The organism is Paraburkholderia sp. DHOC27 (assembly GCF_003429005.1).
Lineage (GTDB): Bacteria > Pseudomonadota > Gammaproteobacteria > Burkholderiales > Burkholderiaceae > Paraburkholderia.
Genome location: NZ_QVQV01000001.1, coordinates 457,168 through 512,481, shown reverse-complemented (window position 1 = coordinate 512,481; position 55,314 = coordinate 457,168). Strand labels below are relative to the sequence as shown.

At 59.5% G+C, this 55,314-nt stretch carries 64 protein-coding genes (2 of these 64 cut by a window edge); 44 read left to right on the top strand and 20 right to left on the bottom strand.

The window, feature by feature from the left end; all coding sequences use genetic code 11:
• Positions 1-68, bottom strand: partial view of a DnaJ family domain-containing protein gene (locus tag D0B32_RS02300; protein ID WP_117332058.1) — the beginning only. The gene continues 268 nt to the left of window position 1, outside the view; 68 of the gene's 336 nt are visible here — the first part of the coding sequence; the start codon lies at positions 66-68; its stop codon lies off the left edge, out of view.
• 403 nt (positions 69-471) lie between these two features.
• On the opposite strand from D0B32_RS02300, the gene D0B32_RS02295 reads away from it, so the two are divergent.
• The 3 genes from D0B32_RS02295 (at position 472) to D0B32_RS02285 (ending at position 2,224) form a co-directional block, all read left to right on the top strand.
• On the top strand, positions 472-1,053 hold the full coding sequence (locus tag D0B32_RS02295; protein ID WP_181969694.1) for an RNA polymerase sigma factor: 582 nt from the start codon (positions 472-474) through the stop codon (positions 1,051-1,053).
• Positions 1,054-1,065: 12 nt separating this feature from the next.
• Entirely contained in the window at positions 1,066-1,374 is a 309-nt protein-coding gene (locus tag D0B32_RS02290; protein WP_117332056.1) for a hypothetical protein, read from the top strand.
• 133 nt (positions 1,375-1,507) lie between these two features.
• Positions 1,508-2,224 (top strand): O-methyltransferase, encoded by a 717-nt coding sequence (locus D0B32_RS02285; RefSeq protein ID WP_117332055.1) that lies wholly within the window; start codon positions 1,508-1,510, stop codon positions 2,222-2,224.
• A gap of 230 nt (positions 2,225-2,454) precedes the next feature.
• Here the strand turns inward: D0B32_RS02285 and D0B32_RS02280 are convergent, their stop codons facing one another.
• Entirely contained in the window at positions 2,455-3,357 is a 903-nt protein-coding gene (locus D0B32_RS02280) for an aspartyl/asparaginyl beta-hydroxylase domain-containing protein (RefSeq protein WP_117332054.1), read from the bottom strand.
• 375 nt (positions 3,358-3,732) lie between these two features.
• Here D0B32_RS02280 and D0B32_RS02275 point away from each other — a divergent pair, with 375 nt between their 5' ends.
• Positions 3,733-4,443 (top strand): DNA-3-methyladenine glycosylase I, encoded by a 711-nt coding sequence (locus D0B32_RS02275; protein ID WP_117332053.1) that lies wholly within the window; start codon positions 3,733-3,735, stop codon positions 4,441-4,443.
• Here D0B32_RS02275 and D0B32_RS02270 read toward each other — a convergent pair.
• From D0B32_RS02270 to D0B32_RS02260, 3 genes are all read right to left on the bottom strand, one after another.
• Entirely contained in the window at positions 4,433-4,945 is a 513-nt protein-coding gene (locus D0B32_RS02270) for a hypothetical protein (RefSeq protein WP_117332052.1), read from the bottom strand. The genes D0B32_RS02275 and D0B32_RS02270 overlap by 11 nt on opposite strands.
• A 268-nt stretch (positions 4,946-5,213) precedes the next feature.
• Positions 5,214-5,693 (bottom strand): nuclear transport factor 2 family protein, encoded by a 480-nt coding sequence (locus D0B32_RS02265; RefSeq protein ID WP_117332051.1) that lies wholly within the window; start codon positions 5,691-5,693, stop codon positions 5,214-5,216.
• A gap of 18 nt (positions 5,694-5,711) precedes the next feature.
• Positions 5,712-6,359 carry a TetR/AcrR family transcriptional regulator gene (locus D0B32_RS02260; protein ID WP_117332050.1) on the bottom strand — a complete coding sequence of 216 codons (648 nt, stop codon included), beginning with the start codon at positions 6,357-6,359 and terminating at the stop codon, positions 5,712-5,714.
• 167 nt (positions 6,360-6,526) lie between these two features.
• Here D0B32_RS02260 and D0B32_RS02255 point away from each other — a divergent pair, with 167 nt between their 5' ends.
• A complete protein-coding gene (locus D0B32_RS02255) occupies positions 6,527-7,177 on the top strand; it encodes a YceI family protein (RefSeq protein ID WP_117332049.1) in 651 nt (216 codons plus the stop codon).
• A gap of 121 nt (positions 7,178-7,298) precedes the next feature.
• Here D0B32_RS02255 and tdh read toward each other — a convergent pair whose 3' ends face one another.
• Both tdh and D0B32_RS02245 read right to left on the bottom strand, forming a co-directional pair.
• Positions 7,299-8,327: an L-threonine 3-dehydrogenase gene (tdh, locus tag D0B32_RS02250; RefSeq protein ID WP_117332048.1), complete on the bottom strand. Its 1,029-nt coding sequence runs from the start codon at positions 8,325-8,327 to the stop codon at positions 7,299-7,301.
• Positions 8,328-8,330: 3 nt separating this feature from the next.
• Positions 8,331-9,545, bottom strand: coding sequence for a glycine C-acetyltransferase (locus D0B32_RS02245; protein WP_117332047.1), 1,215 nt, complete (start codon positions 9,543-9,545; stop codon positions 8,331-8,333).
• 151 nt (positions 9,546-9,696) lie between these two features.
• On the opposite strand from D0B32_RS02245, the gene D0B32_RS02240 reads away from it, so the two are divergent.
• The 3 genes from D0B32_RS02240 to D0B32_RS02230 all read left to right on the top strand — a co-directional run bounded on the left by D0B32_RS02240 (position 9,697) and on the right by D0B32_RS02230 (position 11,948).
• Positions 9,697-10,311, top strand: a complete 615-nt coding sequence (locus D0B32_RS02240) for a helix-turn-helix domain-containing protein (RefSeq protein ID WP_117332046.1) — start codon at positions 9,697-9,699, stop codon at positions 10,309-10,311.
• Between the two features lie 95 nt (positions 10,312-10,406).
• The gene (locus tag D0B32_RS02235; RefSeq protein ID WP_117332045.1) at positions 10,407-10,805 is read left to right on the top strand and encodes a DUF2471 family protein; all 399 of its coding nucleotides are present in this window, start codon (positions 10,407-10,409) and stop codon (positions 10,803-10,805) included.
• Positions 10,806-10,889: 84 nt separating this feature from the next.
• The gene (locus tag D0B32_RS02230) at positions 10,890-11,948 is read left to right on the top strand and encodes a site-specific integrase (RefSeq protein WP_117332044.1); all 1,059 of its coding nucleotides are present in this window, start codon (positions 10,890-10,892) and stop codon (positions 11,946-11,948) included.
• Positions 11,949-12,070: 122 nt separating this feature from the next.
• Here D0B32_RS02230 and D0B32_RS02225 read toward each other — a convergent pair whose 3' ends face one another.
• Positions 12,071-13,276 carry a DNA-binding protein gene (locus D0B32_RS02225; protein WP_117332043.1) on the bottom strand — a complete coding sequence of 402 codons (1,206 nt, stop codon included), beginning with the start codon at positions 13,274-13,276 and terminating at the stop codon, positions 12,071-12,073.
• A gap of 2,282 nt (positions 13,277-15,558) precedes the next feature.
• Between D0B32_RS02225 and D0B32_RS02210 the strand changes: the two genes are divergently transcribed.
• Entirely contained in the window at positions 15,559-16,908 is a 1,350-nt protein-coding gene (locus tag D0B32_RS02210; protein ID WP_117332040.1) for a replication initiation protein, read from the top strand.
• Positions 16,909-16,978: 70 nt separating this feature from the next.
• Here D0B32_RS02210 and D0B32_RS02205 read toward each other — a convergent pair whose 3' ends face one another.
• Positions 16,979-18,040, bottom strand: a complete 1,062-nt coding sequence (locus D0B32_RS02205; RefSeq protein WP_117332039.1) for a ParB/RepB/Spo0J family partition protein — start codon at positions 18,038-18,040, stop codon at positions 16,979-16,981.
• Between the two features lie 24 nt (positions 18,041-18,064).
• Complete coding sequence (gene parA / locus D0B32_RS02200; RefSeq protein WP_117332038.1) at positions 18,065-18,727, bottom strand: ParA family partition ATPase; 663 nt, start codon at positions 18,725-18,727, stop codon at positions 18,065-18,067.
• Between the two features lie 843 nt (positions 18,728-19,570).
• Between parA and arsC the strand changes: the two genes are divergently transcribed.
• The 6 genes from arsC (at position 19,571) to D0B32_RS02175 (ending at position 23,617) form a co-directional block, all read left to right on the top strand.
• The gene (gene arsC, locus D0B32_RS02195; RefSeq protein WP_117332037.1) at positions 19,571-19,930 is read left to right on the top strand and encodes an arsenate reductase (glutaredoxin); all 360 of its coding nucleotides are present in this window, start codon (positions 19,571-19,573) and stop codon (positions 19,928-19,930) included.
• Between the two features lie 195 nt (positions 19,931-20,125).
• Complete coding sequence (locus D0B32_RS02190) at positions 20,126-21,502, top strand: gluconate:H+ symporter (RefSeq protein ID WP_117332036.1); 1,377 nt, start codon at positions 20,126-20,128, stop codon at positions 21,500-21,502.
• A 57-nt stretch (positions 21,503-21,559) separates the two neighbouring features.
• Complete coding sequence (locus D0B32_RS02185) at positions 21,560-21,850, top strand: DUF1272 domain-containing protein (protein ID WP_117332035.1); 291 nt, start codon at positions 21,560-21,562, stop codon at positions 21,848-21,850.
• Between the two features lie 292 nt (positions 21,851-22,142).
• Positions 22,143-22,325: a hypothetical protein gene (locus tag D0B32_RS32215; protein ID WP_147329478.1), complete on the top strand. Its 183-nt coding sequence runs from the start codon at positions 22,143-22,145 to the stop codon at positions 22,323-22,325.
• Positions 22,326-23,048: 723 nt separating this feature from the next.
• The gene (locus tag D0B32_RS02180) at positions 23,049-23,333 is read left to right on the top strand and encodes a hypothetical protein (protein WP_117332034.1); all 285 of its coding nucleotides are present in this window, start codon (positions 23,049-23,051) and stop codon (positions 23,331-23,333) included.
• Positions 23,334-23,344: 11 nt separating this feature from the next.
• Complete coding sequence (locus tag D0B32_RS02175) at positions 23,345-23,617, top strand: DUF6723 family protein (protein ID WP_259294856.1); 273 nt, start codon at positions 23,345-23,347, stop codon at positions 23,615-23,617.
• Positions 23,618-24,077: 460 nt separating this feature from the next.
• Here the strand turns inward: D0B32_RS02175 and D0B32_RS02170 are convergent, their stop codons facing one another.
• The 3 genes from D0B32_RS02170 to D0B32_RS32210 all read right to left on the bottom strand — a co-directional run bounded on the left by D0B32_RS02170 (position 24,078) and on the right by D0B32_RS32210 (position 28,166).
• On the bottom strand, positions 24,078-25,100 hold the full coding sequence (locus tag D0B32_RS02170; protein ID WP_117332033.1) for a hypothetical protein: 1,023 nt from the start codon (positions 25,098-25,100) through the stop codon (positions 24,078-24,080).
• A gap of 238 nt (positions 25,101-25,338) precedes the next feature.
• Complete coding sequence (locus tag D0B32_RS02165; protein WP_117332032.1) at positions 25,339-27,615, bottom strand: hybrid sensor histidine kinase/response regulator; 2,277 nt, start codon at positions 27,613-27,615, stop codon at positions 25,339-25,341.
• A gap of 128 nt (positions 27,616-27,743) precedes the next feature.
• Positions 27,744-28,166 carry a hypothetical protein gene (locus tag D0B32_RS32210; RefSeq protein WP_147329477.1) on the bottom strand — a complete coding sequence of 141 codons (423 nt, stop codon included), beginning with the start codon at positions 28,164-28,166 and terminating at the stop codon, positions 27,744-27,746.
• Positions 28,167-28,292: 126 nt separating this feature from the next.
• Between D0B32_RS32210 and D0B32_RS02160 the strand changes: the two genes are divergently transcribed.
• The 26 genes from D0B32_RS02160 (at position 28,293) to D0B32_RS02050 (ending at position 46,140) form a co-directional block, all read left to right on the top strand.
• Positions 28,293-28,661 (top strand): response regulator, encoded by a 369-nt coding sequence (locus D0B32_RS02160; RefSeq protein ID WP_117332031.1) that lies wholly within the window; start codon positions 28,293-28,295, stop codon positions 28,659-28,661.
• On the top strand, positions 28,654-29,277 hold the full coding sequence (locus D0B32_RS02155) for a chemotaxis protein CheC (protein ID WP_117332030.1): 624 nt from the start codon (positions 28,654-28,656) through the stop codon (positions 29,275-29,277). Before D0B32_RS02160 ends, D0B32_RS02155 begins: the two co-directional genes overlap by 8 nt.
• Positions 29,274-30,215 (top strand): diguanylate cyclase, encoded by a 942-nt coding sequence (locus D0B32_RS02150; protein ID WP_117332029.1) that lies wholly within the window; start codon positions 29,274-29,276, stop codon positions 30,213-30,215. Before D0B32_RS02155 ends, D0B32_RS02150 begins: the two co-directional genes overlap by 4 nt.
• Positions 30,216-30,461: 246 nt before the next feature.
• Positions 30,462-31,310 carry a presqualene diphosphate synthase HpnD gene (gene hpnD, locus D0B32_RS02145; protein ID WP_117332028.1) on the top strand — a complete coding sequence of 283 codons (849 nt, stop codon included), beginning with the start codon at positions 30,462-30,464 and terminating at the stop codon, positions 31,308-31,310.
• Positions 31,310-32,575 carry a hydroxysqualene dehydroxylase HpnE gene (gene hpnE, locus D0B32_RS02140; RefSeq protein ID WP_117332027.1) on the top strand — a complete coding sequence of 422 codons (1,266 nt, stop codon included), beginning with the start codon at positions 31,310-31,312 and terminating at the stop codon, positions 32,573-32,575. Before hpnD ends, hpnE begins: the two co-directional genes overlap by 1 nt.
• Entirely contained in the window at positions 32,572-34,614 is a 2,043-nt protein-coding gene (gene shc, locus D0B32_RS02135; RefSeq protein WP_117332026.1) for a squalene--hopene cyclase, read from the top strand. The genes hpnE and shc overlap by 4 nt, the downstream gene beginning before the upstream one ends.
• An 83-nt stretch (positions 34,615-34,697) precedes the next feature.
• On the top strand, positions 34,698-35,357 hold the full coding sequence (locus D0B32_RS02130; protein ID WP_117333419.1) for a phosphorylase: 660 nt from the start codon (positions 34,698-34,700) through the stop codon (positions 35,355-35,357).
• A gap of 480 nt (positions 35,358-35,837) precedes the next feature.
• The gene (locus D0B32_RS32205; protein WP_147329476.1) at positions 35,838-36,455 is read left to right on the top strand and encodes a hypothetical protein; all 618 of its coding nucleotides are present in this window, start codon (positions 35,838-35,840) and stop codon (positions 36,453-36,455) included.
• A 90-nt stretch (positions 36,456-36,545) separates the two neighbouring features.
• On the top strand, positions 36,546-36,995 hold the full coding sequence (locus tag D0B32_RS32200; protein WP_147329475.1) for a hypothetical protein: 450 nt from the start codon (positions 36,546-36,548) through the stop codon (positions 36,993-36,995).
• Entirely contained in the window at positions 36,995-37,675 is a 681-nt protein-coding gene (locus tag D0B32_RS02120; protein ID WP_117332024.1) for a Fic family protein, read from the top strand. Before D0B32_RS32200 ends, D0B32_RS02120 begins: the two co-directional genes overlap by 1 nt.
• A 1,132-nt stretch (positions 37,676-38,807) precedes the next feature.
• Positions 38,808-40,211 carry a hypothetical protein gene (locus tag D0B32_RS02110; RefSeq protein WP_147329474.1) on the top strand — a complete coding sequence of 468 codons (1,404 nt, stop codon included), beginning with the start codon at positions 38,808-38,810 and terminating at the stop codon, positions 40,209-40,211.
• The gene (locus tag D0B32_RS02105) at positions 40,198-40,491 is read left to right on the top strand and encodes a hypothetical protein (RefSeq protein ID WP_404935530.1); all 294 of its coding nucleotides are present in this window, start codon (positions 40,198-40,200) and stop codon (positions 40,489-40,491) included. The genes D0B32_RS02110 and D0B32_RS02105 overlap by 14 nt, the downstream gene beginning before the upstream one ends.
• 19 nt (positions 40,492-40,510) lie before the next feature.
• Positions 40,511-40,744, top strand: a complete 234-nt coding sequence (locus tag D0B32_RS02100; protein ID WP_147329473.1) for a hypothetical protein — start codon at positions 40,511-40,513, stop codon at positions 40,742-40,744.
• Between the two features lie 12 nt (positions 40,745-40,756).
• Positions 40,757-41,131, top strand: a complete 375-nt coding sequence (locus D0B32_RS32195; RefSeq protein ID WP_147329472.1) for a hypothetical protein — start codon at positions 40,757-40,759, stop codon at positions 41,129-41,131.
• Positions 41,128-41,688, top strand: a complete 561-nt coding sequence (locus D0B32_RS02095) for a hypothetical protein (protein ID WP_117332019.1) — start codon at positions 41,128-41,130, stop codon at positions 41,686-41,688. The genes D0B32_RS32195 and D0B32_RS02095 overlap by 4 nt, the downstream gene beginning before the upstream one ends.
• Positions 41,689-42,077: 389 nt before the next feature.
• Entirely contained in the window at positions 42,078-42,380 is a 303-nt protein-coding gene (locus tag D0B32_RS02090; protein ID WP_117332018.1) for a hypothetical protein, read from the top strand.
• 13 nt (positions 42,381-42,393) lie between these two features.
• Positions 42,394-42,636 carry a hypothetical protein gene (locus D0B32_RS32190; RefSeq protein ID WP_147329471.1) on the top strand — a complete coding sequence of 81 codons (243 nt, stop codon included), beginning with the start codon at positions 42,394-42,396 and terminating at the stop codon, positions 42,634-42,636.
• A gap of 65 nt (positions 42,637-42,701) precedes the next feature.
• Positions 42,702-43,460 carry a hypothetical protein gene (locus tag D0B32_RS32440; RefSeq protein WP_181969693.1) on the top strand — a complete coding sequence of 253 codons (759 nt, stop codon included), beginning with the start codon at positions 42,702-42,704 and terminating at the stop codon, positions 43,458-43,460.
• Positions 43,461-43,544: 84 nt separating this feature from the next.
• A complete protein-coding gene (locus D0B32_RS02080) occupies positions 43,545-43,766 on the top strand; it encodes a hypothetical protein (protein ID WP_117332017.1) in 222 nt (73 codons plus the stop codon).
• 32 nt (positions 43,767-43,798) lie between these two features.
• Positions 43,799-44,209 (top strand): DUF2280 domain-containing protein, encoded by a 411-nt coding sequence (locus D0B32_RS02075; protein ID WP_117332016.1) that lies wholly within the window; start codon positions 43,799-43,801, stop codon positions 44,207-44,209.
• Positions 44,206-44,628, top strand: a complete 423-nt coding sequence (locus D0B32_RS02070; RefSeq protein ID WP_117332015.1) for a hypothetical protein — start codon at positions 44,206-44,208, stop codon at positions 44,626-44,628. Before D0B32_RS02075 ends, D0B32_RS02070 begins: the two co-directional genes overlap by 4 nt.
• A gap of 201 nt (positions 44,629-44,829) precedes the next feature.
• Positions 44,830-45,177, top strand: a complete 348-nt coding sequence (locus D0B32_RS02065; protein WP_117332014.1) for a hypothetical protein — start codon at positions 44,830-44,832, stop codon at positions 45,175-45,177.
• Between the two features lie 2 nt (positions 45,178-45,179).
• Positions 45,180-45,476, top strand: a complete 297-nt coding sequence (locus tag D0B32_RS02060; RefSeq protein WP_117332013.1) for a hypothetical protein — start codon at positions 45,180-45,182, stop codon at positions 45,474-45,476.
• 13 nt (positions 45,477-45,489) lie between these two features.
• Positions 45,490-45,684, top strand: coding sequence for a hypothetical protein (locus D0B32_RS02055; RefSeq protein WP_117332012.1), 195 nt, complete (start codon positions 45,490-45,492; stop codon positions 45,682-45,684).
• Positions 45,685-45,686: 2 nt separating this feature from the next.
• Positions 45,687-45,920 carry a hypothetical protein gene (locus D0B32_RS32185; RefSeq protein ID WP_147329470.1) on the top strand — a complete coding sequence of 78 codons (234 nt, stop codon included), beginning with the start codon at positions 45,687-45,689 and terminating at the stop codon, positions 45,918-45,920.
• Positions 45,921-45,927: 7 nt separating this feature from the next.
• The gene (locus tag D0B32_RS02050) at positions 45,928-46,140 is read left to right on the top strand and encodes a hypothetical protein (protein WP_147329469.1); all 213 of its coding nucleotides are present in this window, start codon (positions 45,928-45,930) and stop codon (positions 46,138-46,140) included.
• Positions 46,141-47,316: 1,176 nt separating this feature from the next.
• Here D0B32_RS02050 and D0B32_RS02040 read toward each other — a convergent pair.
• Positions 47,317-48,276, bottom strand: coding sequence for a hypothetical protein (locus tag D0B32_RS02040; RefSeq protein WP_117332009.1), 960 nt, complete (start codon positions 48,274-48,276; stop codon positions 47,317-47,319).
• 159 nt (positions 48,277-48,435) lie between these two features.
• On the opposite strand from D0B32_RS02040, the gene D0B32_RS02035 reads away from it, so the two are divergent.
• Entirely contained in the window at positions 48,436-48,945 is a 510-nt protein-coding gene (locus D0B32_RS02035; protein ID WP_147329468.1) for a hypothetical protein, read from the top strand.
• Positions 48,946-48,974: 29 nt separating this feature from the next.
• A complete protein-coding gene (locus D0B32_RS02030; RefSeq protein ID WP_147329467.1) occupies positions 48,975-49,181 on the top strand; it encodes a hypothetical protein in 207 nt (68 codons plus the stop codon).
• On the opposite strand, the gene D0B32_RS32435 is transcribed toward D0B32_RS02030, so the two are convergent.
• The 4 genes from D0B32_RS32435 to D0B32_RS02020 all read right to left on the bottom strand — a co-directional run bounded on the left by D0B32_RS32435 (position 49,171) and on the right by D0B32_RS02020 (position 51,287).
• Positions 49,171-49,338, bottom strand: coding sequence for a hypothetical protein (locus tag D0B32_RS32435; RefSeq protein ID WP_181969692.1), 168 nt, complete (start codon positions 49,336-49,338; stop codon positions 49,171-49,173). The two genes, D0B32_RS02030 and D0B32_RS32435, sit on opposite strands and share 11 nt — an antisense overlap.
• A gap of 106 nt (positions 49,339-49,444) precedes the next feature.
• Positions 49,445-49,636 carry a hypothetical protein gene (locus D0B32_RS32180; RefSeq protein ID WP_147329466.1) on the bottom strand — a complete coding sequence of 64 codons (192 nt, stop codon included), beginning with the start codon at positions 49,634-49,636 and terminating at the stop codon, positions 49,445-49,447.
• On the bottom strand, positions 49,633-49,890 hold the full coding sequence (locus tag D0B32_RS02025; protein ID WP_220444895.1) for a helix-turn-helix domain-containing protein: 258 nt from the start codon (positions 49,888-49,890) through the stop codon (positions 49,633-49,635). The genes D0B32_RS32180 and D0B32_RS02025 overlap by 4 nt, the downstream gene beginning before the upstream one ends.
• 119 nt (positions 49,891-50,009) lie before the next feature.
• Positions 50,010-51,287, bottom strand: coding sequence for a tyrosine-type recombinase/integrase (locus tag D0B32_RS02020; RefSeq protein ID WP_117332006.1), 1,278 nt, complete (start codon positions 51,285-51,287; stop codon positions 50,010-50,012).
• A 161-nt stretch (positions 51,288-51,448) separates the two neighbouring features.
• Here D0B32_RS02020 and D0B32_RS02015 point away from each other — a divergent pair, with 161 nt between their 5' ends.
• Positions 51,449-51,925, top strand: a complete 477-nt coding sequence (locus D0B32_RS02015; protein ID WP_117332005.1) for an acyl-CoA thioesterase — start codon at positions 51,449-51,451, stop codon at positions 51,923-51,925.
• Positions 51,926-52,065: 140 nt separating this feature from the next.
• Here D0B32_RS02015 and D0B32_RS02010 read toward each other — a convergent pair whose 3' ends face one another.
• Both D0B32_RS02010 and D0B32_RS02005 read right to left on the bottom strand, forming a co-directional pair.
• Positions 52,066-53,094: a VacJ family lipoprotein gene (locus tag D0B32_RS02010; RefSeq protein WP_117332004.1), complete on the bottom strand. Its 1,029-nt coding sequence runs from the start codon at positions 53,092-53,094 to the stop codon at positions 52,066-52,068.
• On the bottom strand, positions 53,091-55,314 hold the 3' portion of the coding sequence (locus D0B32_RS02005; protein ID WP_117332003.1) for an MMPL family transporter. 404 nt of this gene lie beyond the right edge of the window; the window shows 2,224 of its 2,628 coding nt (coding positions 405-2,628); its start codon lies beyond the right edge, outside the window; it ends in the stop codon at positions 53,091-53,093. Before D0B32_RS02005 ends, D0B32_RS02010 begins: the two co-directional genes overlap by 4 nt.

The following is a 55,314-nucleotide window of genomic DNA, read 5'->3' as shown; positions in this document are numbered from 1 at the left end:
CTCTCGAGTTCGCCGCTCTTCCTGCTTTCTTCAAGGGCGCGGGCAATCTGTTCGTCGATAGTCGGCATGGCAGTCAGCAATCAAGTCACGAGAACATCACTTGCGTAGGCACCAGGCTCGCACGCGCCGTTTGCTCGACTTAAAGCCCACGAGAGTCAGGTACGGTCGCAATGGAAAGCGGTGTTGGATGGACATCTCTGCTGCGGGGCCCCTCGTGGCGTCGCCCGGTCTTTACGAATCCGGAGATGCGCGCCAGAGACGAATCCGCGAGGGCAAGTTCGCATGAAACACTATGATGGACATTGGTCTGTCTCATTCCGTGCAAACATACATGACAAAGAGGGCCAGGGCAACACGGTTTTAGGTCGCCTTCGGGCCATCTCTACTGGCGGGATGGAGCGCATGCGACGCACGACCAAACAATCTTTCGACCCGCCACAATATTCGCAGGTCTGAAACGTCTTCAGACTCATGGAGCCGCTGCCTACCCCGCACCCGATGACCGAACGAGATAGCGACATTACCGCGACCGTAGTGCGTGAGCGCACGAGACTCGGGAATTTCATACGACGCCGCGTCCGCGATCCGGGCGAGGCGGAGGACATCCTGCAAGACGTCCTCTATGAATTCGTCGCTGCTTATCGCCTGCCCGCACCCATCGAGCAGGCGAGCGCCTGGCTGTTTCGTGCTGCGCGCAATCGCATCATTGATCGGTTTCGCAAGAAGAAAGAGCAACCCCTCGCGGAGCTTTCTGACGATGTCGAGGAAGGCAGCGACGAGTACCGTCTGGATCTCGCACTTCCCGCAACGGATGCAGGTCCTGAGTCGCTCTATGCACGCAGCGTGTTGCTGAAGGCGCTCCAGCGCGCGCTCGACGATCTCCCGGCGAATCAGCGCGAAGTGTTTATTGCGCACGAACTCGAAGGGCGAAGTTTCAAGGAAATGGCGGCGGAAAGCGGGGTGGCGGTGAACACGCTGCTCGCGCGCAAACGCTACGCGGTGCTTCAGTTGCGGGCCCGCTTGCAGGTGACGTATGACGAACTGGAAATGTGAAGGAGTGTTGGAATGAGATATCGCTTGAGGTGGATAGGCAAGCTGCTTTTCGTGGTGGTCGCGGTCGCTGTGCTTGGATGGGCGGTGATGACGCTATGGAACTGGGTCGTGCCCGCGTTATTCGTTGGCGCGCGTTCGATCGACTTCCTCCACGCACTGGGCTTGCTGGTGCTGAGCCGCATCCTGTTCGGTGGCTTTCGCGGGCATGGCGGGTGGCGCGGTCGCCGGCACTGGCGCAAGTGGGAGTCGATGAGTCCCGAGGAACGCGAGCAATTCCAGGCAAAGTGGCGCTCGCGCTGCGGTCAGCAAAAAGAAGCTTAGTCACGTCACGGCGGGCGCCGCGATGAACGCGGCCGCCCGGAACACGGAACGCGCATCAGCCCGCGCTGCGCAGTACGTCTAGCTACGCGCAGTGCGGATGCCCATTCGGGCACTCATCCGATCGAGGGAATTCATGCTTTCATCCCACACCCAGCTTCTGAAGCAACTCCACGAACAAAGCAACGCCCAGGTGATGGACCGCGCGCGCGCGCAGTTCGCAGGATCGAACGAGGCGTTTCTAGAAGTTGCCGAGCAATACGGCACACTCGCTCCGCGTCTGCGTGGCCGGTTTTTGCAATCGCACGGGTTTTCAACCGAGGATTTCGAGTCCTCCCAAGGTACGCCGCTGTCATTAGCCGTATCCGCGGAAATGGGTCAGTTTTTGCGCAATGTGGTGCTATCCGCACGGCCGACGAGAATTCTCGAACTGGGCAGCTCATGTGGCGTGTCGACGCTGTACTTTGCAGAGGCGATCCGGCTACTGGATGAAGGCATTGTGGTGGCAACCGAGCTCGATCGCGGGAAATGCGCCCAGCTTCGCTCCAACCTGAAAGCGGCGAAACTGGAGCGCTATGTGGAACTGCGCGAAGGCGATGTCTTTGAAACCGTTCAGGAACTGGATGGGACGTTCGACCTGATCTTCATCGACGTGTGGGCGAGCGCGTACCTGCCGCTATTCAAGCAGGTCGAGCGACTGCTCATTCCAGGCTCGGTTGTAATCGCAGACAACATGTACACGGCTGAAACTGAAGTTCGGCCATTCAAGGAATATCTCGACAAAAATACGCGATATTCCAGCACGACGCTGGACTTCGAATCGGGCGTGGAGTTTGCGGTAGTCGTATCCTGAGCGAATGGCTGTCGGACCGGCAACACGGGATTTTCGAAAGTTTAGGAATTCCAGGTTTAAATGAGTATTCTGCTGCGAAGGTGAGGCTTTCCAGGATGGTGAGGACTTCCAGGAGCTGTCGAAATCCGTAACCCACATCGGGGGCCTCGTCTCCTGAAAAAGCTCACCCTATCCGAGTTCGAATCCTTCTGCGAGTCAACTCATGCACTGCCCGTGCGAAGCAAAGTGTCTCAATGCCACACGACGGCCACCGCAATAGCACCGAACAGGCACCACTTGATCACGTAATAGGCGGTGCGATTCCATGCTTTTAATCGCTTGCCGACCAGGCGGACGGAATAGACGTAGCGGAACACGCGATTAAGGCCACCGGTTCTATCACCGATCTCATTCGGCGAGGCCGCGGCGCGCAGCAGGATGTCGCCAATCACACCAACCGCTTTCTGCGCCCACGCAAATCTCATGGGCCGCTCGACATCGCAGAACAGAATGATGCGATCCTGATCTGTCCGGTTCGCCGCATGATGCAAATACGTCTCGTCGAATACCACGTCCTCGCCGTCGCGCCACGAATACGGAATGCCGTCCACGACGATTGAACAACGGTCGTCATTCGGCGTAATCAAGCCGAGGTGATAACGCAGTGATCCGGCGAATGGGTCGCGATGCGGATTCAGTGTGCCGCCGGCCGGCAGCATGGCGAACATCGCAGCCTTTACCGTTGGAATGCTTTGCAGAATTTCGATTGTGCGCGGACAGAGCGCTTCAGCCGAAGGATGCGGATTGTCGTACCACTTCAGATAAAAGCGCTTCCAGCCTGTCCGGAAGAACGAATTGAAGCCGATATCGTTATAGCCTTCTGCTGCGCGAATACGGCTTGCCTCACTCAAGGCAAGCGCCTCCTCGCGAAAGATCTGCCATTCGTTTCTCAATACCGTTAGTTCTGGAAAGTGCTGCGGCGAGATGTACGGCGTGTTTGGCACCGAGGAGAACAGATAAGCCAGATAGTTGAGCGGCGCGGTAAAAGTGGAATGGTCCGTCAACTGCCTGAAGAAGCTGCCGTGTCGAGCTTTACCACGCCAATGAATAAGCGTGGCAAAAAGGAGGAATAGTAAGAGGAAACTCCAGCGCATGGCTTCTAAGACCTCTTAAGCTTCTTTGCGATGAAGATAATTATACGAATCTGAAAAAAAACTGGCTGCTACGTGTGCACGTCAAAGCCACGCCCGTCATGCCTCACAGGGAAGAATTAATCATATCAATACGCGCTAATTCGTTATGTCTTATGATATGCACGGCCTAAATCTATTCGCCATTGCCTAAGCAATTTTTACAGCTATTGTTGGTTTGTTTAGGCATCGACGCATCAACGGTTCTTTAAAGCGACCGTATCATGATCCTGGAAACGCTCACTTTCAACGGGCGCGGAAACTCCGTCCTGTGCGTGTGCACATGAATGGTCTTGCTACACTTGAACGCTCGCCGACGCACTTCGTTGATCCAACCGAATGTCCACAGATAAAAAGAAGACCACCCAAACCGCCAAGCCGGCCTCGCGTCGCAAAACACCGGTCGCCGGCGCCGTTCAGGAGCGGCTGGAAAAAATAGAAAAGGGAGGCGGTGTCGTCGTCTGCGAAGACGGCCTCGCGCGACCGCCGTGGGCGGTATCCGATCCGCTCTTGCGTCACTACTACGATACCGAGTGGGGCATGCCGGTCCGCGATGAACGCGGGCTCTTCGAACGGCTATCGCTCGAGGCGTTTCAGGCCGGGCTCTCGTGGGTCACGATCCTGCGAAAGCGGGAAGCCTTCCGCACCGCGTTCAGTCATTTCGTTCCGGACGAGGTCGCCGCGTTTGGCGAGCGTGAAATCGAGCGGCTCATGGAGGATGCCGGCATCATCCGGAACCGAGCCAAGATTCTCGCGACGATCCAGAACGCTGCCGCCACGATCGCACTGCGCGAAGAGGGCGGACTCGCGCAGTTGCTCTGGTCGTTTCAACCGGCCGAGACACCGCAGCCGTCGACGATGGCCGAGGTGCCGACGGTGTCCGCGGAATCGACCGCACTGAGCAAGGCGCTACGGAAGAAAGGCTTCCAGTTCGTCGGCCCGACCACGATGTATGCACTCATGGAAGCCACCGGCATCGTCGACACGCACCTGCTGGACAGTCACCGCCGCGGCAGTTCCGGCGTCTGGCCGTTGGCCGTCAAAACTTGAACTTGAGCTGAAACCCCACGGTGAAGGGCAAGTCGTCTGACGGGATGGGCGGAATCACGATGAAGTTCGCGCCCACGCGCTTGTAGTCGACCATCAGGATTGGCGCAGCAACCGGGCCAATGGTGTGATTTCGGCCCAGTCCCCAGTCACCGTAGTTATAGCCGGAAATGATGCCGCCGATTACGGCGAGGCGAACGAAACCCCAGTGCGCAAACTCGGGCGCCCACACGCCGCCGCCGTAGTAAGACGGCCGCCGCAGCGAATTGCGAAAGCCGCCGGCCGTCACTGCCCATTGATTGTTCAACCAGCACTCGACGCCCAGGCCCGGATTGAACTGCTCGAAATCCTTGTCCGGGTGGATGTGATACGAGCCCAGCATGGCGTCGACCCAAACGCCGCCGCCGCACCAGTCGGCGGCGTGCGCGCTGGAGGTTGCTGCAACAGCCGTCACGAGTGCAACGAGCGCGCGCCGAACGGATGCGCCGAGGTGCCGCAAATGCATGTCTTCTCCGTCACCGATCGAACGCCGGTGTGTTGAATGTGCTGGTGAGTGTCTGGTCCGCGGGACGTCGAGCACTGTACCGCAAACGCATACCGCCGAAGTCGAGGGCACGCTCGGAACGGTAGCCACAGACGCCGCGCCGGATAGTCCGACGCGGCGGGATCAGACAGCACAATAACGGAAAAGCAGTGGCAGATCGGTGAAGGACGATCTGGCCTTGACCCACAATCAGGCAAGGACGCTGCGCGCGAACCCTTGCAGGCGTCGCCTAGAGACCGAGATCGGACAGCCCCGGATGATCGTCCGGCCGGCGTCCCAGGGGCCACCGGTACAGGCGTTGCGCTTCTGTAATCGGCAAGTCGTTGATACTCGCATGACGATGCGCCATCAGACCATGCTCGTCGAACTCCCAGTTTTCATTGCCGTACGAACGGAACCAGTTGCCCGAGTCGTCATGCCATTCGTAGGCGAAACGTACCGCGATGCGATTGTCCGTGTACGCCCACAGTTCCTTGATCAGGCGGTAATCCAGTTCCTTCGCCCACTTGCGGCGCAACAGCCCGACGATCTCCGCACGGCCCGTGACGAATTCCGCGCGGTTGCGCCAAACGCTTTGCGGCGTATAGGCGAGCGACACGCGCTCCGGGTCGCGGGTGTTCCAGCCATCTTCGGCACCCCGCACTTTCTGGATGGCGGTTTCACGCGTGAAAGGCGGTAACGGCGGACGGGTTTCGACGGCATCGCTCATGATCTATTGCTCCTTGGTTCAGGTGGGGGCGCGCAGCACCGGCGCGCGCGGTCTGGTGAATTCAGCGTCGAGCAGTTGTTCGGCGGCGGCGCATGCATCGAGTGCGGTATCGGGCGCTCCACTGACCAGCGCGACGCCAATTGCGCCGTCGATCAGGATCAACCACTGCCGCGCAAGCAGTGCGGCACGCTCGCTCTCGGCGCCGAGTGCCATCATGAACTCGTCGCATTGTTCTCGCACAAAAGCGAGCAGGCGCTCTTTGTGTTCGCGCGCCACCACGCGGATGGGGTCGTCCGGCGCGGCAATCTCGCCCGACGCGTTGAGAAATGCGCAGCCGTGAAAATCTTCGGAGGCGAACCACTCTCGAAGCACCGCAAACATACCGAGCAGCCGCGCGCGTGGATTGTCACCACGGCGTAAGGTGCCCGCGATAAACCATCTCATCCAGCGCTCGTCGCGGCGCTCGAGCGCGGCGGCCACCAGCGCGTCCTTCGATTCGAAGTGCGTATAGAAGCTCTTTCGCGCGGTGCCGGACTGCCGGACGATGGCATCGACGCCGGTGGCATGGATGCCGCCCGCGTAAATCAGCGCCTCAGCCGCGTCGAGCAGACGCTCGCGCGCGCCGCCGGGGATCGCCGAAGTAGTGGATGCTTTGGAAGTCGCCATATCCGAAAGGTAGAACGATCATTCTCCTTCGTCAAGAAAAATGTTTTTCGATGGAATTTTTGGCGGCCGGCCCGCGTTCACCTGTCTGTACCGCGGGTCCCGGCACCGACGCGCCACCGGAACCCGCGTTTGCGGTAGGGTGACAGGCAACCAATCAGGGGAATCCAATGAAGAAGTACGCTGGGCGCGCTGCCGTGGCGCGAGCGCTGTGCGTAGCGGCGTTCGCGTTGACCGCCGCCTGTACGCCGCTGCAAGTCGTGACCCACTCGGTCAGTCAAACCGAAGCGAGCGTGCCGGTCGGCCAGTACACGCTCGACCCGCATCACTGGAGCATTCTGTTCGACGTCGATCATTTGAAGTATTCGCGTTTTACGATGCGCTTTGACCGCGCCACCGCTCAACTCGACTGGAACGCCGGCGGCATGGACAAGAGCGCGGTGGCAGTGACGATCGACGCGAACAGCGTGGATACGAACGTGCCCTTGCTCGACAAGATGGTCAAAAGCGAAAGCATGTTCGATGTGCAGCAGTATCCGCAGATCCGTTTCGTGAGTACGGGATTCGAGCGCACCGGCTCGTCCACCGGCAAACTCACTGGCAATCTGACGATCCACGGTTCGACGCAACCGGTGACGCTGAACGTGACCTTCAACGGTTATGGTCCTGATCCGCTGACGAAGGAAGACACGTTGGGCTTCGCGGCGGAAGGCAGTTTCAGCCGTGCGAAGTTTGGCTTGGCCACCTGGTATCCGGCGGTGGGCGACGACGTGCACGTGCGCATTCAGGCGGAATTCGTGCGGCCGGAGGCGGGGTCTTGAAACGGGATGTTCGGGCGCGCTGAGCAATAATGAATAACGCCCCGGCTTCGAGCATCAAAGCCGGGGCGTTTTACGTCATGCGCGTTTTTCGTGATGCGACGATGCGATTTCTAAGCCGCTATCAGGTCGTCCAGTCGAGAATTACCTTGCCGCTTTCACCGGACAGCATCGCGGCAAACGCGTTCTTGTAATCGTCGACAGGGAAATGGTGCGTCAGGATGGGCGACAGATCCAGCCCGCTTTGCAACATCGCGACCATCTTGTACCAGGTCTCGAACATCTCGCGGCCGTAAATGCCCTTGATTTCGAGGCCTTTGAAGATCACCTGATTCCAGTCGATCGCGGTTTGCGCCGGCGGAATGCCGAGCAGCGCGACCTTGCCGCCGTGATTCATGGCCTCCAGCAGACTGGTAAACGCGCTCGGCACACCCGACATCTCGAGGCCCACGTCGAAGCCTTCGGTCATGTGCAGATCGGCCATCACATCGCGCAGCGATTCGCGCGACACATTGACGGCGCGCGTCGCACCCATCTTGCGGGCGAGTTCGAGGCGATAGTCGTTGACATCGGTAATCACCACGTTGCGTGCGCCCACGTGTTTGGCAATTGCCACCGCCATGATGCCGATCGGCCCGGCGCCCGTAATCAACACATCTTCGCCAACCAGATTGAACGACAGCGCCGTATGCGTCGCGTTGCCGAACGGGTCGAAAATCGCTGCGAGATCGTCGGAGATTTCCGGCGGAATCTTGAACGCATTGAACGCGGGAATCACGAGGTATTCGGCGAACGCGCCCTCACGATTGACGCCCACACCCACCGTATTGCGGCACAGATGCCGGCGTCCCGCGCGGCAATTACGACAGAAGCCGCAGGTGATGTGGCCTTCGCCGGAGACGCGATCGCCGATCGCAAAGCCCCGCACTTCCTGACCCATTTCGACGATCTCGCCTACATATTCGTGGCCGACGTGCATCGGCACGGGAATCGTCTTCTGCGCCCAGTCGTCCCACTTCCAGATGTGGATGTCGGTGCCGCAAATGGCCGTGCGCTTGATGCGAATCATCACGTCGTTGTGGCCCACTTCGGGTTTGGGCACATCGGTCAACGTTAGACCCGGTCCGCGTTCGAGTTTTGCCAGTGCTTTCATGTTTTATGCCCCCGAGGTCTGGATAACGCCAAGCGCGCGACCGACGCGCGCGAATGCTTCGACCGCGCGGTCGATCTGCTCGGGCGTGTGCGCCGCACTCATCTGCGTGCGAATACGGGCGCGGCCCTTCGGCACCACCGGGAACGAGAAGCCGATCACGTAGACGCCTTCCTTGAGCAGCGCGTCGGCCATCTGCGAGGCGAGTTGCGCGTCGCCGAGCATCACGGGAATGATGGGGTGTTCACCGGGGACGAGCGTGAAACCGAGCGCGCTCATCGCGTTGCGGAAATGCGCGCCGTTCGCGCGGACCCGCTCGCGCAGCGCGGCGCCTTCTTCGCTGGCAAGCAGTTCGAGCACTTTCAGCGAGGCCGCCGCGATGCTCGGCGTGAGCGTGTTGGAAAACAGGTACGGACGCGAACGCTGGCGCAGCAATTCGACGATTTCCTTGCGCGCCGCCACGTAACCGCCCGACGCACCACCCAGCGCTTTGCCGAGCGTGCCGGTGATGATGTCCACCCGCGCCAGCACGCCGCAATGCTCGGGCGTGCCGCGTCCGTGTTCGCCGATAAAGCCCACCGCGTGCGAGTCGTCCACCATCACCAGCGCACCGTAGCGGTCGGCCAGATCGCAGATGCCGGCCAGATCGGCGATGATGCCGTCCATCGAGAACACGCCGTCCGTGGCAATCAGTTTGAAGCGTGCGCCGGCGGCGTCGGCTTCCTTCAACTTCGCTTCCAGATCGGCGAGGTCGTTGTTCTTGTAGCGGTAGCGTTTCGCTTTCGACAGCCGCACACCGTCGATGATGCTCGCGTGGTTCAACTCGTCGCTGATGATCGCGTCGGAATCGTCGAGCAAGGTTTCGAACAGGCCGCCGTTCGCATCGAAACAGCTCGAGTAGAGAATGCAGTCATCGGTTTGCAGGAACGCGGCAAGCGCCTGCTCCAGTTCCTTGTGCACCGTCTGCGTGCCGCAAATGAAACGCACCGACGCCATGCCAAAACCATCTCGGTCGAGGCCGTCTTTCGCTGCGTCGATCAGGCGCGCGTCGTCGGCGAGGCCGAGATAATTGTTGGCGCAGAAGTTCAGGACTTCGGAACCGTTGGCGAGTCGCACGTCGGCGGACTGCGGGCTGGCGATCACGCGCTCGGTTTTGTAGAAGCCGTCGGCCCGGATCTGCTCGAGTGTGCTGCGCAGATGGGCGAGGTAGGGTTCACGCATACATCAGACTCCAGAATGGGCCACCGACCGCTCGGCCATGATTGTTTGCCGGACCGCCGGACGGTATAGTCGGCCTTAGGTGCTGGCGAATATTTTCGGTTTTCCGAACCTAAGTTCGGTATGTCGAACAATCTAAACGATAGGTCAAAAAATGGCAAGTTCGGGAAACCGGCGCGCGACGACAGGCGCTGTACCCACTCTAGCGCAAACCGTCGCGGCACCGCCGCGAGTGGGCGAGCAGATCCAGCGGCTGCGCGGCGAACGCAGGATGACGCTCGACGATCTGTCGCGCGCCGCCGGGGTGTCGAAGTCGATGCTTTCGGAAATCGAACGCGACAAGGCCAATCCGACCATTGCGGTGGCGTGGCGTTTGACCAATGCGCTGGGCGTGAGTCTCGACTCGCTGTTCGCCCAGCCCAAGGCGCCAGAGGCAATCGCGGTTTCGGGCCCGCACGAAATTCCTACGTTGAGCGGCCACGATGCCAAATATCAATTACGTGTCTGGGGCCCGATCGAGCTTGCCGGCAAGTTCGAGTGGTACGAGCTGACCTTGCAGGCAGGCGGAGCGCTCGTCTCGAACGCCCATGAGCCGGGCACGCGCGAGCATTTGACCGTGCTGCACGGCTCGATCGAAATCGAAGCCGCCGGAACGACCCGCCGCCTGAAAACAGCTGAGACCGCGCGTTATGTCGCGGACGAACCCCACGCCATCCGCAATGCGGGTAAGGGCGAGGCCAAGGCGCTGCTGGTGGTCATTCACGGCTGAGGTTGAGGCCCACGTGGGGGCGGTTGGCCACCCGGTCGAGTTGCATAGAGTACTGTATATTTGTACAGTATCGAGAGTCTTGACCGGAGCCAAACATGAACGAATTGATCAACGGCCATGCTGATCACGGCCTGGCTGCGCGGCGTTTCCAGAGCGCCGCACGTGACCTTCAGCGTATTGTCGGCAATATCGCTGCGCGCTACATCGTGCAGCAAGTTCCGCTAACCTGGCGGCTTCTGCACGCCATCGAGGCGGAAGCGCTCGCCGACCTCGGCTTCGCCAGCCGCCACGACGCGCTGTTGCTAGGGTTATTCCAACGCCCCTCAGAACTGCCCTATCCCGAAACCGACGAGCCGGTGGATTTTGGCGCGTCGAACGCGCTGCCGGCAGTGTTTGCCTTCGCGGTGGCAGTGTATGACCAGGCTTATCGCGCGGCCGCGGCGTCAGGCGTAAAAGCGGCTGGCGCAAGGCGGGCGCGGGCGTGGGGTGGATGAGCGCTTAGATAAAGTGGGCTCGCGCGATTCGCGAGTCGGTCCTTGATAGCCTAAAATATAACGCAACTAACGGTAAAACAGGCTATGTCCCCTCCCACCTTTCCCGACCGCCCGGATCATCCGGAAAATACCACTGATCTGTTTGATCAGGCGCGCGCTGACTGGCGCCGGGACCCGCGTATCGCCTTCGATGCGTGGTTGGCCAAACAGAATTTCCGGCGCTCGTCGGCTGAGGTTTATCAAGCGCAATGGGGACTCTTTCTCGATTGGCTTGCTGTCCGGCGCAAGCATCTGGGTTCAGTCGATCAGCAAACCATTGAGAATTTCGTCGCGGGGCTGGATATTCGAAAGCCTCAACGGCTCCGATATTTACGACTCATTGAGCGAGTACTGGATCACGTTCGTGAGATCGAAAGTGCATCGACAAACCCAGCGCGTTTTATTGCTCAGGATGGCGAAGCAGCTTGGCGCAATGCCCCCGATAATGAACCCACGGGGTTTTTGACGAGCGCCGAACGCGCAGCATTGATCGCGTATCTCTTCTCACCCGTGTCCGAACTTTCAGCCGCGCAGCGTTGGCGCGAACGGCGTGATCGCGCATTGATCGCTGTGTTTCTCGGCGGCGGACTGAAAACCGGCGAAGCGCGTACCCTAACGGTTAGTTGCGTCTCGGTGGGCTCAGCGTGGGTGACAATCGAATCTGCCAATCCGATGCTGACCCGACGCACGCGGCTCTCGCCGTTTGCCGTCGCGATCATCGACGCGTGGCTAGCCGAGCGACGTCCTTCGGAACTCACTGGCAATTTGCTTTTCCCTGCGTCGCCATCCGGGCGACCGATGCACAAAGCCACCATGCTGCGCTCGGTCGATGCACTCATCGAAGCCGCCGGTCTCGCCGGCACGCGCGATTCTCGGGCGAGCCCGCAGACTTTGCGGAACACATACGCCGCAGATCTTTTCGAAACGGGCGTCGAACCGGAGCAGGTCGGTCAATGGCTCGGTTTTGCGCAGCCGATTTCAGCAAGCCGGCTGCAACGTGCCTGGAAAATGTGGTTCGATGCGCAGGATATCCCGGCTTTCAGTGAACCCGATCCTGCCGCACCGCCCGTGCCGGGAGCTACGCGGCGCGGGCGTCTCCGCTGATCACGGTGTGAAAATCATCCTGAAATAGCTCACCTGTCGAGTCCCGAATTCGCTCACCTTTGGCATTTCGTTCTGTCAGGCGTCTGGAGTGCAGGCGCGCTAACGCGTCACTTCAATGGCTGCTAGACCTCGGTCGACACCGCGTTTGGCGATAAAAACCGCGTAACCGCCTCCAGCCGGGACTGCCCCGGACCGGAAGAGTGCTCGCATTCCGGACACTGCAGTTCATAACGGTGATCCACCTGTGATAGTTCCGGCTCACCCTCCTCACATTTCGGGCAGCGCGACGGTAAAACGACGTGGCCGTCCGCGAGCGTACCGATCGCCGCCATTTCTGCAGCACTTAGCCTTCCCGCGTCGGCTTGTGCGCACAACAAGGCGGCGATCGCGGGATCGATGCCCTGCTGGGCGCGCAGCGTCGTGAGTTCGGCTGTGAGCGTGTCCAGTTCATCAGATTGCGTGCGAACCTGCGCTTCCAGCCGATCACCGCGTGCTTTGGCCGCCGAAACCTGCTGAATGAAGTCGAATTCCTTGCGACTCGCGTCGCGCAGACCCGACTGGTAATTCGTCGCCATGCTGCGCAAGGAGTCGAGTTCGACCAGCATCGGTTTGACGCGGCGCTCGGCTTCGGCCACCGCGTCCTTGATCTGCTGCGCATAGTGCTCGGTACTGTGTCGCATCTCGATATGGAGGGCGTCGATGCGGTCGCGCAGTCCAGCGTTGGTGGCTTGCTCCGTGTCGAGCCGTTTTCGCAGCGACTCGTTTTCTGTTTCGATGCGGCGCATAGATGCCTGCAAACCATCCTGATGGGCCGCGCCGTGGGAGTTAGCCAAAGCCAACTCAGCCTCTAAGGCTCTCACGCGTTCCCAAGCCATATCGGCTCGCGCTTCGCTGCGGCTGATCGCGTCCTCAGAGGCCTGACGGCGGATGTCCGCTTCCCGTATTTCCTGCTGCGCGGCGTCGATCAGCGCCTGGTTTGCTGTGCGCTCAGTTTCGAAACTGGACCGTGCGTGCGCGATGGCTTCTTCGAACATCGCACCGAGTAATTCTCCGGCGCGGTCTTCAAGTGCTTTCGGGATTGACCCGGCACCGACCCGTACGCGCGATGCGCTCCGAATTCGCTCCCAAAAACTGTCGATATCTTTGGGAATGTCGCTCGCACTGCCGGTTTGCGTCAAATCTCGCACCGCAGCCAAGGTGGGGCGAATGCCGAGATCAAAAAACAGGCGCTTGCAGGCATGTAGCGATAGTTCTTGCCGGCGTGCGCCACTTTCGCGCAACGATTCAAGTTCTTGCCGAATCGCCTGACGTTCGTCGTCCAGATTCATTGACACCTCGGATATGGCTCGGATCAGCGAATCATAACAATTTACGTAGTATTTGCTACACCATCATTGTGAGTGACGCTTGATCGTTGCAAATGCACCAATTTTTTGCCGATCACAGTGTGTATCCATGATCGTGCTGTCGGTTTCCGTGAAACAAAACGAAGAATAGGCGATAACTATCTGTCAGGAAAAGGTTTTTTCGGATTTTCCAACTGCTCGGCACTGTTTCACGAAGCGGGATGGGGGGTCGGAGGCTTTGGCGAAGCGCTCGCGGGTCGGAAAGTCTTGAGAGTAATAAAAGTAAACACCCTTGAACCTTAGTTAAAAACGTTAACGCCACGGCAGATCCTTACCAGGTATGGGTTTGCGGGGAGTCAGGTGAAGCTTTACGGGAGCGGTGGTGAGGGCATGCGGGAGGGTCGAGTGATGGGGTTCGGGGACGTCGGTGAGCGGGTGCAGGAAAGTTAGTGAGCGGGTTCAGGAGAGGCTTAAAAAATGAGCACTTGCCAAAGGTGAGGTTTTGCGGGAGCTAATGTCCCGCGAGCGCCGACAGGGCGGATATGGGGTGCGAAACCTGACTGCACGGCTAGGTGAGAGCATTCGGGAAGATGCACGAGACCCGTTTTTGACCGAAATAAGGTGGCGTAAATGCGTTCGGTGAGTCGAACCGGGAGAAAACGCCAGGCGAAGGTGAGGTTTTTCGGGGAAGCAGCGCATGGATGCCGCAGTTTTGGGCATTCCAGAGGCTAAGGTGAGGATTTTCGGGAGCTTCGGTGGGAATTGAGACCGGCGCGAGGCCCATAGGCTGGCGCTGACAGCGTCGAATGCTAAAGGTGAGAATATTCAGGAGCAGTGTCGGCTGGCGAGAATTTCATCACTATTGGCTACAGCGGTGAGGGTTTACGGGACCGAATTGCCGGTCGGGATATGGCAAAGGTGAGGAAATTCGGGAGAAAGTTTGCGGTTACTTACGTGGAAGCCGCTGTCTGCCTTGCATTGTTAGCGCAGGAGCATGTCGTCTGGATGATCATTGGTGAGTCTTTTCGGGAGCGCCAGTGAACATGGCGTCACTTCCCTGGTCGAGCAGCTGAAACGTTGAGGTGAGATTTTTCGGGAGGGAAAAAGTTGAAGTAGTTTTACATGACGTTTTCTTAACCAGCTGAATTAGTTGACTATTTTGTGAGTAATACAGATAGGTGAGGTTTTTCGGGAGGTGCTCGCGACCGTTGCGCTGCGGCATTCCCGGACGTCGTGCGGTGTAAAGGTGAGGCTTTTCGGGAGATATCATGGGCACAAGCCGAGGGGGTTTTTCCTTGTGGGCTATGTGTTTCGCGCCCCGCGGCCGGGTAAAGGTGAGGCTTTTCAGGAGGGCCAGTCGCGTAGTCGGCTGCGGTGAGTCAATCACAGGTGCCCTGCCCCACCTTAACCGCCGCTCGAAGGGGCGGCCAGGGCTATTGCGTAACCGCGCACGGGGCAACATGGTCTCGCACGGGTTGGATTGCCTGTGATGTCCGACCCTGGTCGGGGCAAGGGATCATTCGCATGCTGAGCTCGGCCGGGTGACCCAAGACCACTCAATGGCAGGTTTTCACAGGGCCCGTGCGACGCAGGCTGAGGACGTTGAGGGCGCTCGGCAACACCGCACCGTGGGCGCGAGGGATGTCGCCCAGTACGGGAACGCCCTGGTCGGGTTAGGAGGGGAACAAGCGCTGCGACGCGGCAAGCAGGACGCTCGTCTGTCCTTGCGCACGCCGTACCGGTGCGTTCTGCGCTGATTTGCCTAAAGGGTTCGCGTTGTGGCTCATCGCCGTTGGCTTCTAGGTCATTCCGTGCGGTTTCGTCCCGTCGCGCGGAAGCGCCGCGGTGTCGATCCGCAGATCTGCCTTGCCAGCTCGCTGGCCGGGCAGTCATCCGCGACCGCTTCTCGCGGGTTCGAGGGGCTTAGTTTTGCGCCCGTACCGCTCCCGTCGTCGAACGCAGCAGAGACGTGGCGTGAGGTCACGACTGCCGTCGCAAAATTACGACTTTTTATCGGTGAGCTGATACGGGAGTGAATCGCTCCCTTTCGAGCCAGGGTCTGAACCAGGTCACTTTTCCGGATCCCGCAGCACGCAACGAGAGCCGGAACCTGGCGTGAAACGGCTAAGGTGAGCGTTTTCGGGACTGCACGGAGGTGAGTCGCGCTTCCTGGGCCTGCATCACCGCGAATGGTGAGAGGTGCGCTATAGACGCGCTTCACCGCAGCCGGTATGCTCTCGCCAAATCCCTCCTCGACCCGACGCATGGCCACGAAGCGCGCGAAGAAGACTGATGTGGTGAGCCCGAGCTCCGCCGAATTGCGCAAAGCCGTCGAGGCGATCGCCATTCAGCCCAAGAGCGGCAAGATCACCCTGCTGACCCGAAAGCTGTTCAACGTTTTGCTGGCGGTCGCGCAGCAGGCGGACGAGTCCGGCGACACGTACCGGGCTTTGCTCTCGGACATCGTGGCGAACTCGGCATTCGATTCAAATGACACCGCGCTCGTCAAGGAGCATCTGCGGCGCATGGTGTCGGTGCAGGTCGAATGGAGCACCGGGACGTCCAGTCAGAAGCCTGGTCGCAAATGGGGTATCTCTACCCTGATCGCCGACGCGGAAATTCTCGAAGATCCCAATACCCGGCGGGTGTGGGTCGAGTTTTCGTTCGCGCCGAAGATCAAGAAAAAGCTGCTGGATCCGGTGCAGTACGCGCGGCTGAGCCTGCAGTTCCAAAGCCAGTTACGCAGTAGCGCGGGCCTCGCACTGTACGAAATTTGCGTGCGTTACCTGACGAACCCCAGTCACCTGACGATGCGCGAATCGTGGGAGTGGTGGCGCCCTATCCTCTCCGGTACGCCGGATACTGAGGCCGGCGACGAGGCGAAACGCGAATATAAATACTTCAAACGCGATTACCTTCGCCCGGCGATTGCCGAGGTGAATGCCGTCACCAATATTTTCGTCGAACTGATCGAGCACCGGGAAGGACGGCGGGTCGCGGAAATCCAGTTCCGCGTGACCGAGCGCAAGCAGCCCATGCTGGCGCTCGATGAGCATCCGAACGTCTTCGACAGCACTTTGGTCGACCGCATGGTGAAGATCGGCATTCCGCTCAAGGAAGCGCAGACGCTTTATGCGGACAGCGAGGAAAATCGCATTCGTGCAGCCTTGCAGATGACCGAACAGCGCATGCGCAGTACGTCGCTGCCGCCGGTACGCAGCGCGCCCGCACTGTTCAAGGATGCGTTGAAGAAGGGTTACGCACCGCCGGTCGAGGCGTTGCCGTCGGGTGGCGCCGGCAAGACTGGCGCTGCGGCGCCGGCGGACGATCTCAAGGCACGACTGCTGGGCGAGTATTCGGCGTTTCGTCGCAAGGAGGCGCGGGCGCTTTACGACGAACAGGGTGAGTCAGACCGGGATCTGGCGCGGCAGTCGTTCGAACAGGATGAGTTGCCGGATCTGGGTGCGCACATGCGCGACGACTGGCGTCGTCGCGGTCTTGATTCGAAGCTGACCGAGACGGCCTTTTTTGACTGGCTCGCTCGAAAGACCTGGGGTGAGCCAACCGATGGCGATCTGCTGGCCTTTACCTTGAGTCAGTCACGCGCTGCCTGAGTGTGCGTGTATGTGCGGAGCTGTGCGGGTGCAAGGCGTCGTGTAACGACGCCTTGCCTCGTCAGGGTAGTTACTTCTGCGCGAGTATCTGCTCGATCTGACTGAGGATGTCGTCACGCCGTTCTTTCGACAGTCCCTTCAACCGAAGTTCGATCCGATCGTCGCCGTACGATTTCAAATCCCCCACCGATACCCCGTCGAGTTTGATCTCGAGACGCTGCGCGTAGCGCTGGCGTCCAACCGGCTTGGCACTTTCCTGCGCCGTTGCCCGGCCCTTGACGATATCCGCGACCTGTCGCGTACTCAGGTCGTCTGAGACAATCTTGTTGATCAGGCGTAACGTGGCATCAGATCCACGCGCGCCGTGATATCGCCCGACCTGATAGGCCATGTTCGAACCGAAGCGATCGGTCCGCGTAACCATCTCCTGCATCACTACTTCCGGCAACTTTGCAATCGACAACGCAACCGCGACCGTCGATTCATCGAGACCCAGGTGCTCGGCCAATTCCTTCTGGCTCTGGAAGTGCTTGTCGTCCAGAAACCGCTTCCACACCACGGCATTGTCGAAAACCGTCTGCGAGTCGCGCTGTACGTTGAGGTCGTATCCAAGCTTGTAGCTCTCGATACCAATCGGCAGATCGATCACGATCGCCTTCACCGATTCCTTGTTCGCCTCCTTCAGCGCTCGGACGCGGCGCCCGCCGTCGCTGACGAAATAGGTGCCGGGGTTCTCATAGTCAGGGATCACATGGATCGCCTGTTGTTGCCCTTGCTTGGCCAGATTGACCGCCAACTCGGCAATCGACGATTTCAGATAAAAATGCCTCGGATTGAACGGGCTAGCCTTGATCACCTTGAGAGGAAGCTCGATGACCTGGCCGGGCCGGTATCCGTATTCGACGCGCCATGCGTGATAGGCAGGCGACTCGTTGAGGCTGTCTGTGTGGCCGGCTTCTACCGCCACAGGCATGGACGCCGACTGCGTGGAGTGGGTCGCCAGACCTTCGACTTTCGGTCCATTCTTGACCAAGCCATCGATTGCGTTCAGACGATCAAGGGCGGTTCGCTTTTCACTGCTTGTCGTGTCGGGACGTGCTTGAAAGCCTTTGGCGAATTGGGAGGGTTTCATTCAGTGTCCTTTATGCGCATAAATTCAGGGGAGCAAGGCGGCGATTTCGTCGGCGCACGCGCGTACTTCGAGGGCGGCAAGCTTGGCGCCGCGGTCGTTCATTTGCAGAACGGTTTGGCCAAGAGCCATCGCCTGCTTATAGGCTTCGCGGGTCGGGATCTGGGTTTTGAGCAACGGGAACCCGAGTTCTTCGAGGGCGCGTTTGAGCTCGCGCGTCAGCATCCGCTTTTCTTCGGTCTTGTTCAGGAGGAAGACGGCGCGCAGGTCTTCGTTCATCACCTGAGCCTGTTGGACCAGCTTGACCAGACCGACGCTCGACCAATAATCGGCTGGGGACGAAGAGGTTGGAATGATCGCAACCGTCGCAGCTAGCAAGACGACGCCGGAGACCTTCTCGGTGATGGAGGGAGGGCAGTCAACGACGATGATGTCGTAGTCAGCGACGAACTTCTTGATCTCACGGTGGATCTGCCCACCGAATTCGGAAAGATTGACGACCGGAAACGGGATCCCCGATTCGTTATCTGACGCAGCCCCGGCCCAATGGACCAAAGTGTTTTGTCCATCAGCGTCAACGACAAGGACGCGTTTGCCCTTCTCATGGAAGGCAGCACCGAGATGCATCGCGATAGTGCTCTTCCCGACCCCGCCCTTCTGCTGTGTTACCGCGATGATTTCTGCTGCCAATCTTCACCTCCTCTTTTTAGACGCTGATGGATTTTACCTTGATGAATTTCTATTTCAATGTTTTTGTCGTGAATGCAACGCGCGTTAGCCGTTCGGCAGAGGTTTATGCGCATAAATTGACAGATCGGGGCGCGTCGAATGAGATCGACGTGCCCGCGGTAGTCGCACGATGGTCTGCGTGCCGGAGTGTCTTTGAGCGAACCTGATTAGGTGATACTTCGAGCTCGAGTTGGCGTCCCATCGACTCGTTCGACAGGCATGAGCGCCGCCGCCAAAAATAGACGGGAGTGGTGGGAGCAGAGTCTGAGGGGCGGTCAACCGCCCTTCGAGGTAAGGCGGCGCTTCACGCGCGAATCGCGATGGCAGTAGCGTGGATCGAAAACGCGCCAGGCATCGACGGTTCTGAACGTGTTACCGGAAGATCAGCCGCGGACTCAGTGGCCCGAGAAGTGGAGAGCGTCGCTGGGCGAACCTCCCGCGCGAGTTTGGCACGCAGGACGTCGGGAATACGAATCTTACGCACGTTAGCTCCATGGCCGAGTACAGGAAGCGCTACGCGTCTTGGCCCGCAGCCCCCATCACCGGGGCGGTCGCCGATCAAACTTTATGCGCATAAACAATCCCTGAGTCGTGCCACCAGCTTCGAGGCTAGAAGCTATCCTGCAGGAACGCCTAAGCGAATTCGCGATCCGCACCGGCGACCACAATCCCCCAGCCTGCATCTCGCCTCACACAACACGAGACGACCCGGCACCGTGTGCGAGGCCAACCGAGACACGTCCACGCCAAGAGCCACGAACGCTAAAATCCAAACCCAATCTACCCGTGCCGATCAGGCCTTTTATGATCACGATCTATCACAACCCCGATTGCTCCAAATCACGCGGCGCCTGCGCGTTGCTCACCACCGAGTACAACACGACAAATGAGCCCGTCGAGATCATCGAATATCTGCGTCACCCTCTAATGGTGGAGCAGTTGAAGGCACTGAGCGCCATGTTGGGTCGACCGGTGCGCGATATGCTTCGCGATACCGAGGCAGCCTACCAATCACTTGGATTGGACAACGCGCAACTATCAGACGATCAGTTATGCGAAGCAATTGCGGCGCATCCAGTTCTGATGCAGCGGCCGATTGTGGTCCGCAACGGACGAGCCGTCATCGGACGTCCACCGGAGAACGTCAAAGCGCTATTTGAGTAACCAGTGCAGTCGATCCGCGTCCTCTCAGCCCTCGCCTATATCAAAGCGAAAGCGCTGGCACCGCACGCGCCGCATTGCGTGTGCCCACGCCGTAAGCGCCGTGCTGACTCAAGCGCGTTGCGCCCAGATTGACCGCTACAATCGTCGATATCCACACGCTCGCGCGAGTGCATCAATCAACACACGAAGGACATCGTGCATCTCACGACAACACTTGCCCCCTGGTCCTCCCACGACACCCAATTGATCATCGCGTGCTTGCTGGGCCTCGCGTTGATCGTTGTTTTCATCAGCGTACTGAAACTCGCGCCATTTCTCTCGATTCTCGTTGGTACCTTCGCGGCAGGATTTGCCGCCGGCTTACCGCTCGAAACCGTGGCCAGCGCGTTCAGCAAAGGCGCGGGCGCATTGCTCGGGGACGTGGGTATCATCATCGCCCTGGGTGCAATGCTCGGCGCGTTGATGGCAGAGTCGGGCGCGGCCGACCGTCTGGTGTCGACGATTCTCGATCACTCGACCTCACGGACCTTGCCGTGGATGATGGCGCTAGTGGCGATCGTCGTCGGCTTACCGTTGTTTTTTGAGGTTGGTCTCGTGATGATGGTGCCGATCATCTTCGTCATGGCGAGACGTTCGAAGCAACCCATCCTGCGCATCGCCATTCCCGCGCTCGCTGGCATGACGACGCTGCACGCGCTGCTGCCGCCGCACCCTGGGCCGCTGATCGCCGTTAGCGCGTTGCACGCCGACCTCGGCCTCACGCTCGGACTTGGCCTGATCGTTGCCATTCCGGCGGTGATTCTCGCCGGCCCTGTCTATGGCATATGGCTGTCGAAACGCATGCAGGTGGCCGAACCCGAGGAGATGGGAAAACTCTTCAGCACCCAAGCGGGTGCGGCCGAAGCCCCTGGCTTTGCCAACTCCCTCATCACGATCCTGTTGCCGGTGCTTCTGATGTTGGGCCGCACCGTCGCCAAGCTCGCACTCGATCCCAAAACGTTTTTGTTCGATGCGTTGAATTTTCTTGGCGAGCCGCTCGTCGCGCTGGGCCTCACGGTGTTGTTCGCGGTGGTCGCACTGGGCTGGGCGCGCGGCATGCCGCGCGAACGCGTGGGCGGTATTCTCCGCAAGAGCCTGCCGCCCATCGCCGCCTTGCTGCTGACCATCGGCGCGGGCGGCGGCCTGAAGCAGGCGCTGGTGGTGGCGGGTATCAGTACGACCATCGGCAAGATCGCCGTGGGTACGCACTTACCGTTGATCCTTCTGGCGTGGCTGGTCGCCGTGGCGTTGCGCCAGGCCACTGGGTCCGCCACCGTCGCCACGACGACCACGGCGGGTATCGTCGCTCCGGTCGTCGTCGGCTTGAGTGCCGCCCACAATTCCCTCATGGCACTCGCCATTGGCGCGGGGTCGGTGTTCTTCTGCCACGTCAATGACGCCGGATTCTGGATGGTGCGCGAATATTTCGGCCTCCAGTTAAAACAGACCGTGCTCGTATGGTCCGTTCTACAAACTATCGTTTCGCTAATTGGTCTCGCGTTGACGCTTGTTTTGTGGGGCGTGTTGACTTGAGTCACGCGTCACGAACTATCGAGAACCGCATTCGCTTTCCTTGAACTGGAGCATCCGATGCTTGAACTAAGACCGTCCTGCGAAGCGTGCACAAAGCCTCTCCCTGCGAATTCGTCAGAGGCGATGATCTGCACGTATGAATGCACGTTCTGCGAGGATTGCGCGTTGCATGTGCTGCGGAATGTGTGTCCGAATTGCGGTGGCAATTTCGAGCGCCGGCCCATCCGTCCGCGCGCAATGCTCGCGAAGCATCCCGCGCGTCACGAGCCGTTCCACGCGGAGATCGACCAGACCGAGCACTCAGTGCTTGTCGAACGATACGGCGCGACTTTGCCTGCGGACCGCTAGCGCGGTATCGCTGTTCGCGCTGCGGTAGTCGAACCCACGTGTCTGAGGTGGCCAACCTGCTTAAGCACCGGATTTTTAGCTCGGGGACGATGTGCCGGAGACGCGGACGTCGCCGAACAATCCATGCAGAATTTTAGTTTGGATTCCGCATTATCCAATTTTTTGCCCGTGTGATGTTATACGCCGGTGCGCCGTTTGACACACCATTGTTGCCGGTTCAGATACAAGCTTTTAGCCACTTTGCCGTTTCTGCGGCGTGCCTTCGTCGATATTCTTCGACTAGCGCCACACTATGATCGCCATCCCCGCTGAGCTGAGGACCGTCACCATGAAACGCCTTGTTTCCGCCCTGATCGCTTCCGTCGCGTTGCTGGCTGTGTTCTCGAGCGTTGCGGACGCGGCCGACCCGTCGTCCTCGGCGCCGCCGGAATGCCACGGCCCCAAAACGTTTTGCAACGTATTTTTTGGCCAGTGAAGCAAAACATCTAACACGACGGCACCCGTCCAGATTCACGTCACAAGCCATCCGGGATCGGCGTCCATGCGACACCCATTTTTCGTTCAAGCGCTGTACGGACAGGGTCGTAGCAGGGGAGATGAGCGGGTAGGTAGTTGGTGTACTCGAAATTCACCGTCCTAACCACGTGTTCAAATGCAAAAGACCCTGTGAACTCCCACGGTAGTCCGCATTTGACTTCCACGTCAGCCTGAACAGACCCTGCGGGGAAGTCCCGCATTTTCGAACCCGCCTGTCCAGACAAGCGGCATCGAACAAACTGCATCGAAAAAGCGGCATCGAACGCAAAGTGACTCCACTCATTTCATCATTGAGCTCGATTGCCCGGGTTCGCAGGACGTCCATCGCTGTGCCCAGCGCGTTCGAAATGTGCCGGAATCGCCAGCCATCCGTGCTACAGTGAGTCAGCCGCTTGTCAGGTTTCTCTGGAGCCCGCGCTGGTTAGCAAAAAGCCGCGCCATAACTGCGCCCCGGATCGAACAGATCCCTTTCCCCCGATACATTTCTGACCGCCGTCCCTGGCACGACGGTGGCGATACCCGTTCACGCGTATCGCGATCTCCCCTGATCCAGAACCGCTTTCCGCCTGAGTTGTATCCGCTGCGCACGACGCGCGGCCGTTGCGCGCTGGCGTCTTCCGCGAGGAACGCGCCGGGTAAGTCACCTACCGGAGTCACTCGTATGAATAACACCATCAGAAGCTATCGTGGACTTGAGATCTACCCGCTGGTTTATGCGCATCAACCGCGTAGCGTGGATGGCACGCGTCACCACGATGCTGGCTACGACGCAGCGGTGAGGATTTGTCGGCGGGGCGCGGACAACACGCTGTCGACCAGCCGCGTTTTCCAGGTCATCACGGGCTCGCCGTTTAGCACGACGGGTGACGCACGTATGGCGTCGGCGAGCTTCGCGGAACGTGTCATTGACGGTATGGTGGCGGGACAATCCATCGCAGGTTTATGAACGGAATGCCGATGCTGAACCGCACCGCTACTCGCCGCGTGTCATCGCTCAAAGAATCCGCTCCAGCGGGCCGCGACAATTATCTGGTTGCGGCTTCGTCGCGACGTGCCACGAGCGGCAACGTCCCGACGCTCAAGGTCACTCGCCTTAGCGACGAACGGGTGATTTACCCATTCCAGGGACACGCCGATATGCCGCTCTTCGACAATCCACAGGAAGCGGAAGAATACGCGCGAGCCTACGGCGCGAAATTGGTAGACGGTGACATTGCTGTACCCGAATGAGTCGTTGCCCCGCTCGTTTGCCGCCCCGCGTTTGCTGATTGCTCACGCGCCCGTAATGACCGAACCCGATCAAGTCCCCGCACAACGCGCGGTGCCCAACCGCGAGTCCTCGCGTCGAACCGCAGTTCGATCGCAGTCGTTTTACTCAACATCGGGAACTTTTTCCTGATCGAACGTCCGTTTGCCCGGTTTCGATTCAATCCGAAGGAATCGTTGACTGGAAAGGCGAAATGCCCGGTTATCCACAAGGTTATTCAACGAAACTGTGGATAAGTCGCGGGCGTGTTAAGTTATCCACCGAGGCGCTGCTGGTGGAATTTAGACGGCAAGCACAACGCTTGTGCATCTCCGCTGTGCCGATGCGTTCAGCCGTGCCGAACGTCGCCAGGAGACACCGGGAGACGTTTGCAGGCGCTCGCAAACATCGCAGGCGCCCGCCGTGAAGATCGCGGATCAACGATCACACGTGATGATGCCCCGTCACACGATCCCAACCGTGCCGCACGGCCGCCTTGAAGCGTTCCCACGTATCGGCGCTGCCCGGTGAGGTCGTTTCCCAGTGACGACGTGCTTCAGGTTCGACATCGTCCCACGGACGATCGCGATATTGCGCGTCCCGACCGATGGTCGCGCCATACCGATAGGCCGGCACATAATCCTCGTAGTGCCCGTCGCCACCGCTTGCATACAGTTCGTCGTAGTGATTGCGGAAATCTTCCTCGTATTCGAGGAATTCATCCGGAATCGTCTCGCCAATCGTCGCGTCGGGACGGCGTGCAGATGCCGCCGTGTCCACCGGCATGAATACGGCGCCAAACCCCGGCGCGCTGCCGGCGGCAATCGAATTCAAGGTAGCTGCCTCGCTGAGTTGCTGGGTGCGCAGCGCTTCTTCTACGCGAGGATCGACGCGTTCATCCAGGCTGCGCTCGGCCGCCGCCGAGCGCACCGGATCGACGACCGGCGTATCGCGGGCAACGGGCTCCAAAGGATCAACCCGTGGATCAAGCGGGTCGATGCGGGGATCAACCCGCGAATCCATCCGGGGTGCCGCTGCCCCGATGCCGAGTTCATCCAGCATCGAATGCTCACGGCCAAGCTCTTGATCCGTCGGCGCCGTGTCCCATCCCGGCAGACGCTCGCCCACGTCCGTCGCGCCGAGTCGCGTCAGCGTCGTGCTAGCAAGTTCCGCATGCGCTTCGCTGGCTGCGTTGACGCACACCAGCACTGCACCGCGGCGCACCGCGTCCGTGTAGCGCTGCGCCTGTGGCGCGCGCGGCTCCTTCGAAAAGAGGCTGCCAATGAACCGCTCGATATTGGCGAGCACGCCCGCACCCTCAACCGCATCGGAGGCCGCCGTGGCGGATGGCAGGGGATTCGCCTGTAGCTCAATGGTGTCGCGCGCGAAACCGGTCTGCACGAGCGTGTCGCGCGCGCTTTCCGCCTGAGCGTAGGTCTCGAATAAACCAATCACAGTGTGTCGCATGGCTGTCTCCCGACGTTTCTAATCAGTGAGGCGCCGCGAAAAGGCGGGCCATCCTGACATGACAGCCGCAACGATCGTGCCGGGGTCGGCAGCGCGGAAGGTCGCCGCGCCGGCCAGGTGCATCAAAGCCGCATCAGACCCAGCCGATACAGGCAAGCGCGCGCCACCGCCCCGCGTTCCCCGCTTTTACAAATGCAGGTAAATCGGGAGCATTAGCCGGGAAACAGCCGGAAATCGCCTAGTCGGCGGGATGGGCGCTGTGTTGCGCCAGGTGGCGTTGCAGGTCCTGCAACAGCCTTTCGAGCAAGGCGATATCGAAGGGCTTGGACAGCACGCGCGCATCGACGTGTCGCGCGCGGTCGAGCTCTTCCGCGTACCCCGTCACCAGAATCACGGGCAGTCGCGTTTCGAAAGACTGCACGGCTTCGGCCAGGTCGATGCCATTCATGTCGCCCGGCATGTGGATGTCGGAAATCACCAGGTCGAACGGCAACGCTTCGCCCGCGCCGAGCCGGTTTGCGCGGGCGTCGTCGAACAGCCGCAGCGCCGTATCGGCGTTGAAAACGCAGGTCACCTGATGGCCCATCATCTGCAGCAGCGCCTCGGTGCCGGCCGCCACTTCGTCGTTGTCCTCCACCAGCAGGATGCGCAGACCGTGCGTCATGCTGGTGTCCTCGACATCCGGTTCCGCCGGGCTCGCGATCTCCTGCACGGCAGCGGCGCGCGGCAGGTAGAGACGCACCGAGGTGCCGGCGCCGATCGCGCTGTCGATCGCCGCCAGGCCACCTGAGCGCTCGCAGAAGGCGAACACCTGCGGCAGGCCGAGACCGGTGCCCATGCCCTTCGCCTTGGTCGTGAAGAGCGGCTCGAAGGCGCGCGCCAGCACCTCCGGCGGCATGCCACTACCGGTGTCCTCGAGCGAGAGCTGGACGAAATCGCCCGTCAGCGGAAAGCCGTCTTCGGGACGGAACGTGATGTTGGCCGCACGCACCGTGAAGCGGCCGCCGTTGGGCATCGCGTCGCGCGCGTTGACGGCGATATTGATCAGCGCGAGTTCCAGTTCGGCCACATCGATCCGCATCGGCCAGACCTCCGTGCCGATATCCATGACGAGCGAGATTTTTGCGCCCAGCGATGCGCACAGCAGTTCCCGGCAGGACGGCAACCAGTGCTCGGCGGCGAGCGTCTCGTTACGCAAGGGCTGCTTGCGCGCGACGCCCAGCAACTGGCGGGTGAGCGATTGACCGTTCTTAAGCGCGCGTTCGATGGCCGACAACTCGCGGTCGAGGCCCGGCGCGCCGCGCCGCCGCGCGATCTGCACATTGGCCGAGACGATCATCAGCAGATTGTTGAAGTCATGCGCGACGCTGCCCACCAGATTGCCCAGTGCCTCCATCTTGCGCGACTGGCGGTAGGCGGATTCGATGGAGCGGCGCATCGACGCTTCAGCCTGCCAGCGCTCCCACGCTTCCTCTTCGGCACCGAGGCGTCGCAGCGACAACCAGATTACGCACCACAGGACGATGGATGGTGTGAACATCGAGAGGATAAGCACGCTCAGATGCCGGTACCACGCAGCCCAGATCGCCGAGGTGCGATAGCCGCACGACACGTACACCGGATACGAGCCAACCCGGCGAAACGCCACGATCAGATTGTCCTTGTCGAACACGGATTGCGTGCGGACCACGCCGGCACGATCGCCGCGGGCGAGGGCGTCAGTGAGCGCGGTGTGCTGGGCGAGTGAAGTCGGTTGACCGGGCGCAGACGGGTAGTGGGCGAGCACGGCGCCATCGGTGCGGCTCAGCGTCATTGTCATCGGCGAGTCGTTCCCGCCGAGCAGCTCGTGATAGAACTCGTTGAAATACACCGGCCGCAGCGCGACCGACACTACGCCGTCGAACGAGCCGTCCGCCGCGCGCCGCGCCACGCCAGTGTTGAACACCAGCCCGCCGGCCACCTGACCCATCATGTCCTTCGACACGTGTTCGAGCACTTTCCCGTCGCGGATGCCAGTGAAATCGTCGCGCGTGGCAATCGAGACCGCTGGCGTCGGATAGAAGCGGCTGCTGGCAATCAGGTGGCCGTCCTTGCCAAAAATGGACACTGCGGCGACCTGCGGATAACCCCCGCCCATGATGCGCAGTTTTTCGTGGATGGCTGCTTCGCTGCTGCGGATGCCCGCATCGTCGAGCCCCTGCACGAGGTCGACCACGCGGGCGTCGAGCGCCTCGTTCATGTCGAAAACCTTCAGCGCGTGCTCTTCGGCAACGCGCACGGTGCGCAGGGTCAGATCCGTGGCGTCCGCTTCGCGGGCGCGCAGATCGCTGAACGCCATTGCCGTGACGTAGACGCAGGGCAGCACGATTGCCGCGATCAACAGGGCAATCAGCGTCATGCGCCGGACGTGAAAGTTCTGTTCCGGAACGACAGGGAATAGCGTTTCGTCGTCCTCGCTAGCGGGGCCAGCGGCGTGCTGGCTCGCCGTGGACGGCTCGGACCGGTCAGTTTTCATCGTTAATGCCGCTGCAAACGTCGGTTACGGAAAATCTTACGACAACCATCATACGAGAAGCTGAAATTCACTGCGACGGAACTGTTGACCTGGTAACAATAAACTTCCTGACGATCCGTAACTCTTACTTAAAACAGCGACGAAACAGGAAGCGCAAACGTACACAAAAGTATGAAGTTGGAAAACGAAGCCGTGGTGAAACAAAAAATCACTCGTATGAAGAAATTGAAGAGTAATTTATGTTCGTCAAATCCGGTTGACGAGTTGCCTTTTCGTCCAAATGAATCGAGAATCACGTCAACACAAATAAGGCGTCCGCCATGCCCGGATGTCTGAGCCGCGAGGATCGGCCAGAAGCGCATACGAAGCGCAATGGTGGGGCCTTGCGGGAACGCACGTGGCCAGACGGGGCTTATCGGTTCCTCCCGCCGCGCGGAATCACCTACGGGGTAGGCTTCGAACATGCCGGTCATCTGCATTGTCCAGCGTGCGCCCTCGCGCACCTGCATCGTTCCTCTCGCACGCGCGATCGCGCGCGGCTTCTCCCGCATGATGCATTTCGCATCGCCTGCTTGGCCCGAGCGTGCCGATCTGGCTGGCAATCGGGAATTGGCGCTAAAGAATTTCTGAATTCAGCCGTTAAAGCGAACGAGCCAATCCCGTTTTAGACCTCCGCCATGCCATTGCCCATTGTGATCGCCGACGATTCGTTGCTTGCCCGAAAGGTGCTCACCAAGGCACTGCCGGCGGATTGGGATGTCGACATCCGTTACGCCGCCAACGGCCATGAAGCGCTGGCGCTGTACCGTGAAGGCAAGGCGTCTGTCATGTTCCTCGATCTGACCATGCCGGACATGACCGGCTATCAGGTGCTGGAGGTTTTGCAGAACGAGGACCTGAACACGTTTGTGATAGTCGTGTCCGCCGACGTGCAACCGATGGCGCAGGAGCGTGTGCGCACCCTCGGAGCGATTGCCTTTATCGCCAAGCCCGTCACCCCCGAGGCGCTACTACCTATCCTCAAGGAGTACGGGTTGTATGTCTGAGCCAGTCCTCAACGAAGACCAGCGCGACGCGCTGCAGGAGGTCGCCAACCTTGCGATGGGGCAGGCGGCGACCCGTCTCGCGCAACTGCTCGACGCGTTCATCGAACTCTCGGTGCCGCGCGTGCAGGTCGTCGCGGTAAGCGGGGCGGCCCAGGCGTTGCGCGAGATGACGGGCATCCAGGAGTCGGTGAGCGCGGTGCGCCAGAGCTTTCGCTCGGATATCAAGGGCGAGGCGCTGGTGATCTGCCGCAGCGGCAGCATCGAACAGCTCTGCGCGCTCGTCAACGACCCGTATCCGCGTTCGGCCTACGAGAAAGTCAGCCAGCAGGAGCTGATTTTCGACGTCGCCAACGTGCTCACGGGCGCCTGCGTGTCCTGCATCCTCGATCAGCTTGGCCGCACGCCGGTGTTCTCGCCGCCCGGTCTGTTGGGCGAGGCGATGTCGCTCGACGATGTATTCCAGCCCGGCGTGCTCGCCTGGGAAGTGGCGCTGCTGGTCGAAGTCAATTTCGCGCTCGAGGACCACAGCTTCCGCGCCCACCTCGTCATGCTCATGGCTGAAGAGTCGATCCGCCACATGAATCACGCGCTCGATGCGCTGCTGTCCAGCTTATGAACGACACCGTCACTGTCTCGTTGAGCGATCTGGTCGTCGAGCGCGTTGGCTTCGGCATCTTCGTGCTCGACCGCGACATGAAGGTGCTGATGTGGAATCGCTTCATGCAGGATCACAGCGGTTTGTCGGCCGAGAAAGTGGTCGGCAAATCCATCTTCGCCAATTTCCCCGAATTGCCGCGCGTATGGCTGACCCGCAAGCTGGAAAGCGTGTTCCAGCTCGGCAGCTTTGCGTTTAGTTCGTGGGAGCAGCGCCCCTATCTGTTCAAGTTCGACCATGACCGGCCCATTACCGGCGGCGTGGATTTCATGCAGCAGGATTGCACGTTCATGCCGCTCACGCGTGATCGCGAAGTGGTGGCCGTGTGCGTGACCATCTCCGACGTGACGCACGTGAGCATCGTGCAGCGCGAGCGTGAGGAGGCCGTAGCGAAGCTGCAGGAATACGCGGATCGCGACGGCCTGACCGGTATCGCGAACCGCCGCTACTTCGAAGGACGTCTGCGCGACGAATACACGCGCTGGCAGCGCTACGGCGGCGATATGTCGGTGCTGCTGTTCGATCTGGACCACTTCAAGAAAATCAACGACCAGTTCGGCCACGTGGTGGGCGACACGGTGCTGCGTGAAATGGCCCAGCGCGTCGCACAGGTGGTAAGGATTCAGGACACCTTTGGACGGTTCGGCGGCGAGGAGTTCGCGCTGTTGCTGCCCTGCACGCCGCTCGAAGATGCGATGCAGGTCGCCGAGAAGATCCGGCATGCCATCGGCGACGTGCCGGTGGAAGTGCAGGGTGTGTGCGTGCCCGTCACGGCGAGTGTAGGCGGCGCCTCGGCGCGCGTCGGCGTGCCGAACTACGACGTGCTCATCAACGAAGCGGACGCCGCGCTCTACAGCGCCAAGCGTCAGGGCCGCAACCGTTCGGTCGCTTATATCTAGCGACTCGGGCATCAGTGCGGCACACCCGCCACGGCGCTGGCGAACCGGCCGTTTGGCCGTAACAGAAACCCGCTCACCGCCGGGCATTGTTCCCTAAAACTGCGCCATCCCGTAAAGGTTGCTATACTTTTCGCCGTTTCCGGCATCCCTTGCCGGGGTTTTCGCGCGTGTCCGCGCGCGCGGCTTATCCTGCGGGTAGGCACGACTTCTTGACCGCCTCCAGAGGGCCCCTCAGCGGAGATCGTCTTGGCTGTTTCCAATCTTGTCGTGGACGATACAGAAACCGACGCCGCTGCCGCCACATCCGGCAGCTCGTTTTATCTTGCAATGCGCATCCTGCCGGCTGCGCAGCGCGATGCGATGTATCAGGTCTACGCTTTTTGCCGCGCTGTCGACGATATCGCCGACAGCGACTTGCCGCGCGCCGAGCGTGCGGCGGGGCTCGAACGCTGGCGCGCCGACATCGACGCCTGCTATGCCGGTGCGCCGCGCGCTTCGTTGCGCGCGTTGACGCGGCACATTCACACGTTTCATCTGCAGCGCGAAGACTTCCACGCGATGATCGACGGCATGGCAATGGATGCCGCCGAGGACATCTGCGCCCCCGACGAAGACACGCTGGACCTGTACTGCGACCGCGTCGCAAGTGCCGCTGGCCGGTTATCGGTGAGGATATTCGGGATGGAGCCGGAGCCGGGCCGCCTGCTGGCGCACCACCTCGGCCGCGCGCTGCAATTGACCAACATCCTGCGCGATATCGACGAAGACGCGGACATCAACCGCTGCTATCTGCCGCGCGAGTTGCTGGCGCTGGAAGGCATCCCCACCAGCAGCCCCGCTGCGATTGCCGACGATCCGCTGTTGCCGCGCGTGTGCGCCAAGCTGGTCGTGCAGGCCCGCGAGCATTTCGCCCGGGCGGACGCCATCATGGACGCCGCGCCGCGCAACCACGTGCGGGCGCCGCGCATCATGTCGGGGGTGTACCGGTGCCTGCTCGACCGTACCGTTGAGCGCGGCTTCGACGTGCCGCGCACGAAAGTCAGCAAGCCGAAAGCGCGGCTGCTGTGGATCGTGGCCCGCTACGCCTTCTTTTAATGGGCAGGCGCGTTCACGTGATCGGCGCGGGGCTCGCCGGTCTGGCCGCTGCGGTGCAATTGCAGCGGCGTGGCGCGCAGGTGGTGTTGCACGAGGCCGCTGCGCAGGCCGGTGGACGATGCCGCTCCTGGTACGACCACACGCTCGGTACGACGATCGACAGCGGCAATCATGTGCTGTTCTCCGGCAATCACGCAGCGCTGGCTTACCTCCGCGCGATCGGGGCAGCCGACCAGCTGGAGGGCCCGGCGCAGCCCGAGTTCGCCTTCGCGGACCTCAAGACGCGCGCCCACTGGTCAGTGCGCCCAACGCCGGGGCGCTTGCCCTGGTGGATCTTCGATCCGGCGGCACGGGTGCCGAACTCCAACCCCGGCGATTACCTGTCGCTCGTGCCCCTGCTGTTCGCGAGGCCTGGCCGGACCGTGGCGCAGACCGTGCAATGCGATGGCGTGGTGTGGGAGCGCCTGCTGCGTCCGCTGCTACGCACGGTGCTCAACGTGGAACCGCGCGAGGCCAGCGCTGAAATGACCGCCGGGTTCGTTCGCGAGACCTTGCTGGCCGGTGGCGCGGCCTGTCGGACGCTGACCGCCCGGCATGGCTTGAGCAGCGCGTTCGTCGATCCGGCGCTGCGGCTGTTGCAGCATGGCGGCGCGGCGATCCGGCTCGATTCCAGGCTGGACGACATCGTGTTTTCGGAGCGGGGGCGCGTGAGCGGGCTGCGCTTCGCGGATGAGCACATCGAGCTCGAACCGGGTGCCGGCGTGGTACTGACAACGCCGCCGCACATCGCACAAAAACTGGTGCCGGGGATGCAGGCGCCCAATCGCTTTACGACGAGGTTGACCGTGCACTTTGCGGTCGAGCCGCCGTTTGGCGTGCCACCGCTCACCGGGCTGCTGAACGGCACCGCGGAATGGCTGATGGCATTCGATGGCCATCTGTCAGTCACGGTAAACGATGCTGGCAGGCTCATCGAGCAGTCGCACGAGGCCCTCGCCGAACAAATCTGGGCGGAGGTCGCGCAGGTGGTGAACCTGCCGCTCGCGCCGATGCCGGCCTGGCTGGTGGTGCCTGAAGTGCAGGCGGGCTTTGCGCCGCTGCCCGATCAGGAGATGCGCCGCCCCGGCACGCGCACTCGCTGGAATAACCTGATGCTCGCGGGAGACTGGACGGCCACCGGCCTGCCCGCGACGCTCGAAGGAGCGATCCGCTCCGGCCAGAAGGCCGCGGATACGCTGCTGAACGAACCGATGGAACGTAGATGAACGACTTATCCCTTGCCCAGCCGATGGACGACGACACGCCCGATACCTCCGTGGATGCCCAGCCCGACGTGGACGCTGCCACGCCGGCCGCTGCCCGCGCAGACGCGAACGTGTCCCCGCTGGATGCCGCCGTCACCCGCGCCACCGACGCGATTCTCGCCGCGCAGCGTCCGGACGGCCACTGGGTCTACGAACTCGAAGCCGACGCCACCATCCCCGCCGAATACGTGCTGCTGGTCCACTACCTCGGCGAAACGCCGAATGTCGAGCTGGAACAGAAGATCGCCCGCTACCTGCGGCGCATCCAGTTGCCCAATGGCGGCTGGCCGCTGTTCACGGATGGCGACCTCGACGTCAGCGCCAGCGTGAAGGCGTATTTCGCGCTGAAGATGATCGGCGACCCGGAAGACGCCGAGCACATGGTGCGTGCGCGCGAAGTGATCCTCGCCAACGGCGGTGCCGAAGCGGTCAACGTGTTTACGCGGATTCTGCTGGCGTTGTTCGGCGTGGTGTCGTGGTACGCCGTGCCCATGATGCCGGTCGAGATCATGCTGTTGCCGCAGTGGTTCCCGTTCCATCTGTCGAAGGTGTCCTACTGGGCGCGCACGGTGATCGTGCCGTTGCTGGTGCTGAACGCGAAGCGGCCGGTGGCACGTAACCCGCGCGGCGTGCGCATCGACGAGCTGTTTCATGGCGCACCTGTCACCACCGGATTGCCGCCCCGTGCGCCGCATCAGAGTCAGGGCTGGTTTACGTTTTTCCGCGGCGTGGATCACGTGCTGCGTCTGATCGACGGGCTGTTTCCGAAGTACACGCGCGAGCGCGCCGTGCAGGCGGCTGTCAACTTCGTGGATGAGCGCCTGAACGGCGAAGACGGCCTCGGCGCGATTTTCCCGGCGATGGCCAACTCGGTGATGATGTACGACGTGATGGGCTATCCGGCCGATCATCCGAATCGCGCCATCGCCCGCCAGTCAATCGAGAAGTTGCTCGTTATCAAGGATGACGAAGCATATTGCCAGCCGTGTCTGTCACCCGTGTGGGACACCTCGCTGGTCGCGCACGCGCTGCTCGAAACCGGCGAGCCGCGCGCCGAACGCGCCGCCGAGCACGGGCTGCAATGGCTGCGTCCGCTGCAGATTCTGGATGTGCGCGGCGACTGGATTTCGCGTCGTCCCGATGTGCGGCCGGGCGGTTGGGCCTTCCAGTACGCGAACGATTACTATCCCGACGTCGACGATACCGCTGTGGTCGTGATGGCCATGCAGCGCTCGGCCACGGTGACGCAATCCGATGTGGATCGCGAAGCGATTGCCCGCGCCCGCGAATGGGTGGTCGGCATGCAGAGCAGCGACGGCGGCTGGGGTGCCTTCGAGCCGGAAAACACGCAGTACTACCTGAACAACATTCCGTTCTCCGATCACGGTGCGTTGCTCGATCCGCCCACGGCCGACGTGTCGGGCCGCTGTCTGTCGATGCTCGCGCAACTCGGCGAACTGCCGGCGAACAGTGAGCCGGCGCGCCGTGCTTACGACTACATGCTCAACGAGCAGGAGTCCGACGGCAGCTGGTATGGCCGCTGGGGCATGAACTACATCTACGGCACGTGGAGCGCGCTCTGTTCGCTCAACGCCGCGGGCATGTCGCACGACGATCCGCGCATCAAGCGGGCGGCGCAATGGCTGATCTCGATCCAGAACGCGGACGGCGGCTGGGGTGAAGACGGCACGAGCTACAAGCTCAATTACCGTGGCTACGAGCAGGCGGCCAGCACCGCGTCGCAAACCGCGTGGGGTTTGATGGGATTGATGGCGGCGGGCTGCGTCGATCATCCGGCGGTCGAGCGCGGCATCGAATACCTGATGCGCGAGCAGCGCGAGCACGGCCTGTGGGACGAAACCCGTTTCACCGCGACCGGTTTTCCGCGCGTGTTCTATCTGCGCTACCACGGCTATCGCAAGTTCTTCCCGCTCTGGGCACTGGCGCGTTACCGGCAACTGAAGCGCGACGGACTGACGCGCGTCGCGGTCGGGATGTGACGGTGATCAATCCAACCCGCTCGACCGAGTCGCTGGCGGCCAGTCCGTCACGCAGCGGTTTGCCTGTGATTGCCGTCACCGGGATGGCGTTCGAAGCGCGCATCGTGCGCGGCACGGGCGTCGAGGTGGTCTACGCGGCGCGTGCCGATCTGCTCGAACGGGCTTTGAGCGCGGCCGTCGTCCGCGGCTGTGCGGGGATCATCAGCTTCGGTACGGCGGGTGGTCTCGCGCCGGACCTGCAGCCCGGCGCCGTGATCGTCGCGGATGCCGTGGAGGGCCCGCTCGGCCACTGCGCGACCGATTCGCGCTGGTCGGAGCGGCTGGCCGCGGCGCTGATGGCGTCGCCGGTCGCCGCAAAACTGCGTCGCGGGTTGATCGCGGGCGTGGCGGCGCCGCTCATCGGCGCCGAGGACAAGGCCATGCTGCATCGGTCGAGTGGCGCGCTGGCCGTGGATATGGAATCGCACGTTGCGGGCGCGATTGCCGCCGCGCATGGCTTGCCGTTTGCCGTATGCCGCGCCATCGTCGATCCGGCGTGGCGCACGCTGCCGTCTGCCGCAACGGCCGGACTGCGCGACGATGGCACCACCGCCATCGGCCCGATCCTGCGCGAACTGCTGAAGCAGCCTTCCCAACTGGGCGCGTTGCTCCAGGTGGCCTCGGACGCCCGCGCAGCTAAGGCTTCACTGGTCGAGGCGCGGCGCGCGATGGGTGTGACCGGGGCGCTGGTGAGCGCGGGGTAGACGGCCCACGCACCTCAAAAGCGTGTTTTTGTCCTGATCAGGGAAAACCCTTATTTTTGGTATAATCTAGGTATTAACCCTAGGGTCTTGGCATGTTGCCCGGTAGACCCGCTCACGGAGGGATACCAGATGAATTTCCACACCAGAAAGTCCGTGTGTTAGCTCATGAAATGTGTAAGCCTTATAGAAAGGCGGTTTAAAGGGTATTTCAGGGTGATTTATCAATCAGACGAGGATTCTACCCCAACGCCCACCCCAACAAAATAAGGGGCTCATTGGTACTGTTGCCGATGCAAGTGATCGCGCTCTTGTGCATGGCTAGAACGTGCCCAATATGTGGATATATGTCGGGCAGATGACAGTTCGAGGCGTGCACGGTGACCAAATTTGCGGATAATGCACATCCTTTGTCTGGATCGGGGCTATTCCGGAGCGTCGCTCACATGCCAAAATACGCCCGCGTGCTATCCTCTTACAGTTATGTCTAAACAAAAACCACAATCCGCCGTTATTCAGATAAAGCATCGCCCGGGTGAAGGCCCGTTGATTGATGTTGAAGCCCGGCAAACGGTTGATGCAGCAGGGTTTCCCGCGGTCACAATGGGCCTGAATCTGGGGGCAGCGCCTGTGCCTGACAGACGATTTGTGGCTGATTGTGCTAGCGTGGTTGTTCGGAGAGGTGTTGCAAATCTCTTGTTCGGTCAGGAGCGACTTGTGGGAGAGGGGCTTCGCGCACTGCTCATAATCAAAATGAACTCTGACGCCGTGGGGCTGTTTGTAAGTACTGTTCGTGGAATGCAAGGCACCACGATCAAGGAATTGCTGGGAAGGTCCAAGGCGAAGCCGGAAACACTGGATACATTTACCAGCGAACCGGAGCAAAGCGTCGCTTTGATGGCAAACATGGTGGGCGTAAGCTTCACTACGATGGAAGGCTGTTTCGATTTTTACCAAGCATCCGCGTCTTCCATGACATTGGTCCCGCAAAGGAACAAGTTAGCGGTAGATCCAGTGGTACGCGTAGAAATGCGGCTTGCACTTGCAGACGCGCTAATGGATGAGTTGCACAAGGTCAACGAGGCATTCGCTGCGGGCTGATTGGGGATACGTATGGACGGATTTGAACGATTTGACGTTAGAGCGTGGGTTTCTCACGGACTGACGAAACACGTCTCGAAGTCTAGAGAGGTGTCAGAATCCGCACCCCGCGATGTGCGCCGTATTGTTGCAAAAATCGTTGCGCAGGCGACGATTGCCGTTGTCGCGGCTGCTGGTGGTTTAAGTGTTATTGAAATGTCGCCTGGAAGCGTTGCATCCGGGGCCAACAGCCAGGAAATCATGTCAGCGAACGCGCCATCCGCGAATTCGATCGTGGATGCGTCGGCGGTTCCCGGCAGCTCGTACGCGTCTAGCCTTGCTGCGTCCCCGAATACTGCGCAAGTGAATCCCATACTGCGGCAGCCCAACGTACAGCAATCATCGTCTCTCGCTCGGTTCTTGAGCCGTCAACCGGCGAAAATGTCAGAGCAAACCCGCACTTTGGCCGGTCTTGCACTGGAGCGCAGGGCGAATTCGACCGCAGAAAATGGTGACGTCTGGGCTGAACGCGTGATGAAAAATATCTATACGACGAGTTAATGTGTCCAGAGCATGCGCATTTCTGTAAGTGTTCCAATTGGGACTACGAGAAATTTGATGGTATTGGCAAGCGGTCAAAGGTTTATGCGCGAAGTGTCGCGCTTCTCGCCGATCTAAAGAATTCGAAGATTGATAGAAAAAAGGCACTCGCGAATACCCGGACGACGCACGTCCGTTTGTTCAGCGGGTTGGCCAAGGCCGGATGTGAATATTTTGTAGGCAACTTTCGCGGCTCGCAGAAGTGCCTTAAAGAATATGAAGTAGTGATCAACACGGCAAATGGCGTGGTTTCGACCACGGCACCGTCCCATGTCGCTGCGGAGATGGCCGCCCTTTCCAACGAGATAGAAGGTGATCTCACCGCCTTGGCAGATGCCGGTGGTCCGGAGGCATTGGAAACAAAAGATGATCTCGTGAACTGGTTGGACGTCGCGTTGGAGCGGATGGTGCGTTTTCTCAGCATCCACCCTTACGCAAATGGCAATGGGCACATTAGCCGGTTCATGATGTTTTGTTATTTGTCGGCTGTAGGCGTGTGGCCCGAAAGTTGGCCGCTCGATGATCATCCACCATATCCATACGATGAAGCTATCGCGGCATTCCGAAATAACTACCCTGACGGACTCAGGGACTTCCTGTTGAAATACATCGTTTGGGAACCCAAAGTTTCGAATTCGTAGCGGCATGTGGTGCGCAAGAACTGAGTGACGCTAGGCCGGGGCCGCTGGATGCGGCCTTTGTTGCGTTTACGATGGGTCGGGCATATGCAATAAACCCGTTCCTTTAGCAATCCAAAGGTTTCAAGACAGGTATCCGTATCGCAAAAATACGTTCTGCCCTTAAGCCATTATTTGAGGCAGTATCGTTGCCGCGTTGACGATAACGAAGGACTAAGGAATGCCAGCCGCAGTAAAGACCGTTACTCCGTACGATGTGCGAATCCGGGCATGTGCCAAAGTGACTATTGTGCTACTCGCTATGGCCGTCTGCATGACTTGGGTTTGGTTTCAGGAAAGCGCGCAAGGGGTGGTCAACATGCAGCACATTAGCCACTACCGCGCTACCGATCCCGCCGGTTTCGCATCGGGACATGAGCGGACCCTTTGGGGTGCGGCGGCATACTTTCTTGGAGCCGTCGCTGTTGGGGCTTACACAGCATCTTGTGTTTCGCGCCGTCGCAAGCTGAGACAGGGCCGCTGATTAGTTGTTGTGCAATTGATTGCATCCGTTTGACAAACGCCCCTCACCCGAGGGGCTTTTTTATTGACTTTCCAATTCGATAGGAAAATATATTTCCCCGCTTCATGCCCCGCCGCCTAGCCGTTTTCTAATCGAAAACGCGCCTCAATCCCTCGTCTGATTTTATGAAATTTCCCACTCCGTAAATCGCCATGTTCTGAATTGTTTTCTTAGTGGCAGAGTGGGAATTGCTGGTTCACGAAGGATCGGCAATTTCCACCAAACGAACGGAGTCGAAAATGTCTAATTCAACAAACGACAAGGTAAACGCTGGCGTTATCTTGCCGCGCGCCCTGTATCAACGAATCGTTGAGTACGGCGAGCACAGAGGATTGAGTCTATCGGCAGTCATGCGACTCGCTACCAGCCAATATCTCGACAAGGTACAGCCGCAGAAACAATCCACGAAGAATACGAGGTAATGCAACGAAAGAAAAAGGCCAGTCCCAAAATAGACTGGCCTTTAGAGTTGGGTTTCGGTGGTTGGCAGCCAAACAAAACCCTCCATGCAGCAGTTAGTATAGCTCCCGCATGGAGGTCTTTCAACGATCTTTATGTATAAGGGAGTTAATCGTGTCTAATGAACTGATTAAGCAGAATTTTGAAATGCCGCCGCAAGCGGCTGTTTGTCAAAGTGCGCACACAATTGCAAAGCCAAAGCCCAAACAAGGGAAGCACACCCTAGTGCGCCCCAAACTCGAATACGTCAATTTCTTTAGCGACTACTGCCGCTCTCCCCTGAACGCCGCCCGGTTGTATAGCTTTTTGGTCTATCACGCCCAGCGCAATGCCCCCGGCCCCAATCCGGCCCGTCTACGCACCGTGCGCGAGGGTGGATCGTGGGGGGAACGGGCTTACTGGTGGGTCATGACTCGCAAGGATATAGCCGCAGCGTGCGAGATGACCGAGGATCAGTTTCGCACCGCACTGGCGACGCTGGAGCGGGCAGGGGTAGCGGTCCACAAGCGGGGCCGCTACTACGGCGAAATTCCCCGCTACTACGGCAAGACCATTGATCACTTCAGATTGGGCGTGTGCCAGCGTGGAAACGGCCTTGACGCATGGCCCACGGTAGCCGAGATGGCCCAATTGAGAATCGTTCTTGGTGGGGATAAACCCCCACTGAGCGGTGGGGATAAACCCCCAAGATTAGTACTAGATTCTTTACAAGTCTCCCCCTCAAATTCATTAACAGAAAAATCACTTATTAAAAGCCCTGGCGAACATCTGCCAGGAGAACCTACACAAACGCAGGTAAGCCAGCAAGGAAAGCAGGGAAACCCAAAACCCAAGGCAAAGACAACCGTTGCAAGTCCCGAAGTAGTAGAGCGTTGGAAAGCGTTCAAGACGGAATACAACGAGGGAATGCATAACGGCGAAAACCTCAAAGAACAGCTTTCGAATGAGTGCAACGAGACCGAACTAAAGACACTTCAGCGCATTGAATTCCGGGCCGCTGAGAGGTTCGGGGATGCGTTGCCTTTCTTCACCTGGCTCACCTTGCACGTGTGGCGGCGCATTACCTTGGTGGTTCAGAGCGATGACCCACGCGCTAACGCTGGATATTTGCTGAAGCACCGGCAAGTGTTCTTTGATATCTACGCGGCGTGCCTGGAGGATGAAGCCAAGAAGCCCGCGATCAAGTACGTGATCCCCAAGACGCCGGATTCAATTTTGTACGTCCCTAGCAGCCCCGCCACGCCCACGGCGACCACTGTGACGTGCGTTGATGCCACCGTTGCATCGGGGCCTTCTATGGCTACCCAAGATGAAGTGCAGGCAGAGCTAAGTGCCCTATTGCCATCGGAGCACCAGCGCTACCTTAGCCTGTTGAAATTCCTTGCCGAGCATCCGCCCCAAGAAAAGACACCGACGCCGCTCCCGCCCGATCTTTCGAAGCCGAACCCACCGAAATGGAAGCCATCGTGCTTTGATAAGAAAAGCACGAAATTAATTGATCAAGGTGTTCCCAGTTAGCGACCAAGAGAGGATTATTTTCATTGTGGGAACCAAACCAGGACAAGCGATGTGTACTACTGATCAACGGACAAGGGTAGGGCGGAAATATTATCCGGCAGCGACGATACAGCAGTTTCTCGATGAAATCGCCAAGAACCACAGCATCGTGGAGGTTTGCGCAGACCCGAAGTTCCCAGGCGTCACGACCATCTATAGATGGTTGTCCACCGACCCGGTCTTTGCAGCCGAGTACGAGAAAAGTGTTCAGCTTGCGGCGGCCAGCCAGTTGCAGCTTTGACATACAGCGGGAGCGGATCGTGAGTCACATACCAATGCTGATGCAGCAGACAGAAGCCCTTGCGAGACAGACAGGTATTGCCCTGTACCCTGGCCGCGCTGAAGTCTATTGTCGGTATGACGATGAGACGGGCATCCAATGGGTGTTTAGTTTGAAAGGCTCTGTCGGTCTTAGCGTGACTATGCGCCGGATGGATTCCGACCAGGCCGCAGACACATTGCGCCGCCTGAGTGAAGGTTTTTTGTTTGATTGACTGGAGCACAACATGTCGTCATTTACAGGTTTCAACTCGATGAGCGCAGAGGCGCAAGCCCGGTTCGCGGCGGCGCATGCACGTGGCGAGAATCCCCGCCCCGCCGACTACAGCAGCGGTGGCCGTCTGAGTAGAGCACGTGCAGATAGTGCCGTTGGGCGCGATGGTTTGCGAAAGATCGTAAAAGTAGACGAGTACAGCGGCCAGCGTGTCGTTGAATTCCAGGCAACGGAACCGAACGCCAGAAAAGCGTGGATGGACCCTTGGCGTCATGATGGTTATCAGCAAATTTGCATCTGGAACAAAACCGCGACCGAAGATGAACGCCGAGCCGCCCTTGATCGTTGGGAACACACCCAGGCTTATCTGCGTGGAGAAACACGATGAAATCCCTAGAACAGGAAATTGCCGAACGTGTGGCGACAGTGACCGCAAAAGCTGTTACCAGTCTGAAGAAACAGATTGCCGATAAGCGAGCGGTTCCAGCGCTGATGCATCCGAAAAAGATTCAACCCGGTAGTGCTGAATACTTCGCCGTGAAGGCGATCAACGAGAAGTACTCGAAGCCGTTTCAAGCTGTGGGCCATACCGATCCCGTCAAGGATCAGTGGCCGTGGGAATGTGAGAACACGCAGATGTATCGAGCGAGACTGTGTAATTACCTCCAGACAGGCGATCGCAAGCATTCTGCGGGCAAGATCATTGATATGGCGCTCGCTGCACCTGAGAAATTTGACGCTGAAGAAAGCCGGATCATTTCAGATTCTTGGAAGGCAGCAACGGCACCGGGCAGCACGCCGCACCCGATCTTGATCGAAGATCAAAGCGGCAGAAAAGTTACTGAGTGGAGCGGCCATAAAAGCGCCTGGTTAGGTCGGTTCAAAGCTATTGGGTATCAGATGCTTGATAAAAATGGCGACCTACCGAAGCTAGAGTTGCGATGAGATGAATCATGGATGCCCCTTCCTCAAAAGTCTGTCGGGCTTGCTCCACGCTGAAATCTTTGGCCGAGTTTCACGTTGACAAGACCTGTCTTGGGGGGCGGAAGTCACGTTGCAGGCGTGCGCCTGTGCAGCAACGCGGGCTTATTACGCGACCCATGCCGAAAAGATTTGTGAGTATCAGCAGCGCCGCAGACGTGAGAAGCAATCCGAACAGCAAGGGGCAACACCATGAGCAATTACAGATGGCCTGACGGCAAGATTCCCCGGATGCCAGTGATGCCTACGCCACCACGGAGACGCAGACACCGTGCAGGGCGTCCAGATGCGATCCCATTGGATGACCTGTTGGTGCGTTGGCATGAAGCGATTGCCAGGATTAGGGGCGAAAAATGACGAACCTTGAAAACCTCGTTGCGCTGCTCGATCAGGTGCGCACTCTTCATGCTGCGTTGCCCGAACAGGTGGCGGCGGCACGTGATGAAACCGAGGTTCAATACATACGCATCAAGATTTTCATGAGCGCTGGTGATCGTTTGGCGGCGGCGCTGGAATTGCTCGCACCAACCGACCCTTCACGCGTCACCATTCAGGCCGCTCTAGATGCGTTGGTTGAACTTGTGGGTGCAGCGGTTGAGCGCGTCGCCCAGATCGAACAAGCGATGATCCAGGCGGCAAACGCCACCAAGCACTAACGGAGATCGATATGTGCGACGTTATCAATACCCTGTTGGTGTTCGTGGCCGATTGGGCCGGCGACTGCGTGAAAATCCGCGCGATCCAGAAGCCCTAGCACTACGCGATAAGGCGATTGCGGAGACGTTGGATTTGTTGGCGTTCGGTCTAGAAAACTGCACAGATGAAGAAAAACCCTTGATTCAAGGGATGATTGAGAACACACGCCGCGTCAGGGATGCACTGGCGGCGGGCAAGACCCCAGCGCCGCACTAGTTTGACAAACGCTTGCGAAATTGATTGCATAGATAATGTTCGGTAGTCCTCAAAAGGAGATCGACGTGAGCAGCGGCGGATACGAAGCCTTCAAACTGAGTTACGAAATCTCGCCAGTGATCCTAGTAAACGGCATCGCAAATCTGATTCCAGGCCAGATGCTCCCGATAGTCGCACTGACAGAGGCGGCCAGTTTCACGCAGGGACTTTTGCAAGGGCCATCTGTACCGAACCTCGATCAGTTCTTTGCGCACTGGAAACCCGTTGGCGGAAGTACGCTGGTAGCGCAAGAAATTGGCATGTTCCCATTCGCAAACCAGGCGGTAGCAGCGAACGCAGTTATTGCCCAACCTCTTAACGTCAGTATGCTGATGATGTGCCCCGTCCAACAGGAAGCGGGATATACATCAAAACTGGCGACGCTAACCGTACTGAAACAAACCCTCGCCCAGCACAATTCGGCGGGCGGGACTTATACAGTCGTTACCCCAATGCAGATTTACACGAACTGCCTTTTGCTAAAAGTGACAGACGTATCTAGCGGAGAAAGCAAACAGGTTCAGTACGAACTCCAATTCGATTTTCTTCAGCCATTGATCCAGATAAATCAATTGGCGCAAGTCTATAACTCCTTGATGGCAAAAATGGCGGGCGGATTGCCCACGCCCCAGATTCCCACATGGAGCGGTCCATCAGCGACCTTTGGTAATGCATTGCCACAGGCGGCGGGCGGGGTTATCCCGTCAGTCAGTAATAACCTGGGATCAATGGCGGGTAGTGTCTCTCAGGGTGCAGGGGCCAATCAATTCGGATTCGTGGCCTAAATGCAAGTATTTTCGCGGCGGCGGGTTTTGCGGGTGTGAGTAAGCGTAAAGAGAAGATAGACAGTAAGAGTGGAGAACCGGATCATGGATACAGTCAAGACAGATACCAACGCACCACGCCTGACAAATGGTGATGTACTGGAGGTATTAGGGAAGATAAAGAAGCGGACAGCAGATATGGAAGATGCTTTTTCCCTGTTCGCGGCGCACGATAAAGAGACTCTGAAACGTGCGTTAAAGAGCCATATAAGTGGCATACGTGAAGTAATTGAGGCGGCAAGAACAGAGATTTTCAGGATAGATTGAGCTAGGTAAGGCTATAACTCAGGGTGTTAATCATGGCGGGCGTACTTACACAGAAGATGAAGCGGTTCGTAGTGCGGGCACTTGCCACCGGGCATGGCGTGGTGGAAGTACAGCGTATGGTGAAGCAATCCTTTGATGTGGATATCACAGTGCCATCCTTGTTGAAGTACAACCCCACCCGCATTACGGGCGCGCGTCTGTCGGCTCCACTGCGAAAACTATTTTTCGATACGCGGGCCAGGACAAATGATGAACTGGAGAACACCGATCTAGCCCATGACGTGGTGCGGATGCGCCGGTTGGATGAGATGCACGATGAAGCAATGATGAGAGGCGATATCAAAGGTGCAGTGGTGGTGATCACTGAAGCCCGCAAGACGATGGACAAGTATCAGGAAATGCCTGACACGATGCCGGGTGCAGGTAAGGGGGATGCGGAGTGAGCAAGTTCCAGATTCGATCCACGGTCAAGGGACCGGACCCAAGGGACACCACGCTGGTGATTGAAGGTGGACTTCCCCCGGATTGGGACGGCTATACGGATGAGGACAAGGCCCGACTATTCCAACAGGCAGCGGCACCCACTGCAAAGGCTACGGCGTCCCGGTTGAGAAAGTTCCAGGCGAAGCCGCGTGATGAGAATGACGATGATGGCATCAGGTATCTCGTAGTGCGGGGCGGTCTACCCGACTGGAGACACGAAGCCGAACACAGGGCGATTGCACGCCAGCAATACGAGGATGCGCAGAAAGCGAAGCTTGCAGCGCCGAAAGATACCCTACAAGGTGAAGTCACAACACCTGTCGAACCGCACCCCACGCCGCCTGCCGATGCAATTGATTGCACTGACTCAGAGGGGTAGTGAAAGGCAATTTTGTAAGGTTCGGCCTGAAACAGCCTTAAATAACGAATTTTGGCCTTACTGCATGTTTACGGATATCTAACCTGCATGGAATCAATGAGTTAGCCAAAAATGGCCGTAAGGGTAGCTTTACATAATGGTTTTAAACGAGCTTTGATCACCTTTTGATAATGTTACGATTTGATAACGGAGTCTTACATCATGGCAGTGACCAAGAAGCAAACCCCGGACGCCGCCCCCGATACGTCAGAGGAATTTGACGAACAGCCAGTGCAATCAATTGCATCCGAGCCTGTGACCGTGGGCAGCATCAAGGCGGCAGCGCTGGCAGGTAATGCAGTAACGCACATCGGCCACGCCATGACCGTGACTGCCCAGCACATTCCCGGAGGTACGGGGAAGGGTATCGCCCTTGCGGGCGGGTGGGTGGTAGACGATCTGAACGGCCAGCCCTACCGCGTGGGCAACAACCAGGGCACCTTCCATTTCTTCGTTAACGGTACGCCTGTTACTGAGGCGACGCTGGTCCGCATGCTTGAGCGGAGCTAGTCATGGCTACCTACACAACCAGTCCCGTAGGCTTGCCGTGGACGCAGACGCTAGGCAACGATACCAGCGGCACCATTACCGCTCTTTCCTGCCCCGGACAGTGCGTATGCACAGTGTATAGCGCGGCGGGCGTGGTTTTGGCATCCATTGATAGCCGCAATGTCAGCCGACCCAATGAGTACGGGCAGCTTTATTTCAATATCGGCCAGCCGTATGTGATGCCGCTCAATCTCGCCTTTAGTGGCGGCGCACCCTACGTGGTGCAGCGAAGCGGCAGCAGCATTTCATTCACCATCTGAACGGAGTAACACCATGAGCACCAACAGCAATTCAAGCCGTGACAGTGGCAATGCAGGTAGCGATAGCGCTGGCCGTTTCAAGACCTCGCCTATGGATGCGTTCAAACGCTCGATCATCCCCGGCACCGGCAACAGCATGAATGATCCTGTGATCAAGCACACACCCAAGGTGCCCACGTCTAACGGTGTCATTCGGGACAAGGCGTAATCATGGGCAACAGCAATCTTACGAACGGTGGCAGCGATACGCGTAAAGATACGCACGTCCCGGTATCGGGGTCTAGTACGCGTGATCATTACGTGTTGCCTGTCGGCACCAGGGAACTGGCGCAAAGCCAGCTTAGGAATAACTCTGCGATTCCCGGCAGCAATGGTTGTATCCGCAACGTTCCTGCAAAGCCGTTGCCACATAACCCGGCGAAGCCCACGATGGGCCGCAAGTGAGGTGATCGTGTTGAGTTCTGACGAGGTAGTTCTAAGGCTCGAACACATCGCGCGTGAGGAAGGGCGGCACACGTTCATCTCCGGTCGATTGCGTGTGGATGCCGAATATGTAGGCGACATGGGCCAGGTCTATTTCCGCGTCAATGGTGTTGGAGCGCTTCGCAATGCCGTTATCCGCGCGATAGACGAAGCCCGACTCAACCAGACAATGATGGTGTGACCATGCATGATCAAGACGACTGGAATGCCTACCTGCAATGGAAGGTTGAATGTTTGGGATTGGATGAGCGCTATACGTTTGAGTCTCCAACCCCGGCACCGCCGCCATCGGCCTATCTAATCCGGCACTGTACAGCGAGTGACGAGCGCACCCATGAGATGCGTAGACGCATCGCGGCGGGTGAGTCAGTACATCAGATCGCGGCAGACATGCCCGATGTTCTAAAGGCTTGCAAATGAAACAAGCCCCCGCTCCCGCTGTTCGTGTCTCTGCGTTGGCCGTACATGAGGCGGTTATGGCTATGCCGACCTATCCACCAGCGCCTAAAGCCCCAGCGCCGCCACGAGATGTGGAAGCGGTGGCCGATGTGCAGGCCGCATCGAAGAAACGTAAGTGTGGGGCCGCACCCAAGCTAAGTGACGAGCAGAAGCAGACCATAGCCCATCTGTATGGTGATGGTGTGCCGTCTCGCCAACTCGCCAAGCGGTTCGGAGTGTCAAAGACTCTGGTTTCATCGTGTTTCGCACAGCATGGAACTCACGCGTGCTGTTCGGAATGCGGCCAGCGTCTTGCACTTGAGAGGTTCGGCCCGATCCCCACACGCAGCGGTGGCACGATACGGGACAAAATCTGTCTGTCATGCCGGAAGCGCAAGCCGCCGCAATGCCCAAGCGCAGCAGTTGATACTCACCCCACGCCCGCCGCGAAGAAAGAGAAGATCGCGCCCTATATCGGCCAGATCGCACCTAGCCCGTACGCCTCCGCAATGGCTCTCAACAAACAGCCGCGCGCCGATGGTCGATTGATTGCCCACACGCAGCTAGAGTTACGTGGACCCGTACCACGTGCTGGGTCAGTGTCTCCGCAGGTAGCGTCATTCATGCGATGTGCTGGAGGTGCCTAGTGCGCGATCACTGCAACGCGTGGAAAAAGCGCATGGAGACGTTGGAGTTCGGTGCACCGTCCAAGATTGCCGCTAAGCCGTCAGCAAGACAGACTAAGGCCATCAGCGTGGAGCAGTTCTATTCGTTGTGGAGCAGGGCCAAGACTTACGGAAGTACGCGGATCAACAGCACTCATAGCGAGCGTCGGCAGTTGAAACGGAGGATGCGTCTTTAGCCGACTGTGACATTTCTGCCGCTTAGCTGCCGTTAGCCTCACGGGGATCATCTGCGCCTATTGGTCTTTTTTTGCCGGGTTCGCGTTGAGGGCAGGCTGTACCTTTTCGATTAGCTTTTGGGCTTCGATCAACAGTTGATCAGTTTGGGCCTGCAATGCATCTTGATTCGTGACCAGACCTAGCTCTGCGCGGATGGCCGCTAGCAGCTTGTCTATCTGCACCGCCAACGGCTTCATGCGTTCGTTCAGGAACGTCACGTATTGCCTGTGCGACTCCCCCACGTCCGCGTACGCCGCCTCCAATTCTCTCTGTGCCGTATCTCTGAGGGTAACTTGCGAGTTGTAACTTAGCTCCAAACCGTGATAACGAGCCGGGTCCTGAATGTTGTTTTCTGTGTGATTACGCATTAGACCCATGATACGGTCCATCTCTGCGTTTGCTCTCGCCACGTGTTGTTCCCTAACAGTGGCTGCGCTTTTGCGGATCAATGCAGGCGTCAAAAACTGTAAAGCGTCTACGATGACGGTCGAGAAGTCGTACGAGAGCTGTCTCGCCATGGTGACGGTTTGCGCCTCAGCCACGATGGCGACACGCGACACGGCAATTTGAAAGGGCTTCACACCTTCTATGGCGTCCCCCACTCCTGGTTTTAAACCCGGGAGCCGGTTGATATGACTTTGCATGTTGACCAATTCCGCCGCCGCTTCCATATAGACCTCCCGGCGCATGGTGCGGAGTCGTTCCAGGTGCGCTTCGCGGGCCGCGTGTTCCCGATCCTTTTCTGACTCTTTACGGGAGTGTTCTAGTTCATCCCGCAAGCGGTTAGCGGCTTCCATCTGGGAAAGCTTGACACCGTTATACGTGAGCAGGCCGACAGTAATAGCGACGCTACCCGCAACGATGCTACCTATGAGAACTTGGTGTGCGTCGATCCATGGCATTGCAGCGTGCAGAAAAATCACCGCCGCTAGCACAGCAAGCAGCACCAAGCTAAATTTTTGAACATCGCTTTTCATCGAATGCCCCGACCAGTTGTAGGTTTTGCTCGCCGGATTATATGCGCTGCTCTGCTGCTATGATCTGACGCAAAACTACGAAATCCGAAACTGGGGTAAATAATGAGAATGAGAGCGTTGGCGGGCGTGAGCTTGATGTGTCTGGTAATGCAAGTGGCGATGGCCGAGGAAACGGCGGGAAGCACCGAAACGATTCTGCAATGTACAGGCGCGGTAGGTAGCAAGGGGATAGATGCTCCCGCTGACGTGGCGTTGGGCAAGCCGGTTACAGGCGCTGTTGGAACATACATAATCACTACCAGTTCTGTAATGATCATTAGCGACGGCAGCAGCTTTGCCAACACGCAGCTACCGCGTTGCAGGGAGACCAGCACGCAGTACACCTATTCGAACGACTGTGGTGCCCTTCGCCCGTACTACATGCAGGACTGGATGCACGCAACAGACTTCGACCGGGACACAGGATCGTTCTTCAAGAAGTACCGCAACAGCGCAGAATTCTTGCAAACAGTGGTTATCGACCGGTTGACGCTGCATTTGACCGATGAGATGTTGGTAGGATTTACGCGAGTTGACCGCGATAAATCTACCCAGAAGATCACGCAGAAACCGTACATGACGTCCGGGTCTTACGATGCCGATTGCCACGTAACTAAACCGAAAATCTGACTGCCTCCTTCGTCACCGGTTCATTGATCATGGCCAAGCCCCCTCCATACGACCATCGCCCGACCATTCCCGATCCCGCCCGCGATCCCGAGCTAACCGTGATCAATGCAGCGCTCACACACGCGCAAGATGCGCTCAAAGCGGCGCACCGAGCCATCCAGGCGCTTCGCATGAGTGATGAAGCCGTGGCCGCACTGGAACACCTTGAGCAGTGCCAGAAGCTACTCAGGCGTTAGCAGCGCTATAGCGCTCCAATGCTGCATACGCGCGTTGCCACACGGCATCCCACGTTTGCCAGTCCGGGCGATTCTCGACAAACGCCACGTTACGCCGCTCCCATGTAAACCGTTCGTAGTCGCTCAAAACTTGCCATGCCGATGGTGTGTTGATCATGCTTCGCTCAGTAAGTGGAGACACACACGCAACCTAGCACGATGAGCGGCCACGCCCTGGAGCGATGCAGCCGCAACCCCGCTTGTGTTAATCGCGCGTGCGCCGCTCAACTTTCGCTGATAGCCTTTTTCGCAGCATCCAGCCATTCATTCACAACCTCGACCGGCAACGCCAACATACTGGACGCTTGCATGTAGTCAGCGAGCAGCGATTGTTGCTGTGCTGGCATCAGGCGTTCGAACGCGATCATGCCTAGCTCCACGTAGAAGCCCCTCAGATTCTGCTGTTCGGGAGTCATGCCGCACCCCCTGTGACCAGCGGGCGGATCGTGGCGGAGTACCAGTAAGGCCGGTTCTTCACGTGGCCGTCAGGCGGCGGAATCAATCCCTGTTCGACGTGGTTATAGATCGTCTTTCGACTCACACGCAGCAGCGCCGCCACGTCTAACAGACTCAGGCGGGAAGCAACGTTGATATCGACAGGGGGACGCTGTTTCGCTGGCCCGCGTTTGGTGGCGGGTGCGACGGCGGGAGACTTCATGGATACGGTCATGCCTTCCTCCAATCAGGAAAGCGCTGCCGTCCGTGGTCTTACGCGCGAAATGGGTAAACCTGTGTACATCAAAGCTAATTAGAGCACGTTGATGCACACAGCGTACGAAACGTGAAAATTTACGATGCGACTGGCAACGGCAGGGGCATGAGTTCCATGAGCTTGTCCCCCAACACGCGCCACGCCTCAAACTGCTGAGACTGCAATACCTGCCGCTGGTAGATGCGCCGTACCTTGTTGCGCTCGACGTGGTTCAGTGCCCTGTCGATCACATCGCCCACAATGCCTAGCTCGCCCATAAGCGTGGCCGCAGAGCGGCGCAGATCGTGCGGAGTCCACTTCTCCGATCCAATTTCCAGCGTGTGGCCGTAGTTCAAGGATCGGCCTTCTATCTTGCGTGAGTAGAAGCTGAGTTGCCTGTCTGACGTGGCATTCACCAGCACTTTGCCGTGCGCGTGCGTCATTGGGTCCGAGCTATCCGGCATCAGCCAGGCGCTACCCCCCGACAGCGCCATCAGCGCATCCATATGGAACTTCGCCCAATCAGATAGCCAGATCGTGTGCGCCTTCCCGTTCTTTGAATTCTCAGGCGGGATAGTCCACAGGCGATCTACCACGTGGGCTTTCTTCGCCCGTATGACCTCGTTCGACCGTGCCCCCGTACCGATGATCACCATGAGCGCATGCCGCACGGCATCCGGCAGGGCGGCGGCATCTAGCAGCGTGTGGAGCGTCTGAAGTTCTCCCGCCACCAGTACCCGCTCCCGTTCATTGTCAGCGCCGCCCACGTCCCCCCGCGTCAAACCTTCCAGCGGGTTAGTGGGCACTAACTCGCGATTCACGCCCCAGGCGTACATGCCGTACAGGTAGCTGAGGATTTTGTTTGCCAGCGAAGGTGCGCGGCTTTTGATACTATCTAGCTGTACTAGGTATAAACCCTTAGTAACGCTTGCGGCAGGTTTGTTGCCGAGCAGTGGGAAAACGTCTTTCTTGAAAGCCCGTTCGGGTTCTGCGCCGCCATCCTTGCGGGTGGCAAGTTCGGAGTCCTTCCACTGCTTGAACAGTTCCTTGATCGTGATCGGTTTGGCCTTGGCAAGTTCGGCTTTGTCCGCCGCCCTTTTGGCCGCTCTCTCGTCTATCGGATCACGTCCCTTACGGACAAGATCGGCGGCAGTGTTGCGGGCGGCGCGAACATCGGCCAGTGAAGTATCCGGCCACGTGCCACAACCGAAATCACGCGTCTTGGAGCCGCAGCGGTAACGGTAGGAGAAAGCGACAGTGATACCCCTGGCAGTCATGTTGACCTTGCCCCACAAGCCGCCGAGATCATCGCGGAGGGTATCGCCTACGTTCTCAGGTTTGAGGGCTTGCAACGTCTTTTCGTACAGCTTGACCATAGCGGAGACTCCGTTCTCTACCCCAACACCTACCCCAACAAAAGTCTTTCCTTGATTTGCTCAGATTTGCCCCGATGTACATAGACGAAAGCCGGAAAGCCTTGCTGGATAAGGGTTTGAAGCAGTCAGGTTACACCGCTTTATACAAGGATGCACAGACCATGAATTTCCACACCAGAAAGTGGGTCAAGCCCGAAGACCTGAATCCCAATGGCACGCTGTTCGGCGGCAGCCTTTTGCGCTGGATCGACGAAGAAGCCGCCATTTACGCCATCTGCCAGCTGGACAACCAGCGCGTGGTCACCAAGTTCATGTCGGAGATCAACTTCGTCAGCTCGGCGCGCCAGGGCGACATCATCGAACTCGGCATGACCGCGACGCATTTTGGCCGCACCTCGATTACGCTGCGCTGTGAAGTGCGCAACAAGATCACGCGTAAAAGCATCCTGACGGTCGAGAAGATGGTGTTCGTCAACCTCGACGAGAAAGGCGAGCCGGCACCGCATGGCCGCACGCAGATTCGCTACGCAGACGAAGCCTTCGCGCGTTATCGCTCCGCTGCGGCACCGGTGAAGCAGCCGGTTGCGGCAGCCGTCGACGATGCCGTGGACCAGATCGAAGCGGACGTGATCCACTGAGGTTAGCGAAGCGTCCTCCGCGTGTCGCTTCAGCGGCGTGACGTTTGAGCGCTAGCCTTTTTGTGGGCGAGCCCAGAATGAAACAGCCCGACCGGCATGCGCCGGTCGGGCTGTTTTGTTTGCTGCGGACAGAATGGGTCTTACTTGCTCGCGGGTGCAGCGGGTCCGACGCCAGCCGGGACCGCTCCCGCCGCCGGTCCTGAAGCTGGCGCAGGGGCAGCCGCAGCCGCAGCAGCCGTGGTCGCGGCGCCCGAAGCAGCGGTGGCCGGCGCAGATGTCTCACCCGGATCTTCGTAGTTCGGCAACGCACCCGCTTCGCCGCTCGAAGCGCCGCTCGCTGGTACGCCCGGAGCGCCAGGTGCAGCCGTTGCACCCGGGTCCTCGTAGTTGGGCAAATCAGACGGCGCACTGCCAGCCGGACCCGATGCGCCATTGGCCGGCGCAGCGCCCGGCGCGTCAGGATCGCCGTAATTCGGCAGCGGCGCGGTCTGCGACTTGGTGCCCCTTAGCAGCGAGGCGCGCTGCTGGGTGAAGGCGTCGCGCACGAACGAGTATTTATCCAGCGCGGCCGCTTCGAGCAACGAGGACGCACCCAGCAGATCCGAGCGCGCGCTGATGAACTGCGCGACCCACATCGGATTGCGGACCCCCGGTTCCAGGTACGTCATGATGTTGAAGCGGAAATCCACCGCGTAGCCGAGACTGTCGCGGAACGAACTCGGACCGAACAGCGGCAGCACGAGGTAAGGACCGGACGGCACGCCCCAATGGCCGAGCGTCAATCCGAAGTCCTGATGATGCTTCGGCAGACCCGCCGGCGTCGCCCAGTCAAGCAGGCCGCCTATACCGAAGGTCGAATTGAACGCGAAGCGCATGATGTCTTCGGTGAAATCCGTGAAGTTCAGCTGCAGCAGGTTGTTGGCTGCGTTGCCCAGATCGCCGAGGTTCGAAAAGAAGTTGCTGATGGCCTGGCGGATAGGTTGCGGCGTGACCTTTTGATACCCCTTCGCGACCGGCTGCGCGACCGTGCGGTCGAGCACGTCGTTGAATTTGAAAATCTGCCGGTTCATCGGCTCAAGCGGGTCGCCCGGCTTTCGGTCGGGACCCGTCGCACACCCGGACGCGAGGCCTGCTATGAGCAGCGCCGCCGCGGTGGTTCGCATCTTCATTTCCTGATTCCTTGTTTTTCTTTCGAAGCGCGACGCGCGCGGGGTTTGCCCATCAAGACAGGCTGAAACACCACGGCACCGATCAGTGTGCACAACAGTGATAACGCAAGCAGTCGCCCCATGCTCGACGTGCCCGGATGATGCGACAACCACAAACTGCCGAACGCGGTCGCGGTGGTGGCCGCGCTGAACATTACGGCATGCGTCAGGCTCGACTGCAACAGACCGGTCTGGCCATTGCGCCATGCCATGACGAAGTAAATCTTGAATGCCACGCCTACGCCAAGCATAAGCGGCAACGCGATGATGTTGGCGAAGTTAAGTGGCATACCGAACACGACACACAATTCGAGCGTCACCAGCGCCGACACGAGCAGCGGAATCAGCGTGCGCAACACGTCGCCGATGCGGCGCAGCGCGATCCACAGCAGGATGGTGATCGTCACGAGCGCCCAGCAGGCCGCTTCCAGGAACGCCTTGATGATCACGTCGGCCGAATGCAGGATCGAAATCGTGCCGCCAATTGCGCCGGGCTCCGCGGTTTTCACGGCATGCGCGAAGCGTTTCAACATGGCGTCGTCACCGGGGTCGACGCCGGGCGGCACCTTCGGTCCGATGTTGACCAGAGCTTGCCCGCTGGGCGAGACCCAATCACGGGTGATTTCCGGCGGCAGGCTGGCGCGCGTGATCTCGCTCGGCTGCAGCAGCATGGCCAGTTGAGACAACGCGATCTTCAGCGTGCTCGACATGGCGGTCTCGGCGCGATCGCGCACCGCGGGAGACGCAGCCGCAAGCTTTTGCAACGTGCCGGCCAGATGCTGTGCCTCGGCGGCGCCGGGGCCGGGGTGGTCTTCGGCGGCGAGCGTCAACTGGTTGGCCGCGCGCTTCAGGGCGGCCACGCGCAATGCGTCGCTCGAGGGCGGCGCGGGCGGCTGGGTCAGAGCGGGGAGCAGTTGCTGCGCGGCGCTGTTGATGAGCACCAGCTTCTGCGCCTGATCCGTGGGAATGAACGTGCTCAGCGTGGTCACGCGGCCCACTTCGGGCAGTTTCTTCAGACGTGCTTCGATCTGGTCCGCCGCCGCGACGGATGGCGCGAGCACCTGCACGTTGTTGACCGCCGCCTCGGGCGAATCCTTCAGCGAAAGCAGCGTGGCCATCGACTCCGTATGCGGGTCCTTCAGATGCAGCGGATTGAAGTCGAAGCGCAGATGCGTGAGCAACGGCAGCGCACCGATCACCACGACGAGCGTGCCGATCAGGACCGGCTTGCGATGCCGGTCGAGGTAGTCATCGACGGGGGCCAACTGCTTGAAGCCAGGCGCGACGGCTTCGCCCGGTGGGTTCAGGACCTTCAGCAGTGCGGGGAACAGCGTCATGTTGGTGAAGTACGCGACGAACATCCCGACACCCGCGATCTGCCCCAATTCCGCCACGCCGCGATAGGCGGTCGGCAGGAACGAGAAGAAGCTTTCCGCGACCGCAACGGCGGCGAGTGTCAGCGGCACGCCGATAGTGTGCGCCGTATTGACGAGCGCTGCCGCGAGACGGTCATCGCGGTTGCGTTCCTCGCGATACTTCACGCCGAACTGGACCCCGAAGTCGATCCCAAGCCCGACAAACAGCACCATGAAGGCGACCGAAATCATGTTGAGCGCGCCGACCATCATCAGGCCGAGCGCGGCGGTGATGGCTAGTCCGACGAATAGCGTGATCAGCACGGCGATGATCATGCGCCCCGAGCGCAAGGCGAGCCACAGGATCACCAGCACGACCACGAAGGTGATGGCGCCGTTGAGCGCGGCGCCGTCCTGCACCGAGGCGAATTCTTCGTCGGCAAGCGGCTGCTCGCCAGTCAGACGGATCGTGGCGCCGTATTGCTTGTCCAGATGCAGCGAAGCCGCAGTGGCGCGAATCGCCGCGGATGCGCGCGCGCCGGGTTCCAGCGCGCCATAGTCCACGACGGGCTGCACGGTGACGAAGGCGCGGGCCGGATTGGTGGCGACGTCCTTGTCGACCAGCGCGCGCCACGAGAATGCTGCCGGTTCCCCGGCGAGCACGCGGTCGAGCACGTCCGCGCTCTGCGAGAGCAGGTGGCTCATGTCGCTCAGCTTGACCTGACCGAGTTGCAGCGGCAGCAAGAGGCTGGTGGTGAGCACGCCGGCGAGGCCGGTCAGGCTCGGATCCTTGGCGAGCGCGTTGACGAGCGGGCGCGACTGGACG

Coding starts and splice junctions, on each gene's coding strand:
- D0B32_RS02290 (WP_117332056.1), top strand. CDS start 1,066: ATGAGATATCGCTTGAGGTGGATAGGCAAGCTGCTTTTCGTGGTGGTC.
- D0B32_RS02020 (WP_117332006.1), bottom strand. CDS start 51,287: ATGGTCAAGCTGTACGAAAAGACGTTGCAAGCCCTCAAACCTGAGAAC.
- D0B32_RS02075 (WP_117332016.1), top strand. CDS start 43,799: ATGGCGGGCGTACTTACACAGAAGATGAAGCGGTTCGTAGTGCGGGCA.
- D0B32_RS32180 (WP_147329466.1), bottom strand. CDS start 49,636: ATGACTCCCGAACAGCAGAATCTGAGGGGCTTCTACGTGGAGCTAGGC.
- shc (WP_117332026.1), top strand. CDS start 32,572: ATGAACGACTTATCCCTTGCCCAGCCGATGGACGACGACACGCCCGAT.
- D0B32_RS02095 (WP_117332019.1), top strand. CDS start 41,128: ATGAAATCCCTAGAACAGGAAATTGCCGAACGTGTGGCGACAGTGACC.
- D0B32_RS02060 (WP_117332013.1), top strand. CDS start 45,180: ATGGCTACCTACACAACCAGTCCCGTAGGCTTGCCGTGGACGCAGACG.
- D0B32_RS02285 (WP_117332055.1), top strand. CDS start 1,508: ATGCTTTCATCCCACACCCAGCTTCTGAAGCAACTCCACGAACAAAGC.
- D0B32_RS02225 (WP_117332043.1), bottom strand. CDS start 13,276: ATGAATCTGGACGACGAACGTCAGGCGATTCGGCAAGAACTTGAATCG.
- D0B32_RS32195 (WP_147329472.1), top strand. CDS start 40,757: ATGTCGTCATTTACAGGTTTCAACTCGATGAGCGCAGAGGCGCAAGCC.
- D0B32_RS02025 (WP_220444895.1), bottom strand. CDS start 49,890: ATGACCGTATCCATGAAGTCTCCCGCCGTCGCACCCGCCACCAAACGC.
- D0B32_RS02035 (WP_147329468.1), top strand. CDS start 48,436: ATGGCCGAGGAAACGGCGGGAAGCACCGAAACGATTCTGCAATGTACA.
- D0B32_RS02210 (WP_117332040.1), top strand. CDS start 15,559: ATGGCCACGAAGCGCGCGAAGAAGACTGATGTGGTGAGCCCGAGCTCC.
- D0B32_RS32205 (WP_147329476.1), top strand. CDS start 35,838: ATGTCTAAACAAAAACCACAATCCGCCGTTATTCAGATAAAGCATCGC.
- D0B32_RS02265 (WP_117332051.1), bottom strand. CDS start 5,693: ATGAGCGATGCCGTCGAAACCCGTCCGCCGTTACCGCCTTTCACGCGT.
- hpnE (WP_117332027.1), top strand. CDS start 31,310: ATGGGCAGGCGCGTTCACGTGATCGGCGCGGGGCTCGCCGGTCTGGCC.
- D0B32_RS32210 (WP_147329477.1), bottom strand. CDS start 28,166: ATGCGGGAGAAGCCGCGCGCGATCGCGCGTGCGAGAGGAACGATGCAG.
- D0B32_RS02240 (WP_117332046.1), top strand. CDS start 9,697: ATGGCAAGTTCGGGAAACCGGCGCGCGACGACAGGCGCTGTACCCACT.
- D0B32_RS02230 (WP_117332044.1), top strand. CDS start 10,890: ATGTCCCCTCCCACCTTTCCCGACCGCCCGGATCATCCGGAAAATACC.
- D0B32_RS02080 (WP_117332017.1), top strand. CDS start 43,545: ATGGATACAGTCAAGACAGATACCAACGCACCACGCCTGACAAATGGT.
- tdh (WP_117332048.1), bottom strand. CDS start 8,327: ATGAAAGCACTGGCAAAACTCGAACGCGGACCGGGTCTAACGTTGACC.
- D0B32_RS32185 (WP_147329470.1), top strand. CDS start 45,687: ATGGGCAACAGCAATCTTACGAACGGTGGCAGCGATACGCGTAAAGAT.
- D0B32_RS02235 (WP_117332045.1), top strand. CDS start 10,407: ATGAACGAATTGATCAACGGCCATGCTGATCACGGCCTGGCTGCGCGG.
- D0B32_RS02270 (WP_117332052.1), bottom strand. CDS start 4,945: ATGCATTTGCGGCACCTCGGCGCATCCGTTCGGCGCGCGCTCGTTGCA.
- D0B32_RS02175 (WP_259294856.1), top strand. CDS start 23,345: ATGCTGAACCGCACCGCTACTCGCCGCGTGTCATCGCTCAAAGAATCC.
- D0B32_RS02150 (WP_117332029.1), top strand. CDS start 29,274: ATGAACGACACCGTCACTGTCTCGTTGAGCGATCTGGTCGTCGAGCGC.
- D0B32_RS02295 (WP_181969694.1), top strand. CDS start 472: ATGGAGCCGCTGCCTACCCCGCACCCGATGACCGAACGAGATAGCGAC.
- D0B32_RS02280 (WP_117332054.1), bottom strand. CDS start 3,357: ATGCGCTGGAGTTTCCTCTTACTATTCCTCCTTTTTGCCACGCTTATT.
- D0B32_RS02245 (WP_117332047.1), bottom strand. CDS start 9,545: ATGCGTGAACCCTACCTCGCCCATCTGCGCAGCACACTCGAGCAGATC.
- D0B32_RS02040 (WP_117332009.1), bottom strand. CDS start 48,276: ATGAAAAGCGATGTTCAAAAATTTAGCTTGGTGCTGCTTGCTGTGCTA.
- D0B32_RS02130 (WP_117333419.1), top strand. CDS start 34,698: ATGGCGTTCGAAGCGCGCATCGTGCGCGGCACGGGCGTCGAGGTGGTC.
- D0B32_RS02180 (WP_117332034.1), top strand. CDS start 23,049: ATGAATAACACCATCAGAAGCTATCGTGGACTTGAGATCTACCCGCTG.
- D0B32_RS02120 (WP_117332024.1), top strand. CDS start 36,995: ATGTGTCCAGAGCATGCGCATTTCTGTAAGTGTTCCAATTGGGACTAC.
- D0B32_RS02170 (WP_117332033.1), bottom strand. CDS start 25,100: ATGCGACACACTGTGATTGGTTTATTCGAGACCTACGCTCAGGCGGAA.
- D0B32_RS02055 (WP_117332012.1), top strand. CDS start 45,490: ATGAGCACCAACAGCAATTCAAGCCGTGACAGTGGCAATGCAGGTAGC.
- D0B32_RS02275 (WP_117332053.1), top strand. CDS start 3,733: ATGTCCACAGATAAAAAGAAGACCACCCAAACCGCCAAGCCGGCCTCG.
- D0B32_RS02090 (WP_117332018.1), top strand. CDS start 42,078: ATGACGAACCTTGAAAACCTCGTTGCGCTGCTCGATCAGGTGCGCACT.
- D0B32_RS02155 (WP_117332030.1), top strand. CDS start 28,654: ATGTCTGAGCCAGTCCTCAACGAAGACCAGCGCGACGCGCTGCAGGAG.
- D0B32_RS02255 (WP_117332049.1), top strand. CDS start 6,527: ATGAAGAAGTACGCTGGGCGCGCTGCCGTGGCGCGAGCGCTGTGCGTA.
- D0B32_RS02165 (WP_117332032.1), bottom strand. CDS start 27,615: ATGAAAACTGACCGGTCCGAGCCGTCCACGGCGAGCCAGCACGCCGCT.
- D0B32_RS02205 (WP_117332039.1), bottom strand. CDS start 18,040: ATGAAACCCTCCCAATTCGCCAAAGGCTTTCAAGCACGTCCCGACACG.
- D0B32_RS32215 (WP_147329478.1), top strand. CDS start 22,143: ATGATCGCCATCCCCGCTGAGCTGAGGACCGTCACCATGAAACGCCTT.
- D0B32_RS32435 (WP_181969692.1), bottom strand. CDS start 49,338: ATGATCAACACACCATCGGCATGGCAAGTTTTGAGCGACTACGAACGG.
- arsC (WP_117332037.1), top strand. CDS start 19,571: ATGATCACGATCTATCACAACCCCGATTGCTCCAAATCACGCGGCGCC.
- D0B32_RS02260 (WP_117332050.1), bottom strand. CDS start 6,359: ATGGCGACTTCCAAAGCATCCACTACTTCGGCGATCCCCGGCGGCGCG.
- D0B32_RS02185 (WP_117332035.1), top strand. CDS start 21,560: ATGCTTGAACTAAGACCGTCCTGCGAAGCGTGCACAAAGCCTCTCCCT.
- D0B32_RS02010 (WP_117332004.1), bottom strand. CDS start 53,094: ATGAAGATGCGAACCACCGCGGCGGCGCTGCTCATAGCAGGCCTCGCG.
- D0B32_RS02015 (WP_117332005.1), top strand. CDS start 51,449: ATGAATTTCCACACCAGAAAGTGGGTCAAGCCCGAAGACCTGAATCCC.
- D0B32_RS02065 (WP_117332014.1), top strand. CDS start 44,830: ATGGCAGTGACCAAGAAGCAAACCCCGGACGCCGCCCCCGATACGTCA.
- D0B32_RS02160 (WP_117332031.1), top strand. CDS start 28,293: ATGCCATTGCCCATTGTGATCGCCGACGATTCGTTGCTTGCCCGAAAG.
- D0B32_RS02030 (WP_147329467.1), top strand. CDS start 48,975: ATGGCCAAGCCCCCTCCATACGACCATCGCCCGACCATTCCCGATCCC.